This is a genomic window from Geomonas subterranea (assembly GCF_019063845.1).
Lineage (GTDB): Bacteria > Desulfobacterota > Desulfuromonadia > Geobacterales > Geobacteraceae > Geomonas > Geomonas subterranea.
The window spans coordinates 173014-230388 of sequence record NZ_CP077683.1; the positions used below are offsets into that span (position 1 = coordinate 173014).

The 57375-nt window shown below is 62.4% G+C and carries 54 protein-coding genes and 3 tRNA genes (1 of these 57 only partly in view); 54 read left to right on the forward strand and 3 right to left on the reverse strand.

All coding sequences use genetic code 11. The features are described from left to right. From KP001_RS00720 to acnB, 37 genes are all read left to right on the forward strand, one after another. A protein-coding gene (locus KP001_RS00720) for an NAD(P)H-hydrate dehydratase (protein WP_217287692.1) crosses the window boundary here: on the forward strand, window positions 1–390 show its end. Its footprint begins 1173 nt before the window's first position; the window shows 390 of its 1563 coding nt (coding positions 1174–1563); the start codon falls outside the window, past its left edge; it ends in the stop codon at window positions 388–390. A 15-nt stretch (window positions 391–405) separates the two neighbouring features. Beyond that, on the forward strand, window positions 406–855 hold the full coding sequence (locus KP001_RS00725) for a CBS domain-containing protein (RefSeq protein WP_217287693.1): 450 nt from the start codon (window positions 406–408) through the stop codon (window positions 853–855). 8 nt (window positions 856–863) lie between these two features. Next, window positions 864–1331 (forward strand): tRNA (adenosine(37)-N6)-threonylcarbamoyltransferase complex ATPase subunit type 1 TsaE, encoded by a 468-nt coding sequence (gene tsaE, locus KP001_RS00730; RefSeq protein WP_217287694.1) that lies wholly within the window; start codon window positions 864–866, stop codon window positions 1329–1331. A 303-nt stretch (window positions 1332–1634) separates the two neighbouring features. Then, window positions 1635–2852: an aspartate kinase gene (locus KP001_RS00735; RefSeq protein ID WP_217287695.1), complete on the forward strand. Its 1218-nt coding sequence runs from the start codon at window positions 1635–1637 to the stop codon at window positions 2850–2852. A 158-nt stretch (window positions 2853–3010) separates the two neighbouring features. Next, window positions 3011–4597 carry a citramalate synthase gene (gene cimA, locus KP001_RS00740; RefSeq protein ID WP_217287696.1) on the forward strand — a complete coding sequence of 529 codons (1587 nt, stop codon included), beginning with the start codon at window positions 3011–3013 and terminating at the stop codon, window positions 4595–4597. Next, window positions 4594–5154: a ComEA family DNA-binding protein gene (locus KP001_RS00745; RefSeq protein WP_217287697.1), complete on the forward strand. Its 561-nt coding sequence runs from the start codon at window positions 4594–4596 to the stop codon at window positions 5152–5154. Before cimA ends, KP001_RS00745 begins: the two co-directional genes overlap by 4 nt. 153 nt (window positions 5155–5307) lie before the next feature. After that, window positions 5308–5463 (forward strand): hypothetical protein, encoded by a 156-nt coding sequence (locus KP001_RS00750; RefSeq protein WP_012529698.1) that lies wholly within the window; start codon window positions 5308–5310, stop codon window positions 5461–5463. Window positions 5464–5642: 179 nt separating this feature from the next. Further along, window positions 5643–6053 carry an RrF2 family transcriptional regulator gene (locus KP001_RS00755; RefSeq protein ID WP_217287698.1) on the forward strand — a complete coding sequence of 137 codons (411 nt, stop codon included), beginning with the start codon at window positions 5643–5645 and terminating at the stop codon, window positions 6051–6053. A gap of 130 nt (window positions 6054–6183) precedes the next feature. Then, a complete protein-coding gene (locus KP001_RS00760) occupies window positions 6184–7527 on the forward strand; it encodes a cytochrome ubiquinol oxidase subunit I (protein ID WP_263634383.1) in 1344 nt (447 codons plus the stop codon). A 9-nt stretch (window positions 7528–7536) separates the two neighbouring features. Continuing rightward, complete coding sequence (gene cydB, locus KP001_RS00765) at window positions 7537–8565, forward strand: cytochrome d ubiquinol oxidase subunit II (RefSeq protein ID WP_217287699.1); 1029 nt, start codon at window positions 7537–7539, stop codon at window positions 8563–8565. A 318-nt stretch (window positions 8566–8883) separates the two neighbouring features. Further along, a complete protein-coding gene (gene tig, locus KP001_RS00770; protein WP_217287700.1) occupies window positions 8884–10191 on the forward strand; it encodes a trigger factor in 1308 nt (435 codons plus the stop codon). A gap of 8 nt (window positions 10192–10199) precedes the next feature. Continuing rightward, a complete protein-coding gene (gene clpP, locus KP001_RS00775) occupies window positions 10200–10799 on the forward strand; it encodes an ATP-dependent Clp endopeptidase proteolytic subunit ClpP (protein WP_199387858.1) in 600 nt (199 codons plus the stop codon). Next, on the forward strand, window positions 10796–12049 hold the full coding sequence (clpX, locus tag KP001_RS00780; protein WP_217287701.1) for an ATP-dependent Clp protease ATP-binding subunit ClpX: 1254 nt from the start codon (window positions 10796–10798) through the stop codon (window positions 12047–12049). The genes clpP and clpX overlap by 4 nt, the downstream gene beginning before the upstream one ends. Before the next feature lie 9 nt (window positions 12050–12058). Beyond that, a complete protein-coding gene (gene lon, locus KP001_RS00785; protein ID WP_217287702.1) occupies window positions 12059–14479 on the forward strand; it encodes an endopeptidase La in 2421 nt (806 codons plus the stop codon). Between the two features lie 87 nt (window positions 14480–14566). After that, window positions 14567–14842 (forward strand): HU family DNA-binding protein, encoded by a 276-nt coding sequence (locus KP001_RS00790; RefSeq protein ID WP_217287703.1) that lies wholly within the window; start codon window positions 14567–14569, stop codon window positions 14840–14842. A 33-nt stretch (window positions 14843–14875) separates the two neighbouring features. After that, a tRNA-Asp gene (locus KP001_RS00795) sits at window positions 14876–14952 on the forward strand. Between the two features lie 13 nt (window positions 14953–14965). Beyond that, window positions 14966–15041 (forward strand) — tRNA-Val (locus tag KP001_RS00800). Window positions 15042–15144: 103 nt separating this feature from the next. Further along, window positions 15145–15221, forward strand: a tRNA-Asp gene (locus KP001_RS00805). Window positions 15222–15453: 232 nt separating this feature from the next. Beyond that, a complete protein-coding gene (locus KP001_RS00810) occupies window positions 15454–16194 on the forward strand; it encodes a polyprenol monophosphomannose synthase (RefSeq protein ID WP_263634382.1) in 741 nt (246 codons plus the stop codon). Further along, window positions 16194–16379 carry a hypothetical protein gene (locus tag KP001_RS00815; RefSeq protein WP_217287704.1) on the forward strand — a complete coding sequence of 62 codons (186 nt, stop codon included), beginning with the start codon at window positions 16194–16196 and terminating at the stop codon, window positions 16377–16379. The genes KP001_RS00810 and KP001_RS00815 overlap by 1 nt, the downstream gene beginning before the upstream one ends. A 74-nt stretch (window positions 16380–16453) precedes the next feature. Further along, window positions 16454–17659 (forward strand): type II secretion system F family protein, encoded by a 1206-nt coding sequence (locus KP001_RS00820; protein ID WP_217287705.1) that lies wholly within the window; start codon window positions 16454–16456, stop codon window positions 17657–17659. 7 nt (window positions 17660–17666) lie between these two features. Continuing rightward, complete coding sequence (locus KP001_RS00825) at window positions 17667–19388, forward strand: GspE/PulE family protein (RefSeq protein WP_217287706.1); 1722 nt, start codon at window positions 17667–17669, stop codon at window positions 19386–19388. A 15-nt stretch (window positions 19389–19403) separates the two neighbouring features. Further along, window positions 19404–20312, forward strand: a complete 909-nt coding sequence (gene pilM / locus KP001_RS00830) for a type IV pilus biogenesis protein PilM (RefSeq protein WP_239027862.1) — start codon at window positions 19404–19406, stop codon at window positions 20310–20312. Window position 20313: 1 nt separating this feature from the next. Beyond that, window positions 20314–20853, forward strand: coding sequence for a PilN domain-containing protein (locus tag KP001_RS00835; RefSeq protein ID WP_217287708.1), 540 nt, complete (start codon window positions 20314–20316; stop codon window positions 20851–20853). After that, the gene (locus KP001_RS00840; protein WP_217287709.1) at window positions 20850–21404 is read left to right on the forward strand and encodes a GspMb/PilO family protein; all 555 of its coding nucleotides are present in this window, start codon (window positions 20850–20852) and stop codon (window positions 21402–21404) included. Before KP001_RS00835 ends, KP001_RS00840 begins: the two co-directional genes overlap by 4 nt. Beyond that, window positions 21401–22066 carry a type II secretion system protein PulP gene (locus KP001_RS00845; RefSeq protein WP_217287710.1) on the forward strand — a complete coding sequence of 222 codons (666 nt, stop codon included), beginning with the start codon at window positions 21401–21403 and terminating at the stop codon, window positions 22064–22066. The genes KP001_RS00840 and KP001_RS00845 overlap by 4 nt, the downstream gene beginning before the upstream one ends. An 11-nt stretch (window positions 22067–22077) precedes the next feature. Beyond that, on the forward strand, window positions 22078–24744 hold the full coding sequence (locus KP001_RS00850) for a secretin GspD/PilQ domain-containing protein (protein ID WP_217287711.1): 2667 nt from the start codon (window positions 22078–22080) through the stop codon (window positions 24742–24744). A gap of 21 nt (window positions 24745–24765) precedes the next feature. Next, entirely contained in the window at window positions 24766–25257 is a 492-nt protein-coding gene (locus KP001_RS00855) for a type II secretion system protein (RefSeq protein ID WP_217287712.1), read from the forward strand. Window positions 25258–25262: 5 nt separating this feature from the next. After that, window positions 25263–25676, forward strand: coding sequence for a type IV pilin protein (locus KP001_RS00860; protein ID WP_217287713.1), 414 nt, complete (start codon window positions 25263–25265; stop codon window positions 25674–25676). Window positions 25677–25695: 19 nt separating this feature from the next. Further along, window positions 25696–26418 (forward strand): cell division ATP-binding protein FtsE, encoded by a 723-nt coding sequence (gene ftsE / locus KP001_RS00865; protein WP_224958275.1) that lies wholly within the window; start codon window positions 25696–25698, stop codon window positions 26416–26418. Next, the gene (ftsX, locus tag KP001_RS00870) at window positions 26405–27352 is read left to right on the forward strand and encodes a permease-like cell division protein FtsX (protein ID WP_217287714.1); all 948 of its coding nucleotides are present in this window, start codon (window positions 26405–26407) and stop codon (window positions 27350–27352) included. The genes ftsE and ftsX overlap by 14 nt, the downstream gene beginning before the upstream one ends. 1 nt (window position 27353) lies before the next feature. Next, complete coding sequence (locus tag KP001_RS00875; RefSeq protein ID WP_217287715.1) at window positions 27354–28553, forward strand: murein hydrolase activator EnvC family protein; 1200 nt, start codon at window positions 27354–27356, stop codon at window positions 28551–28553. 33 nt (window positions 28554–28586) lie between these two features. Further along, on the forward strand, window positions 28587–29921 hold the full coding sequence (locus tag KP001_RS00880; protein ID WP_217287716.1) for a S41 family peptidase: 1335 nt from the start codon (window positions 28587–28589) through the stop codon (window positions 29919–29921). A gap of 174 nt (window positions 29922–30095) precedes the next feature. Continuing rightward, on the forward strand, window positions 30096–31412 hold the full coding sequence (locus tag KP001_RS00885; protein ID WP_217287717.1) for a cohesin domain-containing protein: 1317 nt from the start codon (window positions 30096–30098) through the stop codon (window positions 31410–31412). 191 nt (window positions 31413–31603) lie between these two features. Next, window positions 31604–33061 carry an NADP-dependent succinate-semialdehyde dehydrogenase gene (gene gabD, locus KP001_RS00890; protein ID WP_217287718.1) on the forward strand — a complete coding sequence of 486 codons (1458 nt, stop codon included), beginning with the start codon at window positions 31604–31606 and terminating at the stop codon, window positions 33059–33061. A 120-nt stretch (window positions 33062–33181) separates the two neighbouring features. Continuing rightward, the gene (fdhD, locus tag KP001_RS00895; RefSeq protein ID WP_217287719.1) at window positions 33182–33940 is read left to right on the forward strand and encodes a formate dehydrogenase accessory sulfurtransferase FdhD; all 759 of its coding nucleotides are present in this window, start codon (window positions 33182–33184) and stop codon (window positions 33938–33940) included. A 218-nt stretch (window positions 33941–34158) separates the two neighbouring features. After that, window positions 34159–36678: a bifunctional aconitate hydratase 2/2-methylisocitrate dehydratase gene (gene acnB, locus KP001_RS00900; RefSeq protein WP_217287720.1), complete on the forward strand. Its 2520-nt coding sequence runs from the start codon at window positions 34159–34161 to the stop codon at window positions 36676–36678. Window positions 36679–36778: 100 nt separating this feature from the next. Here acnB and KP001_RS00905 read toward each other — a convergent pair whose 3' ends face one another. After that, the gene (locus KP001_RS00905; protein ID WP_217287721.1) at window positions 36779–38545 is read right to left on the reverse strand and encodes a M3 family oligoendopeptidase; all 1767 of its coding nucleotides are present in this window, start codon (window positions 38543–38545) and stop codon (window positions 36779–36781) included. A gap of 291 nt (window positions 38546–38836) precedes the next feature. Here KP001_RS00905 and KP001_RS00910 point away from each other — a divergent pair, with 291 nt between their 5' ends. Further along, a complete protein-coding gene (locus tag KP001_RS00910; RefSeq protein WP_224958273.1) occupies window positions 38837–39214 on the forward strand; it encodes a helix-turn-helix domain-containing protein in 378 nt (125 codons plus the stop codon). Here the strand turns inward: KP001_RS00910 and yrfG are convergent. Next, window positions 39198–39911: a GMP/IMP nucleotidase gene (gene yrfG / locus KP001_RS00915; RefSeq protein ID WP_217287723.1), complete on the reverse strand. Its 714-nt coding sequence runs from the start codon at window positions 39909–39911 to the stop codon at window positions 39198–39200. The genes KP001_RS00910 and yrfG overlap by 17 nt on opposite strands. Before the next feature lie 67 nt (window positions 39912–39978). Then, window positions 39979–41355: a threonine synthase gene (thrC, locus tag KP001_RS00920; RefSeq protein WP_217287724.1), complete on the reverse strand. Its 1377-nt coding sequence runs from the start codon at window positions 41353–41355 to the stop codon at window positions 39979–39981. Window positions 41356–41770: 415 nt separating this feature from the next. Here thrC and rimP point away from each other — a divergent pair, with 415 nt between their 5' ends. From rimP to KP001_RS01000, 16 genes are all read left to right on the forward strand, one after another. Then, window positions 41771–42250, forward strand: a complete 480-nt coding sequence (gene rimP, locus KP001_RS00925; RefSeq protein WP_217287725.1) for a ribosome maturation factor RimP — start codon at window positions 41771–41773, stop codon at window positions 42248–42250. Between the two features lie 42 nt (window positions 42251–42292). After that, on the forward strand, window positions 42293–43441 hold the full coding sequence (gene nusA, locus KP001_RS00930; protein ID WP_217287726.1) for a transcription termination factor NusA: 1149 nt from the start codon (window positions 42293–42295) through the stop codon (window positions 43439–43441). Window position 43442: 1 nt separating this feature from the next. Continuing rightward, complete coding sequence (locus KP001_RS00935) at window positions 43443–44036, forward strand: DUF448 domain-containing protein (protein WP_217287727.1); 594 nt, start codon at window positions 43443–43445, stop codon at window positions 44034–44036. Beyond that, window positions 44037–46922 carry a translation initiation factor IF-2 gene (gene infB, locus KP001_RS00940; protein WP_217287728.1) on the forward strand — a complete coding sequence of 962 codons (2886 nt, stop codon included), beginning with the start codon at window positions 44037–44039 and terminating at the stop codon, window positions 46920–46922. Window positions 46923–47125: 203 nt separating this feature from the next. After that, window positions 47126–47485, forward strand: a complete 360-nt coding sequence (locus tag KP001_RS00945; RefSeq protein ID WP_216511871.1) for a ribosome-binding factor A — start codon at window positions 47126–47128, stop codon at window positions 47483–47485. Next, window positions 47466–48434: a DHH family phosphoesterase gene (locus KP001_RS00950; protein WP_217287729.1), complete on the forward strand. Its 969-nt coding sequence runs from the start codon at window positions 47466–47468 to the stop codon at window positions 48432–48434. Before KP001_RS00945 ends, KP001_RS00950 begins: the two co-directional genes overlap by 20 nt. Window positions 48435–48436: 2 nt before the next feature. After that, window positions 48437–49321, forward strand: coding sequence for a tRNA pseudouridine(55) synthase TruB (truB, locus tag KP001_RS00955; protein ID WP_224958359.1), 885 nt, complete (start codon window positions 48437–48439; stop codon window positions 49319–49321). Window positions 49322–49449: 128 nt separating this feature from the next. Then, on the forward strand, window positions 49450–49716 hold the full coding sequence (gene rpsO, locus KP001_RS00960) for a 30S ribosomal protein S15 (RefSeq protein ID WP_129127510.1): 267 nt from the start codon (window positions 49450–49452) through the stop codon (window positions 49714–49716). 186 nt (window positions 49717–49902) lie between these two features. Further along, window positions 49903–51993, forward strand: coding sequence for a polyribonucleotide nucleotidyltransferase (gene pnp / locus KP001_RS00965; protein ID WP_217287731.1), 2091 nt, complete (start codon window positions 49903–49905; stop codon window positions 51991–51993). Window positions 51994–52046: 53 nt separating this feature from the next. Beyond that, window positions 52047–53303: a M16 family metallopeptidase gene (locus tag KP001_RS00970; protein WP_217287732.1), complete on the forward strand. Its 1257-nt coding sequence runs from the start codon at window positions 52047–52049 to the stop codon at window positions 53301–53303. Continuing rightward, window positions 53303–53743: a dUTP diphosphatase gene (dut, locus tag KP001_RS00975; protein ID WP_217287733.1), complete on the forward strand. Its 441-nt coding sequence runs from the start codon at window positions 53303–53305 to the stop codon at window positions 53741–53743. The genes KP001_RS00970 and dut overlap by 1 nt, the downstream gene beginning before the upstream one ends. A 193-nt stretch (window positions 53744–53936) precedes the next feature. Further along, entirely contained in the window at window positions 53937–55040 is a 1104-nt protein-coding gene (locus KP001_RS00980; RefSeq protein WP_217287734.1) for an aminopeptidase, read from the forward strand. A 2-nt stretch (window positions 55041–55042) separates the two neighbouring features. Then, window positions 55043–55651: an L-threonylcarbamoyladenylate synthase gene (locus tag KP001_RS00985; protein WP_217287735.1), complete on the forward strand. Its 609-nt coding sequence runs from the start codon at window positions 55043–55045 to the stop codon at window positions 55649–55651. 27 nt (window positions 55652–55678) lie between these two features. Then, window positions 55679–56032 (forward strand): hypothetical protein, encoded by a 354-nt coding sequence (locus tag KP001_RS00990; protein ID WP_217287736.1) that lies wholly within the window; start codon window positions 55679–55681, stop codon window positions 56030–56032. Window positions 56033–56160: 128 nt separating this feature from the next. Beyond that, window positions 56161–56529: a 6-carboxytetrahydropterin synthase QueD gene (gene queD / locus KP001_RS00995; RefSeq protein WP_217287737.1), complete on the forward strand. Its 369-nt coding sequence runs from the start codon at window positions 56161–56163 to the stop codon at window positions 56527–56529. Then, window positions 56522–57274 (forward strand): 7-carboxy-7-deazaguanine synthase QueE, encoded by a 753-nt coding sequence (locus tag KP001_RS01000; RefSeq protein ID WP_217287738.1) that lies wholly within the window; start codon window positions 56522–56524, stop codon window positions 57272–57274. Before queD ends, KP001_RS01000 begins: the two co-directional genes overlap by 8 nt. Window positions 57275–57375: the final 101 nt, after the last annotated feature.

Genomic DNA, 57375 nt, shown 5'->3' on the forward strand with positions numbered 1-57375 from the left:
GCCGGTTGCTCGATACCGGAGGTGGAGGCCGACCGTATCGGATGCGCGCGCGCCTTCGCCGCAAAGTACCGGGTGCACCTGATCCTGAAGGGGGCGCGCAGCGTCATCGCCGCGCCGGACGGGAGCGTCGCCATCAACGGCAGCGGCAATCCCGGCATGGCCAGCGGCGGGATGGGGGACGTCCTGACCGGGGTGGTCGCCGCCTTCCTGGGACAGGGGTATCCGCCGTTCGCCGCTTGCCAACTGGGCGCCTTCGTCCACGGCCACGCGGCCGATCTGCTGGTGGAGAGACTCGGCACCCAGGGGCTGAACGCCTCCGACGTGCAGGAGATGCTCCCCGTCGCGCTCGCCAGCCTGGGGGCGCCCCGCAACACCGCAACGAACAACTAACAGGGAGAATTGACCATGATGAAAGCGAAAGAGATCATGACCACAGACGTCATCACCGTGCGCCGCGACACCACCGTCAGGGATCTCGCCAAGCTCTTCGCCGAGCGCCGCATCTCCAGCGTCCCCGTGGTGGACGACGAGGGGCTCCTGATCGGCATCGTCTCGGAAAGCGACCTGATCGAGCAGGACAAGCCGCTGCACATCCCCACCGTCATCTCCATCTTCGACTGGGTCATCTACCTGGAGAGCGACAAGCGCTTCGAGAAGGAGCTGCAGAAGATGACCGGCCAGAGCGTCGGCGACATCTATTCGGAGGAGGTCGCCAGCGTGGGACCGGAGGCACCGGTCTCCGAGGTTGCCGAGATCATGACCGAGAGGAAGGTCCAGGCCGTTCCCGTCGTCGAAGGGCGCCGCGTAGTCGGCATCATCGGGCGCATCGACATGGTGCGCACCATGATAGCCTAGGCGGCCGGATGTCCTGCGTGACGACAAAGAGCCAGGAAGAGACCGTGCAACTGGGAGCGAGGGTGGGGCGGCTTTTGCGGCCCGGGGACTTCGTGGCCCTCACCGGGGAACTGGGGGCGGGCAAGACCCAGTTCGCCAAGGGGATCGCCATCGGGATGGAGGTGGACCCGGAGACCCCGGTGACGAGCCCCACCTACACCATCCTCAACATCTACCAGGGGCGGATTCCGCTGTACCATTTCGACCTGTACCGGCTGGAGGGGGCGCACGACGTCGAGGCGCTCGGCTTCGAGGAGTACTTCTCCGGGGACGGCGCCTGTGTGGTCGAGTGGGCCGAGCGCCTGGAGGACGAGTTGCCGGGGGACGTTTTAACCGTCACGCTGGAACACGCGGGGGTGGATGAGCGCAGCGTCCGGTTCGAGTGGAAGGGCCCCAGGGCCCGGGCCATCGTCGAGCAGTTGCCGGGCGCCGCGTAGACGCTCCCGACCACCCCGCGGACGATGCGGGGACCCACCTGCTTCGTTATCAAAACATCGGTCCGCGGTGCTGAATCTGGCCGCCGCGCCGACAGGATGCAAAGGCGCCTCTCCCCGTGCGGGAGGGGCGTTTTTTTATACTGTAAACAGAGCGGCGCGGAAAAATGAAGGAATAGGCTCTCTTGGCTGTGATTACTTAAAAAAATGTTTTGACCGTGCACGCTAATGTGCTAATAAAGTGGTTCCTACCGCCCGGATCAGAGGTCCGGGGGGATCAATCAGTAGAGTACAAGGAGGACTGACATGGCTTTGGTGGTCCAAAAGTACGGCGGCACCTCGATGGGGTCTGTCGAACGAATTCGCAACGTCGCCAAGAGGGTGGCAAAAACCTATGACGCCGGCAACGACATGGTGGTGGTTGTCTCCGCCATGGCAGGCGAAACCAATAAGCTGGTCGCGCTTGCCAACGAGGTGTGCGAGTTCCCGGACAACCGCGAATACGACGTACTCGTCGCGGCGGGGGAGCAGGTCTCCATCGCCCTTCTCGCCATGTGTCTGAAAGCCATGGGGTATAAGGCGAAGTCCTACCTCGGCTTCCAGGTGCCCATCCTCACCGACACCTCCTACAGCAAGGCCCGCATCGAGAGCATCGACGACAAGAAGATGCGCGCGGACCTGAAAGAGGGGACCATCCTGATCGTGGCCGGCTTCCAGGGCGTGGACGAGTCCGGCAGCGTGACCACACTGGGGCGCGGCGGCTCCGACACCTCGGCGGTGGCACTCGCCGCGGCCTTGAAGGCCGACGTCTGCGAGATCTTCACCGACGTGGACGGCGTCTACACCACCGACCCCAACATCTGCAAGGACGCCAAGAAGATCGAGCGCATCTCCTACGAGGAGATGCTGGAGCTGGCAAGCCTCGGCGCCAAGGTGCTGCAGATCCGCTCCGTGGAGTTCGCCAGCAAGTACAACGTCGACGTCCACGTCCGCTCGAGTTTCAACGAAAATCTCGGAACCATGGTTACCAAGGAGGATAAAGAAATGGAAGCAGTGCTCGTCTCGGGTATAGCCTACGCCAAGGATGAAGTGAAGATCGCCGTCATGCAGGTGCCGGACAAGCCGGGGATCGCCGCACAGATCCTTTCGCCGCTCTCCGACGCCAACATCTCCGTCGACATGATCGTCCAGAACGTGAGCGAGGCCGGTTCCACCGACTTCACCTTCACCGTGCCCCAGGCCGATTTCAAGAAGGCGCTCTCCATCACCAAGGAAACCGCCGAGGCGATCCACGCCAAGGACGTCCTCTCCGACGAGAACGTCACCAAGGTCTCCATCGTCGGCCTGGGCATGAGGAGCCACGCGGGGGTCGCCACCACCATGTTCCAGGCGCTCGCGAAAGAGGGGATCAACATCCAGATGATCTCCACCTCGGAAATCAAGATCTCGGTCGTGGTCGACGCCAAGTACACCGAGCTCGCCGTCCGCGTCCTGCACGACGCCTTCGGGCTGGCGGGGAAATAACACCCGTTCAACGTTCAAGGTTCGACGTTCCGGAACGTCCTGGGCTTCGGCTCGGGCGTTTCCGGTACGGCGGGCGCAGACGTGCGGACGGCTTGCCTTTTTTGAACTCGAACGTTGAACGTCGAACGTTGAACGTCTTTTGTTGAAGCGGGGGTGATATGAGCCTGGTCAAACTGTACGACACGACGCTTAGGGATGGAACGCAGGCGGAGGACATCTCTTTCCTGGTCGAGGACAAGATCCGCATCGCCCACAAGCTGGACGAGTGCGGCATTCACTACATCGAGGGGGGATGGCCCGGCTCTAACCCGAAGGACGTCGCCTTCTTCAAGGACATCAAGAAGGAGAAGCTCTCCCAGGCGAAGATCGCGGCCTTCGGCTCGACCCGCCGCGCCAAGGTCACCCCGGACAAGGACCAGAACCTGCGCACCCTGGTGGAGTCCAAGGCCGACGCCGCCACCATCTTCGGCAAGACCTGGGACTTCCACGTGCACGAGGCGCTCAGGATCCCGCTCGAGGAGAACCTGGAGCTGATCTTCGACTCGCTGGAATTTCTCAAGAAGAACATGCCGGAGGTCTTCTACGACGCCGAGCACTTCTTCGACGGCTACAAGTCCAACCCCGACTACGCGATCAAGACGCTGCAGGCGGCCCAGCAGGCGGGCGCCGACTGCATCATCCTGTGCGACACCAACGGCGGCTCGATGCCGTATGAGATCGCGGCGATCGTGGACGAGGTGAAGAAGACCATCACCACCCCGCTTGGCATCCACGCCCACAACGACGGCGAGTGCGCAGTGGCCAACTCCATCATCTCGGTGCAGCAGGGGATCGTGCACGTGCAGGGGACCATCAACGGCTTCGGCGAGCGCTGCGGCAACGCGAACCTCTGCTCCATCATCCCCGCGCTCAAGGCGAAGATGCAGCGCGACTGCATCTCCGACGCCCAGATGAGGACCTTGAGGGAACTCTCCCGCTACGTCTACGAGCTGGCCAACCTCGCCCCCAACAAGCATCAGCCCTACGTCGGCAACTCCGCCTTCGCCCACAAGGGAGGCGTACACGTCTCTGCCATCCAGCGCCACCCGGAAACCTACGAGCACATGCGTCCGGAACTGGTGGGGAACACCACCCGCGTGCTGGTCTCCGACCTCTCCGGGCGGGCCAACATCCTCGCCAAGGCGACCGAGTTCAACATCAACCTGGACAGCAAGGACCCGGTGACCCTGGAGATCCTGGAAGACATCAAGTCCATGGAGAACCGCGGCTACCAGTTCGAGGGGGCCGAGGCTTCCTTCGAACTCCTGATGAAACGCGCCCTCGGCACGCACCGGAAGTTCTTCTCGGTGATCGGCTTCCGGGTCATCGACGAGAAGCGCACCGAGGACGATCAGCCCATCTCCGAGGCGACCATCAAGGTCAAGGTGGGTGGGAAGATCGAGCATACCGCGTCCGAGGGGCACGGTCCGGTCAACGCCCTGGACAACGCCCTCAGGAAGGCGCTCGAGAAGTTCTATCCCAAGCTGAAGGACGTGAAGCTGCACGACTACAAGGTCCGCGTGCTCCCGGCGGGGCAGGGGACGGCTTCATCCATCCGCGTCCTCATCGAGAGCGGTGACAAGGAAGGGCGCTGGGGGACCGTCGGCGTCTCCAGCAACGTCATCGAGGCCTCCTACCAGGCCCTGGTCGACGCCATCGAGTTCAAGCTGCACAAGGACGAGGAGACGGCGGCACCGAAGAAATGATCCCCAGGAGCCAGCGACTCGCCTTCTGGTGCCTCGCCCTGCTCCTCACCCTCTCGCTGTACATGAAAGGCCGTTCTCCCTCCGTTAAAGGTGGTGGGAGGACGGCCTTTTCCCGTTATACGGGGCAGGGGATCACGGTGCGGCTCGCCGGAAAGGTTCCGTATCCGGGCGTTTACAGGCTCCCGGCGGGAACGGTGGCAGGCGCCGCCATTAAAATGACGCTGGCTGGCGGGGATGGCGCGGCAAGCGTCAGAGGACCCGTCACTCGGCCCCTCGCAAGCGGCGACGTGGTCGCCCTGGCCGAGGATGGCGCTGGTAATACCTTGATTTCACTAACTAAAATGGGCGCCAAGGAGCGGATGCTCCTGAAGATACCGCTGGACCCCGACCTGCTCCAGGAGGAGGAATGGATCCTCCTCCCCGGCATCGGACCGGCACTTTCCCGACGCATCATGGCCGACCGTCAGGAAAATGGCGCTTTCGGCTCGGTGGAGGGGCTGCTGCGGATACCCGGCATCGGGGAGGGGAAGCTCGCGGCGATTCGAAGGTTTTTCTAATGGTCGCTAAGGGGGCCTTTTTGCGATGGTTCGTTCCAAAAGGAGTACGGTTTAGATTACAACTTGTTTAGATTTCCCTTCTTGGCATGTCGTGTGAATTATACGATCCCACATGAAGTTCTTTAATCAACTTTTTGTTGGGAGGTATGGCTTATGAAATGCCCTAAATGCAAAGGTAGGATGTTTGCCGAAAAATATTACGACTTCGTGAGATCGTTCGATGCCTGGAAATGCACCTGCTGCGGCGAGGTGCTCGATCCCACCATCCTCGCCAACAGAGCAAGGAACTTCAACAGCCTCCTTGGCTGACCCCCCATTCATGTGCAGATCCCGAGAGGGGACGTTCACCGACGCCCCCTTTTTTCGTGGTCTTCCCACGCCCGTCCGCTGCAGGATCCCGCGTCCCCGCAGAAAAAACATCATTTGGTCTTGACAGGATCCCGTGCGTCCGTTATAAAGGGGATCAAATTGGTCCTAAAGGTGTTTTTATGATGGAACTGACCCGCAAGGGTGAATACGCGATACGTGGCATCATCTACCTGGCGCAGCAGCCTCCGGGGCGGGTCTCACTCATCAGCGAGATAGCAGCTGCTGCCGAGGTGCCGCAGACCTTCCTCGCCAAGATCTTCCAGAGCTTCGCCAAGCTTGGCCTGGTGAGCTCCTCGCGCGGAACCGGCGGCGGCTTCACGCTGGCGCGCCCGGCGTCCGCCATAACCTTGCGTGAGGTGGTCGAAGCCGTCGAGGGACCGATCCTTCCCAACCGCTGCCTGCTGGGCAGCGCCTGCGACAGGGGTGGCCCCTGCCGCGTGCACGCCGTATGGAAGCAGGTTCAAACCGAGGTGGTCCACATCCTGGACGGCGTCACCATCGATACCCTGGCCCGCAACCCGGACCCGTAGCAGCGCCAAAAAAAATTTGTCTACAATTAGGATAAAGAAGGTCCTGTTTGTCTTTTATGACCATTGACATCAAGTACGGCTGACACGGCCCGAGAGGGCCAAAAGTTCAATCTTATCTAAGGAGCGAATCATGGATGTACTAACCCTGAGCAGGCTGCAGTTCGCCATCACCAGCATGTTCCACTTCATTTTCGTCCCCCTGACCCTGGGACTGTCGGTCCTGGTGGCCATGATGGAGACCCGCTACGTGCTGAGCGGCAACGAGATGTACAAGAGGATGGCGAAGTTCTGGGGCAAGCTGTTCCTGATCAACTTCGCCCTCGGCGTGGTGACCGGCATCACCATGGAGTTCCAGTTCGGCATGAACTGGGCCGAGTACTCGCGCTACGTGGGCGACATCTTCGGGGCTCCCCTGGCCATCGAGGCGACCGTGGCCTTCTTCATGGAAAGCGTGTTCATCGGGGTCTGGGCCTTTGGCTGGGACAAGGTGGGGAGGAGGTTCCACGCCGTCTCCATCTGGCTGGTGGCGCTGGCGACCAACCTATCGGGGCTTTGGATCCTCCTGGCTAACGGCTGGATGCAGCACCCGGTCGGGTACGTGCTCAGAAACGGGCGCGCCGAGATGGTGGACTTCATGGCGCTCATCACCAACCCCTTCGGCCTGCTGAAGTTCGGTCACCAGATCGTCTCCGGCTACACCGTGGCCGGCTTCTTCGTGATGGGGATCTCCGCCTATCACCTGCTCAAGGCGCGTAACCGCGAATTCTTCAAGGCCTCCTTCGGCATGGCCGCCGTTTTCGCGCTGGCCGCATCCATCATGGTCGCCGTCATAGGGGACTTCCACGCGGCCGACGTCGCCAAGACCCAGCCCGCCAAGTTCGCCGCCATGGAAGCGGTCTGGAACTCCTGCAGCAACGCTCCGATGCACCTGATCGCCTTCCCCGACGAGAAGAACGAGTGCAACCTGGTTTCCGCGCTCCCCGTGCCGGGACTTCTAAGCTTCCTGGCCTTCCACGACACCAACGCCCAGATCCGCGGCATCACCTCCTTCCCCAAGGACGAGCGTCCGCCGGTTCTCCCGGTCTTTTTGAGCTTCCGCCTGATGGTCGGGCTGGGGACCCTGTTCATCCTCCTCTCCGCGGCCGGGCTCTTCCTCTCCAGAAACGGACTGCTGGAGAAATACCCCCTGTTTCTGAAGCTCCTGGTCCTCTGCATCCCGCTCCCCTACATCGCCAACCAGCTCGGCTGGCTGGTCTCCGAGGTGGGGAGGCAGCCCTGGATCGTCTACGGCATCATGAAGACCTCTGACGCGGTCTCCAAGTCGCTGGAACTGTCGCAGGTGATCGGCTCGCTGCTGGGGTTCACGCTCCTCTACGGTCTTTTGGGCTTCGTGGACATCTACCTGTTGGCCAAATTCGCCCGCAAAGGGCCTGAAGAAACTCACGTCGGCGCTACCAACGCCTTCAGAAACTAGGGGGGGACAATGGATCTGCATATCGTATGGTTTGTACTTTGGGGTGTTCTGTGGGCGGTCTATTTCATGCTGGACGGCTTCGTCCTGGGGGCGGGGATGCTGCACCGCGTGCTGGGGAAAACCGACATCGACCGTCGCGTGGTCATCAACAGCTTCGGCCCGGTCTGGGACGGCAACGAGGTCTGGCTGATCACCGCTGGCGGCGCCACCTTCGCCGCATTCCCGACCACCTACGCGCTCATGTTCAGCTACCTGTACACGCCGCTTCTGCTCCTACTCTTCGGATTGATCGTGCGCGGGGTCTCCTTCGAGTTCCGCAGCAAGGAGGAGAGCGCCGCCTGGCGTGGCTGCTGGGACTGGGCCATCGTGCTCTCCAGTTTCGTGCCGGCGCTTCTTTTCGGCGTCGCCTTCGGCAACATATTTTCCGGGCTCCCCATGGACCAGGCGGGGTACCACGGCTCCCTCGTCGCCCTTTTGAACCCCTACGGGATCGTGAGCGGACTGCTCTTCGTGATGCTTTTTCTGGAGCACGGCGCCCTCTACGTGGCGGTGAAGAGCACGGGCGAACTGAGCCGGCGCGCCGAATCCCTGGCCCGCACCCTCTGGATCCCGCTGCTCGTGGTGGCGGTCGCCTTCCTTGGGTACACGAACTTCGCGACCAAACTCTATGACAACTACCTGAAGACCCCGGTGCTGCTGGTGGCTCCAATTGTGGCGGTCGCGGCGCTCATCGGCGTGCGCGTGCTGCTGGGGAAGGGGAACACCCTTTCCGCCTTCACCGCCTCCTGCGTCACCATCCTGGGCGTCGTGGGGACGGGCGTGATCGGGCTTTTCCCCAACCTGATCCCTTCCAGCCTGGACACGCTGTACAGCCTCACCATTTACAACAGCTCCTCCTCGGAGTACACGCTGCGGATCATGACCGCCGTCGCCTTCATGTTCGTGCCGGTGGTGATCCTGTACAAGATCTGGGTGTACCGGATCTTCAGGGGGAGGGTCACCGCCGAGGGGGTGGCCGCCGACCACGAGGCGTACTAGCCCCTCTTCCCCGCCGCCGCCCCCATCCCGGGGGGGCGGCGTTTTCCGTTTCCGGCGCCGCTTCGGACCGGTCTCGACGTCCGTAAGCGATTAAAGCGAAACCAATTCTATATTGACAAGTTCCCTTCCTCTTTGCTACTTTACCCTCTTGTCGCGCGCCCTAAGCGAACAGCGCCGGTGCCATAGCCCTTCCCGGGAGGCAGCTTTTCTAGCGGATGCCCCGACAGACCCGTCACCACAACCCCCGCCCAGACATTCATGCACGAGGCATTACGGCAGAGAACCTGCCATATAAAGTGAACAAAGAGAGGACTTTCCATGCAGATTAGTGTTGAATCGGTCAACAGCATCAAGAAGAAGTTGAACTTCGAAATTCCGGCGGAGAAAGTTTCTGCTGAAGTCGACAAGGCTTATGCCGAAATAAGGAAGCATGCCGCCATAAAAGGGTTCCGCAAGGGCAAGGTCCCGATGAGCCTGATCGAGAAACACTACGGCGAGAAGATGGCCGATGACGTCGTCAAGAGCCTCGTTAGCGATACCTACTTCCAGGCAGTCACCGAAAAGGGGCTGAACCCCGTTTCCTACCCCGTCATCGAGAGCGAAATGCTCCAGAAGGGGCAGCCGTTCAAGTACTCCGCGACCATCGAAGTGTTCCCGGAAGTAGAGCTGAAGGAATACCTCGGTCTCGAGGTCCAGAAGGAGAAGCTGGAACTCGACCCCGCCGCGGTCGACGCCCGTCTCAAGGAGATGCAGGAGCGCATGGCACAGCTGGCGCCGGCCCCGGAAGGGCGTGCCGCAGCCATGGGCGACTTCGTCACCTTCGACTTCGAGGGCTCCATCGACGGCGTTCCCTTCGATGGGGGTGCCGCCGAGGACTTCCAGCTCGAGATCGGCTCCGGGCGCTTCATCCCGGGTTTCGAGGACCAGCTGGTCGGCATGACCGTGGGGACCAACAGCACCATCAAGGTGACCTTCCCCGAGAACTACGGTTCCGCGGAACTGGCCGGCAAGCCCGCTGACTTCGAGATCACCGTGAAGGAGATCAAGATCAAGGAGCTTCCCGAGCTGAACGACGACTTCGCCAAGGAGTTCGGCGAGGAGTTCGAAACCCTCGACCTTTTGAAGGCCAAGCTGGCCGAGATCAACCAGGCCCAGGAAGAGTCCCGCATCAACCACGACCTGCGCGAGAACGTCTTCAAGGCGCTGATCGAGAAGAACCCGGTCGAGGTCCCCGAGGCCCTGGTCGACCGCCAGGTCACCATGATGCTGGAGAACACCAAGCAGCGCCTCGCCTCCCAGAGGATGTCCCTGGAGATGATGGGGATGACAGACGACAGCTACAAGGCACAGTTCCGCGACGCGGCCCGCGACCAGGTCAAAGGGTCCGTGATCGTCGACGCCGTGGCCGAGAAGGAATCCGTCGTGGTGACCGAGGAGGAGTTTGAGGGGCAGATCGCCCAGATCTCCGCCCAGACCGGCCAGCCGCTGGAGAAGGTGGCGCAGATGTACAAGACCAACGAGCGGGCCAAGGACAGCCTCATGGCCCAGATGAGGGAAGACAAGGCGGTGCAGTTCATCATCGAGCGCGCCAAGGTGACCGAGGTTCCCAAGGCGGAAAGCAAATAGGAGATTCCATGCTGGTACCGATAGTAGTGGAGCAGACTGGCCGGGGCGAGAGGTCTTACGACATCTACTCGCGCCTTTTGAAGGACAGGATCATCTTCCTGGGGGGCGGCATCGACGACAACGTCGCCAACCTGGTGATCGCGCAGCTCCTCTTCCTGGAGGCCGAGGATCCCGACAAGGATATTCATCTCTACATCAACTCCCCCGGCGGTGTGGTCACCGCCGGGATGGCGATCTACGACACCATGCGCTACATCAAGGCGCCGGTGTCGACGATCTGCATCGGGCAGGCGGCCTCCATGGGCGCGTTCCTGCTGTCGGGCGGGGAGAAAGGGAAGCGCTTCTCCCTGGCCAACTCGCGCATCATGATCCACCAGCCGCTGGGAGGGTTCCAGGGGCAGGCGACGGACATCCATATCCACGCCAAGGAGATCCTGCGCATGAAGGACCAGCTGAACGAACTGCTGGCCGAGCACACCGGCCAGAACGTCGAAAAAGTGGCCGCCGACACCGAGCGCGACTACTTCATGTCGGGCGAAGAGGCGAAGACATATGGTATCATAGATGCCATTGTGACTAGAAACGTCGTCACCGGAGGTGCCAATTGAGCAGAAGAGATGACCGTTCCGATACGCTGATCTGTTCCTTTTGCGGGAAGAGCCAGGAAGAGGTGAAGAAGCTTATAGCGGGGCCCACGGTCTACATCTGCGACGAGTGCATCGAACTTTGCAACGACATCATCGCGGAGGAGTCCAAGCTCGAGGACACCGCGGGACCGGACGTCCGCAAGCTCCCCAAGCCGCAGGAGATCAAGGAGGTCCTGGACGAGTACGTCATCGGGCAGTCCCGCGCCAAGAAGGTTCTGGCCGTCGCGGTGTACAACCACTACAAGCGCGTCGAGGCGCCCACCAAGCCCGGCGACGTCGAGATGCAGAAGAGCAACATACTCCTTCTGGGGCCGACCGGTTCGGGGAAGACGCTCCTGGCGCAGACCCTGGCCCGCATCCTCAAGGTTCCTTTCGCCATGGCGGACGCCACCAACCTCACCGAGGCGGGGTACGTGGGTGAGGACGTCGAGAACATCATCCTGACCCTCTTGCAGGCCGCCGACTACGACGTGGAGAAGGCGCAGAAGGGGATCATCTACATCGACGAGATCGACAAGATCGCCAGGAAGTCCGATTCCCCCTCCATCACCCGCGACGTCTCCGGCGAAGGGGTGCAGCAGGCCCTTCTGAAGATCATCGAGGGGACCATCGCGAGCGTTCCCCCGAAGGGTGGGCGCAAGCATCCGCAGCAGGAGTTCCTGAAGGTGGACACCACCAACATCCTCTTCATCTGCGGCGGCGCCTTCCCGGGGCTGGACAACATCATCCAGCAGAGGATCGGCGTGAAGACCCTGGGGTTCGGGGCCGACGTCAAGAAGAAGGTCGAGAAGAAGGCCGGGGAGCTCCTGGCCGGCGTCACCCCCGAGGACCTGTTGAAGTTCGGCTTCATCCCCGAGTTCGTCGGGCGTCTCCCCATGCTCGCCTCGCTTTCCGAGCTGGACGAGGAGGCCATGGTGCAGATCCTCAAGGAGCCCAAGAACGCGCTGATCAAGCAGTACCAGAAGCTGTTCGAGATGGAGCACGTGAAGCTGAAGTTCACCGACGGCTCCCTGATCGCCATCGCCCGCGAGGCGCTGAAGAGAAAGACCGGCGCCCGCGGCCTGCGCTCCATCCTGGAGAACGCGATGCTCGACATCATGTACGAGATCCCGTCCCAGAGCATGGTCAAAGAGGTGGTGATCAGCGAAGAGGTGATCTACAGCAAGGAAAAACCGATCATCGTCTACGAGAACGTGGCCGAAAGCGCCTAACAGGTACATATGACCGAAGAAACCAGCAGCAGACGCAAAAAGAGAGGGAATCCGGAAAGGTTCCCTCTCTTTCCTTTACGGGACATAGTCATCTTCCCGCACATGGTGATACCTCTGTTCGTGGGGCGTGAGAAGTCGGTGCTTGCCCTCGAGGCCGCCATGGCCCAGAACGACAAGCTGATCCTGCTCGCCACCCAGAAGAACGCGAAGACCGAGGACCCGGAGCCCGGGGACATCTACACGGTGGGGACGCTGTGCCAGGTGATCCAGCTCCTGAAGCTCCCCGACGGCACGGTCAAGGTGCTGGTGGAAGGGAAAAGGCGCGGCTCCATCGTCGCCTTCAGCGACCGGACCGACTACTTCGAGGTCGAGGTGGAGACCCTGGCCGAGAAGAGCTCCAACGTGACCGAGGTCGAGGCCCTCAAACGTGGTGTGCTCGCCTCGTTCGAGAAGTACGTGGAGTTGAACAGCTCGGTGCCGGCGGAGATCCTCCAGTCGGTGCAGGGGATTGCGGACGCCTCCCGACTGGCGGACACCATCGCTCCGCACCTGAACCTGAAGGTGGCACAAAAGCAGGATCTCCTGGCCGCAGTGCAACCTGCCCGGCGCATGGAGCGGCTGTTGTCGCTCATGGGCGCCGAGATCGAGATCCTGCAGATCGAGAAGAAGATCCATGCCCGGGTCAAGAAGCAGATGGAGAAGACCCAGAAGGATTACTACCTGAACGAGCAGATCCGCGCCATCCAGAAGGAGCTTGGGGGGAAGGACGAGTTCAAACAGGAGTTGAGGAACCTGGAGGCGAAGGCCGCCAAGCTGCCGCTATCGGCCGAGGCCAAGCAGAAGGTGCAGGCCGAAATCAAGAAGCTGAAGTTCATGTCCCCCATGTCCGCCGAGGCGGCCGTGGTGAGGAACTACGTGGACTGGCTGCTGGCGCTCCCCTGGGGCGTCTACGCTGAGGAGAACCGCGACATCCGGGAGGCGCGCGCCCGCCTGGACGGTGACCACTACGGGCTGGAGAAGGTGAAGCTGAGGATCCTCGAGTTCCTGGCGGTGAACGCCCTCGCGCCCGGCATGAAGGGGCCGATCCTCTGTCTGGTCGGCCCTCCCGGCGTGGGCAAGACCTCGCTGGCGCGCTCGGTGGCAAAGGCCACCGGCCGCGACTTCGTGAAGATCTCGCTGGGGGGGGTGCGTGACGAGGCCGAGATCCGCGGCCACCGGCGTACCTACGTGGGCGCCATGCCGGGGCGCATCATCCAGTCGCTCAAGAAGTGCGGTTCGTCCAACCCCGTGTTCCTTCTGGACGAGATCGACAAGATGAGTTCGGACTTCCGGGGCGACCCCGCCTCGGCGCTCCTCGAGGTGCTCGACCCGGAGCAGAACGCCTGCTTCAACGACCACTTTCTCGACCTCGACTACGACCTCTCCAAGGTGATGTTCATCACCACGGCCAACTCCAGCCACTCCATCCCGCGGCCGCTTCTGGACCGCATGGAGGTGGTGCGGCTGGACGGCTACACCGAGCACGAGAAGCTCGCCATCGCCCGCCAGTACCTGATCCCGAAACAGGCCGAGGCCAACGGACTCGCCGCCAAGGGGGTCGCCTTCACCGACGCAGCAGTCCTGGAACTGGTGCGCCACTACACCCGCGAGGCGGGGGTGAGGAACCTGGAGCGCGAGATCGGCTCGATCTGCCGCAAGATAGCCTTCGCCCTGGCCGAAGGAGGGAAGCTGCGCCGCACCGTGCAGCCAAAGCAACTCGCCGGCTACCTGGGGCCTGCCCGCTACAAGTACGGGGAGATCGGACAGGAGGACGCCATCGGCCTGGTCACCGGCCTGGCCTGGACCGAGGTGGGAGGGGAGCTGCTCAGCATAGAGGTGGTGTCGCTGCCGGGCAAGGGGAAGCTGACCGTGACCGGCAAGCTGGGGGAGGTGATGCAGGAGTCGGCCCAGGCGGCCATGACCTACGTCCGTTCGCGCGGGGAGCTGCTCGGCTTCGCCAAGGACTTCTACCAGCACCTCGACATCCACATCCACGTCCCGGAAGGGGCGATCCCGAAGGACGGCCCCTCGGCCGGCATCGCCATGGCCTGCGCGCTCACCTCGGCGCTGACCAGGAGGCCGGTGCGGCGCGACATCGCCATGACCGGCGAGGTGACCCTGCGCGGCACCGTGCTCCCCATCGGGGGGCTGAAGGAGAAGCTGCTCGCGGCAGGGCGGGGCGGCATCCGCACCGTCTTGATCCCCAAGGAGAACGAGAAGGACCTGGCCGAGGTCCCCAGGGAGATCCTGGCGGGTCTCACCGTGCACCCGGTGGCGCACATGGACGAGGTGCTCGGCCACGCACTGCTGGCGCCGGTGGGTCTCCCTGCGGCCGCTCTGTACGCGGATGCAGCTCAAGCGGCCGGTGACAACACGGTGGCGCCTCACTAGAAAAAAAATTAGAAAAAGGTTGACACTCCGAACGAAGCTCTGGTATATAGTGTCTTCACTTTTGCGATGCAAACCTAGGAGGAGCTAATGAACAAGGCAGAGCTGGTAGGCGCAATTGCCGAAGAAGCACAGTTGACGAAGGTTGATGCTGACAAGGCCCTCTCCGGGATTCTCGACGCACTCACCAACTGCCTCGCCGACGGCGACAAGGTGACCCTGGTCGGCTTCGGTACCTTCAGCGTCGCGGAGCGCGCCGCTCGCACCGGTCAGAATCCGCAGACCGGGAAGAAGATCGAGATCGCCGCTTCGATCGCCCCGAAATTCAAGCCGGGCAACACGCTGAAGGCATTGATCAACGGTTAACAAGATCCCGGGTTCCCGGGATGCAGTAGATGCGGGGTTGTAGCTCAGTTGGTTAGAGTGCCAGCCTGTCACGCTGGAAGTCGCGGGTTCGAGCCCCGTCAACCCCGCCATATAAAATTCAATGGGTGAATAGCTCAGCTGGGAGAGCGCCAGCCTTACAAGCTGGATGTCGGGGGTTCGATCCCCTCTTCACCCACCACAAAAACAAGTTCTACGTTGCAGGTGCTAAGTTCTACGTCTTAGTCTCCGGTTCCAGCGTAGAACCTAGAACGTAGAACCGATTCTCAACCGGTTTAAAGTTGGGGGTTGTAGCTCAGTTGGTTAGAGTGCCAGCCTGTCACGCTGGAAGTCGCGGGTTCGAGCCCCGTCAACCCCGCCATCAAAAGGAAAGGCCGCCACGTCAGGCGGCCTTTCCTTTTTTTTTGCCGCAAAAAGCCTCGCCTGCTGGAGCTGCGGCCACCTCTCCCCCTGCAAGCCGCGATCCCTTTAGCTTGACTTGCCCAAGCTAAATCGTTTATCCTCTGCGAGGTCCGCTCTCGGGCGTTCAGCTCCAGAAGCGGCCCTGATTTTGCGGTTTTAGCCGTTCAACGTAAACGGAAAGAGAGCCCCCCTTGAAACCCATCAAGCCTATCGTGGTGATCCCCACCTACAACGAAAGAGACAACCTGGAAAAACTGGTCAGGCAGGTTCTGGCCCTGAACCCCGCCCTCGAGCTCTTGGTGGTGGATGACAATTCCCCCGACGGCACCGGCGAACTCGCGGAAGCCCTTGCGGCCGAAACGGGACGGGTTTCGGTGTTGCACCGTAGCGGCAAGCTCGGGCTGGGCTCCGCCTACCGCGAGGGGTTCGCCAAGGCGCTCGCCATGGGCGCCGACCTGGTGGTGCAGATGGACGCCGATTTCTCCCACGACCCCGCCATGATCCCCTACTTCTTCGAGGAGACCCGCCAGGCCGACCTGGTGATCGGGTCGCGCTACCTGAACGGGGTGAGCGTGGTGAACTGGCCGCTGCGCCGGCTCATGCTGAGCTACTTCGCCAGCGTCTACACCCGGGTGATCACAGGCCTCACCATCTCCGACTGCACCAGCGGCTTCAAATGCTTCCGCGCCGAGGCGCTGAGGGCGATCGACCTCTCCAGCATCCGCTCGGACGGATACTCCTTCCAGATCGAGATGAACTACCGCTGCAAGGAGAAGGGGTTCCGCATCAGCGAGGTTCCCATCATCTTCATCGACCGTCATGCCGGCACCTCGAAGATGTCGAAAAAGATCGTTCGCGAGGCGGTGCTCATGGTCTGGAAACTAAAGCTGGGGTCGCTGCTGCGCGCGGTGCTTCCCAAGGGGAGGGGATAGTGGCCTCGTCGCTGTGGTCGATAATCTGCGTGGCCGGTGTTTGGGGCTTCGTGACCTGCACCATCTTTTTCATCCTGCGCGCCTTCCCGGCCCGGGACCGGTTCGAGGGGAGGGCGGCCCTCGCGTGGGGTACCGGGGTGCTTCTTTTCTTCGTCGTCTGGATCATCGGTATGACGCAGGCCTGACGCCGTTTGTAGACAGGAACTGGCGCCCTTTTGCTGTTTTAATTCTCTCACATTTGTGGTACTCATAATACCTTATGCCCGTTTATACCTGTAAAATAGGGTCCTCCGACGGCCGAATCCTCACCAAGGAACTCGATTCAGTCAGTGAAGCTCTGCTGCGTCAGAGTCTGGAGGAACAGGGGTATGTGGTATTCGAGGTCCGCAAAAAGCCTTTTCAGTTCCTGCTGGAGTCGGGAGTCGGCCGCAAGAAGATCGGAAACAAGGACCTGCTGCTGTTCAACCAGGAACTGCTTGTCCTCCTAAAGGCGGGGCTTCCCATCATCCAGGCGCTGGACACGATCCTCGAGTCCGGCAGCGGGAAACTGAGCGAGATCCTGAACGCGGTCAGGGAGGACATCAAGGGGGGGCTTGCGCTCTCCACTGCCTTGGAAAAGTACCCGAGGGTCTTCCCGCATCTGTACATCGCGTCGATCAGGGCCGGCGAGCGTACCGGGGACCTCCCCCAGACCATCAGGCGCTACATCGCCTTTTTGAAACGGACCGAGGGGTTCCGCGGCAAGATCATCGGTGCCATGTTCTACCCCGCCATCCTGGTCGCCGTCGCCTTCCTGGCCATCACCGTACTGTTGATCTACGTGGTGCCTACCTTCAGCACCATCTACGCCGACTCCGGCAACGCGCTGCCGGTGCCGACCCAGATGCTGATCGGTTTCACCGGGTTCCTGCGGCACTACCTGCTCGTCTTCGTGGCGCTCATCTTCGTTGCCATGACCGTCTTCAAGCGCTGGAAGGAGACCGAGTCGGGGCGTTTCACGGTGGACGGCATGAAGATCAAGACCCCTTTTGTCGGCGCGGTGGTCATCCGTTACGCGCTGGCCGGCTTCACCCGGACCCTGGCCACTGTTCTTGGCTCCGGCATTCCCATCGTGGAGGCGATGCGGATGTCGGTCGGGACCTTGAACAACAAGGTGCTGGAACGGGGCGTGCTCCTGGCCGTGCACCGGGTCGAGGAGGGGAGCAAGCTCTCCACGGCGCTGGAAAGCATGAAACTGCTCCCCCCCCTGGCGCTGCGCATGCTCTCGGTGGGGGAGACCACCGGTGCCCTCGAGGAGATGCTCGGGGACATCTCGGACTACTTCGAGGACGAGATCGAGAGAAGCCTCCAGGTGCTCACGACCGCCATCGAGCCCGCCATCATGATCGTCATGGGGGTGGTCATCGGCGCCATTATCATCACCATGTACCTGCCGATCTTCAAGATCGCCAGCACCGTCAGCTAGAGGAAACATGCTGAAGCCGTTCAAAAGACAGAGGCTGGGTGACATTCTCCTGGATCAGGGTGAGCTGACCAACGATCAGCTCGCCTATGCCCTGGACAAGCAGCAGAGCACCAAGGAGCGCCTGGGAGCGATCTGCATCGCGGACGGCCTCATAAGCGACGTGGTGCTGGCGCAGGCGCTGGCGCAGCAGTTCGGCATGGAGTTCATCGACCTCACCGGCGTGCGTCCGGACGAGTCGCTGTTCAATATCGTCCCCCCCGAGGTGATGTTCCGGTATCACTTCGTGCCCCTGGAACTGCAGGGGGACCTCCTGGTGGTCGCCATCTCCGACCCCACCGCCGTGCTGCAGCTGGACGAGATTTCCCTGCTCCTGGAGCGGCCGCTCACCTTCAAGGTGGCGGCGGATTCGGAGATCTCCCATCTCCTCAAGCGGGGTGAGGGGACCAGCCGCGTTTTGAAGGAAGTCTCCGAAGACTTCATGCTGCAACTGGTGACCGAGACCGAGAAGGGGGAGGAGATCCTCTCCGTCGAGAACGTCTCCGCCGACACCAGCCCCATCATCAAACTGGTCAACTCCACCATCCTGGACGCCCTCACCCGGCGCGCCTCCGACATCCACATCGAGACCGCCCAGGAAGGGGTCATCATCAAGTACCGCATCGACGGCGTGCTCTACAAGGCGACCGACCCGATCGACAACCACTTCCAGGGGCCGCTCATCTCCAGGCTCAAGGTCATGAGCGAACTGGACATCTCGGAACGGCGCATCCCGCAGGACGGCAGGTTCAAGGTCAGGATCGGCGCCAAGTCCATCGACTTCCGCGTCTCCATCATGCCCAGCGCCTTCGGCGAGGACGCGGTCATCCGTATCCTCGACAAGGAGAGCATCGCCAGCGACCTGCGCGGTCTCACCCTGGAGACGCTCGGCATGGCCTCCCACGAGATCAAGCGTTTCAGGAAGATGATCAAGGAGCCCTACGGCATGGTGCTGGTCACCGGCCCCACCGGTTCCGGCAAGACCACCACGCTCTACGGCGCGCTCACCGAGATCCACACCGGCCTGGAGAAGATCATCACCATCGAGGACCCGGTCGAGTACGTCCTCTCCGGCATCACCCAGATCCCGGTCAACGAGAAGAAGGGGCTCACCTTCGCCCGCGGCCTGCGCTCGGTCTTGCGCCACGACCCGGACAAGATCATGGTCGGCGAGATCCGCGACTCGGAGACGGCCCAGATCGCCGTGCAGTCGGCGCTCACCGGTCACCTGGTCTTCACCACGGTGCACGCCAACAACGTCTTCGACGTGATCGGGCGTTTCACCCACATGGGGATCGACCCCTACAACTTCGTCGCCTGCCTGAACTGCGTCATGGCGCAGCGCCTGGTCCGCAAGATCTGCCCCTCCTGCAAAAGGGCCGTCACCGTCTCCGACGACGAACTGCGCGAGTCGGCCATCGACCCGGAGCGGGCCCGCGGCATCACCCTGTACGAGGCCCGCGGCTGCGACGACTGCAACGGCACCGGCTACCGGGGCCGTTCCGCCATCGTGGAACTCCTCGACCTGAACGATGAGATCCGCGAGCTGATCATCTCCAAGGCACCCATCGCCGCCCTGAAAAAGGCCGCCAAGGCGGCGGGGACCATGTTCCTCAGGGAGTCGGCCGTGGCCAAGGTGCTGGCGGGCGAGACGACGATTAAGGAGATCAACCGTGTCACCTTTGTGGAGTAGGTGCCAGATATGCTAATGTCCGGGAAGAGTCTTGGGCTGGAACTCTCCGCCGCCGGGCTGAGCTTCGCCGTGGTGAGCGGCGGCAAGTCCCCTCTGGTCGAGGCCGGGCTGTCGCTGCCGTTCGCGCCCGGGATGCTGAGCCTGTCGCGCCGCGACCCCAATGTGACCGATCCCAAGGGGTTCGTCGCCCACCTCAAGGAGGCGCACCTGCGCCTTCTGACCAAGGAGCGGGGGGTGTGCCTGTCACTTCCCGACGCGGTGGGGCGCGTGGTGCTCCTCGAGCTGGAGGCCCGCTTCAAGAACCGCGAGGAAGGGCTGGATGTGATCCGCTGGAAGCTCAAAAAGAGCCTCCCCTTCGACATGGGAGCGGTCCACCTCGACTATCAGACCCTGGAGGAGAAGCAAAACGGCGCGGTTTCGCTGCTGGTCTCGCTCATCTCCCGCCCGGTGGTTCAGCAGTACGAGGAACTCGTCATCGAGGCCGGGCTCGAGCCCAAGCTGATCGACTTCACTTCCTTCAACCTCTACCGCCTCTACTCCCCGAGACTGGAGCTATCCGAGGACGGCGCCTTCGTCTGCTTCTACCAGGGGGCGATGACCGTCCTCATCTTCAACGGCGGGGTGCTCAGCTTCTACCGGACCAAGGAGGGGGTGGCGGACGTGCAGCACCTGTTCCGCGAGGTGAACAGCTCCTTCCTGGTCTACAGGGACCAGAACCCCGGCCAGAGCGTCAGCGAGGTGTTTTGCGCCGCCTCCCACGACGACGCCGAGTCCTTCCGCGGCCTGGTGGCGGAGGCGAGCGGCCTGGAACCGGTGTTGCTCGACCTGGAGCGGATGCTCCGGCAGGGGCCGTCCCTGGGACTGGACCGTCCGGGGGTGCACGCGTTGGCCGGGGCGGTGGGCGCCGCGCTGAGGAGCCTGTGACATGAAACTGACCATCAACCTGGCTACCAGGCGCTACGTCAACCTGCGTCAGCTCAACGCCGTCTTGGCCGCCTCCTTCATCGTCGTGGCGCTGCTGCTGGTGTACCTGGTGCGCGTGGTGGCCAACAACCAGGTCGAGATCAACAAGATCAAGGGGCAGAGTGCCGCCGCGAGCCGGGGTCCCGCCGGGGCCGCGCCGGTTCCCGCCGAGCAGATGAAGGCGCTGGAGTGGAACATAGCCTTCGCCAACACCCTCATCGACCGCAAGTCCACCAACTGGCTCGCGCTCCTGGACAAACTGGAACTCGTGGTCCCCCCCGGGGTGGCCCTCACCCAGGTGGAGCCTTCGTTAGAGGACCCGCAGGCCCTGAAGCTGGGGGGCGTGGCGCTGACCTTTGAGAACCTGCGCTCCCTGGTGGAGAACATGGAGCAGTCCCCCAATTTTTCGGAGGTGTACCTTTTGGGCCAGAGCGAACACAAGGTGGGGAAGACCCAGCGGGGCTACGGCTTCACACTCTCCTGCAAGGTCGGTAAGCGATGAACTACCAGGTGCTACTCGACATGATCGCCGCCCGGCGCAAGTCCTTCGCTTTCATCGCCTTCCTGGCGCTACTGGCGATCGGGACGGAGGTGTACATCTCCGTCTATCAGCAGCCGGAACTGGAACGGGTTCAGCAGGCCTGGTTCGCCAAGCGCGACGCGCTGGCCCGCGGTGAGACGCAGGCCGATGCGACCAGGTACCAGCAGGGGGTGCGCGACCTTGAAGAGTTCCGCAAGCACCTCATCCCGAAGAAGGATTTCGTCGCGCTGCTGGGGCGCATTTACACCACGGCCAAGAGCAACTCGCTGGTTCTGTCGGGCATCAGCTACAAGCCGAGCAAGGAGAAGGTCAAAGGAACCCAGATGCTGACCTACGGCATCTCCTTCACCGTGGCCGGCAGGTACGCATCGGTGAAGAGCTTTCTGGCTGACCTGGCGCGCTACCGGGAGATGCTGGTCATAGACGCCCTCTCCCTGAGCAGCTCCAGCTCGACCGAGGAGAAGGTGAACCTCAAGATCCAGACCACGCTCTACATGACGGAGGGGGCATGAATCGCCAGAAACTAGCGCTCTTCCTGCTCCTCGTCGTCCTGGCCGGGGCCGTCGTGTACGCTTTCGTGCGGACCCCGAGGCAGCAGCAGGTGGCCACGCTCAAGAACCAGCCCGGCGCCAAGGCCACCGTACTCAGAAAACAGCCGGGCGCCGCCCCGACCGCGGCGGCCGCGAACGGCGGCGCGCTGCACCTCGATCTTTTGCGGCGTGAACAGCCGGGCTTCAGCGGCTTCAGGCGCAACATATTCTCCCCCATCTTCAAGGACGAGGAGAAGCAGTCGGCCCTCAAGCTGCCGCCGCCACCGCCGCCGCCGAAGAAACTGCCCCCCCTGCCGCAACCGCTGCCGGGGGCGTCGCCGCAAGCTCCCCCCCCGCCTCCTCCTCCGCCGACGCAGGAGCAGCTGGACGACGCCGAACTGGGCAAGTTCGTGTTCATCGGATTCCTGAAGAAAGGGGCGGAGAAGACCGTGTTCCTCTCCAAGGGGGGCGAGATCTTCCTGGCCAAGAAGGGAGGCCAGGTGGGCCCGAGGTTCCAGGTCTCCAACGTGACCGATGACGCCATCACCATCAAGTCGCTGCAGAGCGACCGGCAACTGGTGATTCCGCTGGTGGAGAACAGGTCGCTCAGCATCCGTCGTCCCAGCCCCAGTCCCAGGCCTTAAGGAGCAACTTCATGCATAGACTAAGATCGATCTCAACCCTGATATTGCTGACCGTGGCCCTTTCCGGCTGTGCGGCGGGGCGTACCGCCTTCAGCAAGGCAGAGCAGCTCGAGCGCGAGGGGAACCTGGACGCCGCGCTGGTCAAGTATGCCGAAGTCGCCTCTAAGCACCCCGATGTCGGCGAGTACCGGGTGAAGCTGATCAACGTCACCGAGGCCGCCGCCAAGGTGCACTTCAAGAGGGGCGAGGCGTTCTTCGAGAAGAAGAACTACGACGAGGCGTTGCGGGAGTTCGAGAGCGCCTATGCCATGGACCCGACCTACGTCGAGGCGAAGGCCCGTGGTGATCAGGCGCTCAAGATGAGAAACGCCCTGACCTACCTCCAGGAGGGGGCGGACTTCGAGCGGGATCACAAGCTGCGCGAGGCGATGACCTCCTACCAGCACGTACTCCAGTTCCAGCCGGACAACAAGGCCGCCAGGGAGGGGCTCGACCGCATCCTGGCCGGCAAGAAGCAAAAGCTGGACGGTTTCGAGTTGAACCTCAAGTCGACCAAACCGATCACCTTGAAGTTCAAGGACGCCAAGCTCAAGGACATCTTCAACATCCTCACCCAGCTCTCCGGGATCAACTTCGTCTTCGACGAGGGGGTGAAGGACGTGAACGTATCGCTGCACCTGGAAAACGGCAGCTTCCAGCAGGCCATGGAGCTCCTCACCGGGATGCAGAAACTGGACAAGAAGGTGCTCAACGAGAGCACCATCATCATCTATCCCAAGACTCCTGACAAGATCAAGCAGTACGAGGAACTCTTCGTCCAGACCTTCTACCTGAACAAGCTCGACGCGAAGAAGGCGGTGAACCTGGTGCGCACCATGCTCCAGGTGAAGAAGATCTACGTGAACGAGGAGGCCAACGCCCTCGTGATCCGCGACACCCCCGAAGTGGTGGAGGTCGCGCGCAAGATCCTCGAGGCCAACGACGTCCCCGACGCCGAGGTGCTCCTCGAGGTCGAGGTGTTCGAGCTTTCCAAGAAGGATTCGGAGACTTTCGGGATGCTCCTCTCCCGGTACGCGACCTCGCTCGGGGTGACCGCCCCCGGCACGACGACGTTTCTCTCTGACAGCCTGAGTTCGACCACGACGACATCCTCGACGACTGCCGGCACGCCGACCTCGACTCCCACCAACATCAGCAACCTGCTGAACGCGTTCAAGGTGAGAGGCTACAACGGCTGGCTGACGGTGCCGAGCGCGACCTTCAACTTCGGCAAGACCCTCTCCAACGGCGAGACGCTCTCCAACCCGAAGATCAGGGTGAAGAACCGCGAGAAGGCCAAGTTCAACGTCGGTACCCGCGTGCCGATCACCACGACCTCTTCCACCTCCACCGGCACCAGTGTCAACGTGCAGTACGTGGACGTCGGGGTCAAGGTGAACGCCGAGCCGACCATCCAGTTGAACAACGAGGTATCCATCAAGCTCGGTCTTGAGGTGAGCTCGATCCTGCAAAGGGATACCATCGGCACCGATCAGGCGACCACCGTGGTCACCATCGGCACCAGGAACCTCGATACCGTGCTCTCGCTCAAGGACGGTGAGACCAGCATCATCGGCGGCCTGATCCAGAAGAGCAAGACCAACAGCAAAAACAAGGTGTTCCTCCTGGGGGATATCCCGATCCTCGGTACGCTCTTCTCCAACACCGGGGACTCGAACGACAAGAGCGAACTGTTGCTGGCCATCACACCGAGGATCGTGCGCGGCGTGACCGTCCCCGAGAACGACGTGGCCGCCTTCTGGTCCGGGCGTGAGGATGAGCCCTCCACCGACAAGCCGTACAAGTCCTTCATCGAGCCCGAATTCGCCGATACCGCCGCGCCGGCCAAGGGTGCTCCCGCAAAGGCAGCTCCCGCCAAGGCGGCTCCGGTCAAGAGGATCGCTCCGGCCGCAGCCGCGCCGGCCGCTGCCGCCCCTGGCGCGCCCGCCGCACCGGCTGTCCCGGCTGTTCCCGGTGCTCCCGCCGCTCCGGGTGCCGCCGCTCCGGCAGCAGAAGCAGTTGCTGTTCCGGGTGCCCCGGCACCGGCCACCGCCGCTGAGGACGAAGATGGCGTCGAGGTGACCGAGGGCGCCGAGGCTCCGGCTCCGGCGACGACCACCATCCCGGCCGAGACGCCCGCCCCGGCCGAGCCCGGGGCTGCTGCCAACGCCGCTGCCGCCGCAAAGGCCGCGACTCCGGCTCCGGCCAAACCGGCCGCCTCCCCGGTCCCGCTGGAGAAGGCACTGCTCGCGCTGAGCCTTCCCGCCTCGGTGAAGTTGAGCGACCAGTTCACGGTACAGATCAACGCGTCCGGATTGAAGGACCTGGAGAAGGCGGTGCTGGTGCTGAGCTATGACCCCAAAATCCTCGAGGTGGTGTCGCAGACCGAAGGGGCGCTGCTCAAGGAGAACGGCAAGCCCTCGACCTTCCAATCCTTCGCCGACAAGAAGAAGGGTGAAATCTGGATGTCCGGCAGCAAGAGCGAGGGGAGCGTTGGTAACGGCGTGCTGGCGCAGGTGACCTTCAAGGCCATCGGACAAGGAAGCACCCCGCTTTCCTTCTCGAACACGAGCTTTACCCAGAAGGGGGGAGGGACGATCGCCGTGACCCCGTTCAAGTCAGTAGTGGAGGTACAGTAGCCCCTAGGGGCTCGCGCCGCGATGTGGAAGATCCTTGCAGATAAAAGGGGGCTCAGCCTGATCGAGATGGTGGTGACCATGGTCATTCTCACCATGCTCGCCTCGCTGATCATCCCCTCGGCCCAGATGGCCTCCAAGCGGACCAAGGAACTCGAGCTGAGAAGGAACCTGCGCGAGATCAGGACCGCCATAGACGAGTACAAGAAGAACTACGACAAGGCGCTGTCGGACCAGAAAACGGTGCAGGTGCTTAACGCGACCGGTTACCCGAAGACCCTGGACCTGCTGGTGGAGGGGGACGATTTCGGCGGGCTGACCAAGGAGAAGAAGAAATTCCTGCGCCGCATCCCCGCCGACCCTTTTCACAAGGCTCAAGCAGGGGAACCCGCGTGGGGGATGCGCTCTCACGCCGACGAGCATGACAGCACCACCTGGGGAGGAGAGGACGTCTTCGATGTCTACTCCCTGAGCGACGGTGTCGCTATTGACGGTACGAAATACAAGGACTGGTGAACCTCATGTCTAAGAGGATACTGAAAAATCAACGGGGCTTTACGCTGATAGAGCTGATGATTGTGGTCACCATCATCGGCATCCTTGCGGCCATCAGCGCGCCCAATTACCAGTGGGGTATCATCAGGGCGCGCGAGGCGGTGCTGCGGGAAGACCTGTACACGATGCGCTCCACCATCGACCAGTACTACGCCGACCAGGGGAAATATCCCGATACGCTGCAGGAACTGGTCGACAACAAGAACAGGTACCTGAGGGAGATACCCAAGGATCCTTTCACCAAGTCCAAGGATACCTGGGTGGTCACCGCCCCTCCCGCGACCGACACCCCTTCCGAGGGGGGGAGCGGCGGGGTCTACGACGTGCACAGCGGTTCCACGCTGGTTGGCAGCGACGGCAAGCCGTACAACGAGTGGTAGTCACGAGGCTTACAGACAGATGATCCAAATGCACAACGTTTTCATGTCGTACCAGCCGGAATCGAGCGCGCTGGCAGACATCAACCTCAAGATCCCCAAAGGGGATTTTGTTTTTTTGACCGGACAGTCGGGGGCGGGGAAGTCGACGCTCTTGAAGCTGATCTACGCCGACCTCACCCCGACCCGCGGCCAGGTGCTGATCGACGGGGTCAACCTGACCAGGCTCTCCCGCTCGCAGGTGCCCCTGTTGCGTCGCTCCATCGGGGTGGTGTTCCAGGACTACAAGCTGCTCCCCAACCGGACCGTCCTGGAGAACGTGGCCATAACCCTCGAGGTGCTTGGGTGGGGCAAGCGTGACATCGGCAAGAAGGTGTACCACATCCTTAAACGGATGGGGATCGAGGACAAGATCAACGCGACCCCCTTGAGGCTTTCCGGCGGCGAGCAGCAGCGCGTGGCGCTGGCACGCGCCCTGGTGAACGACCCGAAGATCCTGGTGGCCGACGAACCCACCGGCAACCTCGATGACGAGAACAAGGAGGCCATCCTCTCCATCTTCAAGGAGGCCAACAACCGCGGGACCACCGTGGTGGTGGCTACCCACGACCGCCGCGTGATCGAGAACTCCCACCGCAGGGTGATCAGGCTGGACAAGGGGAGCATCGTGCAGACCCCCGATTTCCTGGTCGGCCAGCCGGCCCCGGCGGCCCCCGTGCTGGAGGTGCCCGATGTCCAAGGGTAACAACGGGGCGGTCCGCCCCAAACTCGAGCAGGAAGGTTTCTTCGGCAGGTTCTCCTATTTCACCCGCCGCGCCCTGGCGAACCTGCGCCAGAACGTCTTCGTCAGTGCCGTCACGGTCGGGACCATCGCGCTGGCGCTTTTGATCGCCTCGCTGTTTCTGCTGGTCTACGTGAACCTCGAGGGGATGGCGGAGGGGTGGAGCGACAAGGTGCAGGTGACCGCGTATTTCGACCAGGAACCCGCGCCCCTCGCCGTCGCCGCGATGAAGGGGAGGGTGCAGGCCATAGCAGGGACCTCCAAGGTGGTCTTCGTGAGCCAGGCCGAGGCGGAGAAGCGGCTGAGAAGCCGGCTGAAAGGGCAGGAGTCCCTCCTTGAGGGGATCTCGACGGACGTGCTCCCGGCTTCGCTGGAGATCAGGCTGGACCGCGACCACCGCGACACGGAGTCGGTGACCGCCTACGTCAGGAAGCTGAAGCAGATCCAGGGGATCAGCGAGGTCCAGTACGGCGAGGAGTGGGTGAAGCGCTTCAACTCCTTCATGAACCTGTTCCGGCTCATGGGGGCGCTTTTGGGGAGCTTTCTGACCATCACGGTGCTCTTCATCGTCTCCAACACCATCAAGCTCACCATCTACGCCAGAAAGGACGAGCTGGAACTGTTGGGACTGGTAGGAGCGACCCGCTTCTTCATCAAGGCGCCTTTCCTGATCGAGGGGATACTGCAGGGGGCCGCAGGGGCGGTGATCTCGCTTCTGGCGCTTTCGGGGTGCTACTTCGCCTTCCTCAAAAACGCGGGCGACTTCCTCGGCATCAACCCGGCTTCGGCCGGGCTCTCCTTCCTCCCCGCCACCCACCTGGCCGGCGTGGTCCTGGGAGGGGTGCTGCTCGGGTTCATCGGCAGCGCGACCTCGCTCAAGAGGTTCATAAACGTCTAGCATGCGCCACTTTACCGCCACAACGCTGCTCGTCCTCTCCCTCCTGGCCCCCGCGCTTTGCCGCGCCGGCGCCAACGAGGAGTTGCAGAACATCAAGAAGCAGATCAAGGAAAAGAACCGGCTCATCTCCAAGACCCAGAAGGTGGAGACCAAGGTCTCCGGGGAACTGGTGCAGATCCAGAAGTCGCTGACCGAGAAGCAGTCGAGCCTCAACACCCTGGGGCGCGATCTCGCCGGTGTGGAGAAGGGGATCGACAAGACCCACGACGACATCGAGCGCGAACGTCAGGAGGCGGAGCGCAAGAAGGCGCAGATAAACCGCCGCATGGCCGCGCTCTACAAGGGGGGGGACACCGGCAACCTGCGCGTCTTCTTCTCTTCAGAGTCGTTCCCGCAGATGAGCGAGAACCTGCGCTACATGCGCAGCATCCTGGAGAACGACAAGAAGCTGTTCCAGCAGTACAACGAGAACCTGGAGCGGCTGAACCATCTGAAGGAGCGCCTGGAGCAGGAGGCGCTCAAGAAGGAAGGGCTGCGCCGTTCCATAGAGGCGAAAAAGCGCGAGATCGAGCAGGAAAAGAGCCGCAAGGCCACCTACCTGGTCAAGGTGCGCCAGGACAAGCAGGGGTACCTCGCGTCGCTCAAGGAGCTGCAGGCCAACGCGAGCCGCCTGCAGAGCATGATTCAAAGGCTTGAAGCCAAAAGTAGAAAAGCGTATAGTTCCAAAGGTCGTCCCGGCAAGGTGAGCGAGCCGGCGCGTCCCGGCGTGACCGCCAAGGCCACCCCGGTCCCCAACCAGGGGCTTGGTGCACAGAAAGGGCGGCTCTCACTGCCGGTGCGCGGCAACATCGTCGACCGTTTCGGTAGGCATAAACACCCCGATTTCGATTCCTTTACTGTCAGTAACGGGATCTCAGTGGCAGCACCCGCCGGCAGTGCCATTCACGCGATCTATGACGGCGAAGTGATTTTTGCCGACTATTTCAAAGGCTATGGTAATATGATCATCGTCGATCATGGCGATGGGTTCTTCAGTCTTTACGCCCACGCCTCGTCCATAGCCAAGAGGGTCGGCGCGAAGGTGTCGAAGAACGATGTCCTTGCCAGCGTGGGCGACCTTGACTCAACCAAGGGGCCCATGCTCTATTTCGAGATCAGATACCAGGGGAAACCGGTGGATCCGTCCCCCTGGTTCAGATAAGCAGGGTATCGCAACAAAATCCAGGGAGGCAAAATGTTCAAGGGCAGCAAATTCAAGAAGACAACCCTGTTTGTCACTACCGTTGCACTGCTGACGCTCGTCATCGCGTTCGGTGTGCAACGCAGATGCGCCGCCCAGGGGGGCGGCAACGACTACCAGTCCATCGAGCTGTTCACCGACGTGCTCGCCATCGTGAAGAAGAGCTACGTCGAGGAAGTGGACACGAAGAAGCTGGTCTACGGCGCCATCAACGGCATGCTCACTTCGCTCGACCCGCACAGTTCCTTCATGCCCCCCGACACCTACAAGGAGATGAAGATCGACACCAAGGGCGCCTTCGGCGGCCTGGGCATCGAGATCACCGTGAAGGAAGGGATCCTGACCGTCATCTCCCCGATAGAGGACACGCCGGCGTTCCGGGCGGGGATCAAGGCGGGCGACCAGATCCTCAAGATCGATGACAAGTTCACCAAGGACCTGACCATAACCGACGCGGTGAAAAGGATGCGCGGCGTGAAGGGGACCAAGGTCACCCTGACCATCATGCGTGAAGGGTTCGACAAGACCAAGGAGTTCGTCCTGGAGCGCGACATCATCCAGGTCAAGAGCGTGAAGTACAAGGTTCTCGACGACGGCTACGGCTACATCCGGGTCGCCCAGTTCCAGGAGAAGACGGACGACGACCTGGAGAAGGCGCTGCAGGCCCTTCAGGCGGACAAGAAGCAGCTCAGGGGCCTGGTGCTGGACCTCAGGAACGACCCCGGCGGGCTCCTCGACCAGGCGGTCCGCGTCTGCGAGCACTTCGTCCCGGAAGGGAAGCTGATCGTGTACACAGAGGGGCGCGAGAAGGACTCCCAGATGCGCTTCACCTCGAGGAAGAGCCACAAGCAGGGTGAATACCCCATCGTGGTGCTGATCAACAGCGGCTCGGCCTCCGCCTCGGAGATCGTTGCAGGGTGCCTGCAGGATCACAAGCGCGCGGTCATCATGGGGACCCAGAGCTTCGGCAAGGGTAGCGTGCAGACCATCATCCCGCTTTCCGACAACTCGGGCCTGAGGCTCACCACCGCCCGCTACTTCACCCCGAGCGGCCGCTCCATCCAGGCGAAGGGGATCACCCCGGACATCGTCGCGGAGCGGGTGGAGATCGCAGCGACCAGCGAGAAACGCGAAGGGATGCACATCCGCGAGAAGGACCTGGAGAACCACTTCGAAGGTGACAAGAAGGACGATCAGGACGAGAAGAAGGTGAAGCAGGCTCCCTACAAGACCGATGAGATGATCAAAAACGACTCCCAGGTGCTGCGCGCCCTCGATCTCCTCAAGGGGTGGGACATCCTGAAGAGCATGGGAAAACTTCCTTCTTAAGGGAGGCGAGGTTCCGCACATGGCTGTAAAAGAAAGGGGTGGCTCAGCCATCCCTTTTTTTTACGCTTCTGCCTTGTGTCATACCCGGCGGCTTGCTTGACAGTATCCGCGGTGCTCAGTAAAGTAAAAAGCCGGTCCGTTCCTGCAGTTATTCCCACAGGCACCGAGGTCATCATGATCAGGCAGACGCAGTGGCTGCTTTTCCTCTTACTCCTTCTGACCGCTACTCCCGCTTTTGCCTTGCCGACCCTCTCCATATCCTCACCCGCTTCAGACGGCGTCTTCGTGCTGCGCGGCGACCAGATGGACGGGGTCGCGGGCCTGGACATCAGCATCGCCTATGATTCGGCCACGCTTGCCAACCCACGGGTGACCATGGGGAGGCTGGCGCAGGGGATGATGAGCGCCGCCAACCCCGGCAACCCTGTACGGATCGCCATCGTCGGCACGCGCGCCCTTACCGGCGGGGGGATCGTCGCCAGCATCGCCTTCGACCGGACCGGCAACTCTCCCGGAATCGTCACCCTGGTCACCGGCACCCTCATCGACGCCAACGGCAGGAAGGTCGCCATGGCGCAGCCGCTGATCGTCAATCCCTCAACGGTGGTCGCCGCGACTGGAAGTGGCGCCGGAGCGGCGCAGAGCGCGCAGGAGACCAAGAGCGAGACCGCCCAGGTAAGCGGGGGGGGCATGGTCCCGCGCTCCCTGCCGGTCGGGGGGACCGTCACCATGCCCGGACAGGAAACGGCGGCCGGGCAGGAGGTGATAGCCGCCCCAGAGGGCGCGGTGGTGGTCGAGACCCCCTCCAGCCGTGAGGGGGCGCCGGCGGTCAGGAAACGGCTGCCCACCAAAAAGGCGCAGCTGGAAGGCGAACAGGCGCCGCTGGACCGTGAGGAGAACCCGCCGCAGGAGAGGGAGAATCCGGCACCCGAGGCTGCGAAGCCCATGCCGCAACTGACCCGGCCGGTGATGCTCACCAGCGTCCTGGACAGCTTCAAGACCTTTCAGGGCGAGCGTACCCCCGCCAACCTGATCGCCCTTTTTCGTCAACCCCCTCCCGTTCCCTACAATCAGCTCCCACCGGTGGCCATCGCCGACGGCAAGGCCACGGTGACTCTGGTGATCGCCATGGCGACAGGCGACGTCACCCCCAGCTTCACCTTCAGCGATTGCACCTATGTCTCGCACAGACGCACGGAGGCCGGGTGGGAGATCCAGGCCAGGCCGAAGCGGGACGTGGTAAAGGCGAGCGTAACCATGCTCTACGGCGGCTTGCGCCAGGAGTTCCCGTTGACGGTGGCGCCCAAGGCCGCACTGGTGCAGGGGAGGTCCCGCCAGGTCAAGGAGAGCGACTTCCAGCGCTTTTTGAAGGAGCGGGGGACGCCGGCGCGCCCGCGTTTCGACCTCAACAAGGATGGCCGCCGCGACTACGTCGACGACTACATCTATGCCGCCAACTACCTGGCTCAAGCCGGAGCGCAGGTGCGTTGACGGCTGAACGGGTGACAGTTCCGGAGCGGTGGACAGGATGCCCCCTTCGGCGCGGGTCGAGGGGGGCATCGTCGTAGCTGCCGCCGGACGTGCGGTGGGGCGGTGCCAGGTTTTAGTTGCCGCGACGGCGCCTGTACGGTATACCAAAAGTCCGCCGCGGATCAGTCGGCTCATGCGCCGGGAGGAAGCATATGTTAGTTCTGAAAGACAGTGGTCTTTTTCAGCAGCGTTGCTTCATCAACGGAGCCTGGACCGGGGCCGACAGCGGGGAGACCATCGATGTCACCAACCCCGCCACGGGGGAAAGCTTGGGGAGCATCCCGAAGATGGGGAGCGCCGAGACCCGGCGCGCCATCGAGGCTGCCCAAGCCGCCCTGCCGGGGTGGCGCGCCAAGACGGCGCAGGAACGCGCGGTGATCATCAGGCGCTGGTCCGAGCTGCTTGTGGTGCACCAGGACGACCTTGCCGTGCTGATGACTGCGGAGCAGGGGAAGCCGCTGGCCGAGGCCCGCGGCGAGACGGTTTACGCGGCGTCTTTTCTGGAGTGGTTCGCCGAGGAGGGGAAGAGAATCTACGGTGACGTCATACCGGCGCCGCAAAGCGACAAGCGCATCGTGGTCCTCAAGGAGCCGGTGGGAGTCTGCGTCGCCATTACCCCCTGGAATTTCCCTTCCGCCATGATCACCCGGAAGGTCGCGCCTGCGCTGGCCGCAGGCTGCACCATGGTGGTGAAGCCCGCAACGGCGACCCCATATTCGGCGCTGGCCCTGGCGGAACTGGCCCGGCGCGCGGGAGTCCCCGCCGGAGTCTTTTCGGTGATCACCGGCTCCGCAACCGGCATCGGCGGCGAGATGACCTCCAATCCGCTGGTCCGCAAGCTCACCTTCACCGGCTCCACCGATGTCGGCAAGAAGCTGATGGCGCAGTGCGCCGGGACGGTCAAGAAGGTTTCGCTGGAGCTTGGCGGCAACGCCCCCTTCATCGTCTTCGACGACGCCGACCTCGACGCCGCCGTCGAGGGGGCGGTCATATCCAAGTTCCGCAACACCGGCCAGACCTGTGTCTGCTCCAACCGGTTCCTGGTGCAGGACGGCATCTACGACCGCTTCGCCGAGAAGCTGACGCAAGCCGTCGCGATGCTGAAGGTGGGGGACGGGCTGAAGGGTGAGACCCAGCTGGGGCCGCTTATCGACATGGCGGCGGTGGAGAAGGTCGAGGAACATATAGCCGACGCCGTCGCCAAGGGGGGACGTGTCGTCATCGGCGGCACGCGGCACGCGCTGGGAGGTTCCTTCTTCGAACCCACCGTGCTGACCGGGGTCACTCCGGACATGCTGCTCGCGAGGGAGGAGACGTTCGGTCCGGTGGCGCCGCTGTTTCGCTTCCGGACCGAGGAAGAAGCCATCCAGTTGGCGAACGCCACCGAGTTTGGCCTGGCCGCCTACTTCTACAGCCGGGACATCGCGCGGGTCTGGAGGGTGGCCGAGGCGGTGGAGTACGGCATCGTCGGCATCAACACCGGCCTCATTTCCACGGCGGTCGCTCCCTTTGGCGGTATGAAGGAGTCCGGCATCGGCCGGGAAGGCTCCAAGTACGGCATCGAGGAGTTTCTGGAAGTGAAATACCTCTGCATCGGCGGCATACGATAAACACCTGAACTGAATCCACAGACAGACGTTACTCCTGGAGGGGGGAGGTCGGGAGGGGGAACCCATCGGCTTTTCCCCTCCCAGGCCCTCCCCTCCGGGGGAGGGGAATTTTAGGTGCCTATGACCAACGTTACTACCTACAACGACGGAAAGGTGCTGCGCGGCGAGGTCGACGTGGTGCGGGAATTCCCCCTGGTGCTGCGCGTCAACGATCGTGAGCTCGTCACGCTGATCGCCTCGCCCCACGACCTGCGCTTCCTGGTGGCCGGTTTTCTGCGGCTGCAGGGATTCGTCTCGCACCTGGACGACTTCCTGGTGTTGAGCGTTTGCAACGATTACGGCATCGCCAACGTTCGCATCAAGGGCGAAATCCCCAAGGAGCTGAAACCGGTGCTGACCTCCGGGTGCGGCACCGGCATCACCTTCTCTCTGCCGGGCACAGACAGCGCGAGGGGGGGGGACGCCGGGGTGCAGGTTGCGGTCGCGGCAATCTTCGAGCTGATGAAGCAACTGGCGATGAACTGCACCAGCTATAAGAGCCACGGCGGGGTCCACTCCGCCGCCGTCGGCGCTGTCGACGGGACGCTCGTCCTGCACGCGGAGGACCTTGGTAGGCACAACACCATCGATCGTCTGGCCGGGGAGGCCCTGCTGAAGGGCATTCCCCTGTCCGGAACCATCCTGGCCACCTCCGGCCGTGTCTCTGCGGAAATGGCTGCCAAGGCTGCGCTTTTGGGCATCGCCGTCATCGTTTCCCGCACCTCTCCCACCGACATGGCCATCCGCATCTGCGACGAGGCCGGTATCACCCTGGTCGGCTACCTGCGCGGTACCAGGTTCACCGTCTACACTCATCCGCACCACATTTTATTTACTTAATATTTCACCTTTCCTCACAGTGATCCAGCTCCTCTGATTCCAGATAAAACGCCACAGTAACAGCTCCTTCGAGACGGATCTGCGCTATTTTACAGGCGCTTTCAACAATTGACAAAACTGGGTAAAAATTGTATACAGTATCCGTTCAAATGAAGTATCAGCTGACAGAAGAGTTTTGATAACTTCCGTAAATAGCTGCACATTATCTAGGAGGAATCATGATCGAAGCGTACCTGAAGCAAGAGGCAGAAAGAAAGGCACTTGGGATTCCTGCGAAGCCGCTCGACCCTGAGCAGACCGCGGACCTTTGCAAACTGTTGGAAGCGCCCCCGGCAGGCAAGGAGGAGTTCCTGCTCCACCTCCTGAAGGAAAGGGTTTCTCCGGGCGTCGACCCGGCGGCCGAAGTGAAGGCCGGTTTCCTGGCGGCCATCCTTTCCGGCGCCAAGAAGTCCCCGCTGGTCTCCAAGAAAGACGCAGTCAAGATCCTCGGCACCATGCTGGGCGGCTACAACGTGGCCCCGCTGGTTGCAGGCCTGAAGGACGCGGAAGTCGCCGACGAGGCGGTCAAGGCCCTCTGCGGCACCACCCTCGTGTACGATGCCTTCGATGACGTTCTTGAACTCTCCAAGTCCAACGCCGGCGCCAAGAAGGTGCTCGAGTCCTGGGCCAACGCCGAGTGGTTCACCTCCAAGCCCGGCCTGCCGGAGACCGTGAAGGTGAAGGTCTACAAGGTCGAGGGGGAGATCAACACCGACGACTTCTCCCCGGCGGGCGACGCCTGGAGCCGTCCGGACATCCCGCTGCACGCGCTTGCCATGGGCAAGACCCGCTTCCCCGACGGCAACGCCACCATCGCCAAGTTCAGGGCGGACGGGTTCCAGGTTGCCTTCGTGGGTGACGTCGTGGGTACCGGCTCCTCCCGTAAATCCGCCTGCAACAGCGTCCTCTGGCACATCGGCCAGGACATCCCGGCGGTTCCGAACAAGCGTCGCGACGGCATCATCATCGGCGGCGTCATCGCACCGATCTTCTTCAACACCGCGCAGGATTCCGGCGCCTTCCCGATCAAGACCGACGTGACCAAGATGAAGACCGGCGACGTCATCGTGATCAACTCCAAGAAAGGTGAGATCACCACCGAGGGGGGCGAAGTTCTCTCCACCTTCACCGTGGCCCCCAACACCCTGTTCGACGAGTTCCGCGCCGGCGGCCGCATTCCGCTGATCATCGGCCGCGCCCTTACCGACCGCGCCAGGAAGGCGCTCGGCATGGCCCCGACCGACGTCTTCACCCTGCCGGTCAACCCGGTTGCCAAGCCGGGCCAGGGGTACTCCCTGGCTCAGAAGATGGTCGGCCAGGCCTGCGGCGTCGCCGGCGTCCTCCCGGGCACCGCGTGCGAACCGAAGATGACCACCGTCGGTTCCCAGGACACCACGGGACCTATGACCGCCGACGAGCTGAAAGAACTCGCCTGCCTGAAGTTCCAGGCGCCGATGTTCATGCAGTCCTTCTGCCACACCGCTGCCTACCCGAAGCCGGCCGACGTCAAGATGCACAAGACCCTGCCGCAGTTCATCATCGAGCGTGGCGGCGTGCCCCTGAAGCCGGGCGACGGCGTCATCCACTCCTGGCTCAACCGTCTGCTGGTTCCGGACACCGTCGGTACCGGCGGCGACTCCCACACCCGTTTCCCGATCGGGATCTCCTTCCCGGCGGGTTCCGGCCTGGTCGCCTTCGCAGGCGCCCTCGGCTTCATGCCGCTGGACATGCCCGAGTCCGTACTGGTCCGCTTCAAGGGCAAGTTCAACCCCGGCATCACCCTGCGCGACGCGGTCAACGCCATCCCGTACTGGGCGATCAAGCAGGGGCTCCTCACCGTGCCCAAGAAGAACAAGGTCAACATCTTCAACGGCCGCATTCTCGAGATGGAAGGTCTTCCGGAGCTCTCCGTCGAGCAGGCCTTCGAGCTGACCGACGCCGCCGCCGAGCGTAGCGCCGCCGCAGGCTGCATCAAGCTCTCCGAGCAGTCCGTGGCCACCTACCTCCGTTCCAACGTAGCTCTCATGAAGCAGATGATCGCCGACGGCTACCAGGACGCACAGACCCTGCAGAACCGCATCGACGCGGTCAACGAGTGGCTGAAGGCTCCGAAGCTTCTGGAAGCGGACGCCAACGCCGAGTACGCCGCTGTCATCGAGATCGATCTCGCCGAGATCACCGAGCCGATCCTCGCCTGCCCGAACGATCCGGACGACGTGAAGCTCCTCTCCGAGGTTGCCGGCACCCCGATCCAGGACGTGTTCCTCGGTTCCTGCATGACCAACATCGGTCACTTCCGCGCTGCCGGTGAGATCTGGAGGGGCCAGAAGTTCAACCCCAACGTCCGCACCTGGATCTGCCCGCCGACCCGCATGGACCAGGCCAAGCTGAAAGACGAGGCGTACTTCTCCGTCTACAGCGCCATGGGCGCACGCGTCGAGATCGCCGGCTGCTCGCTCTGCATGGGCAACCAGGCACGCGTGCCCGACGGGGTGAACATGTTCTCCACCTCGACCCGCAACTTCGACGACAGGATCGGCAATGGCGCCAAGGTGTTCCTGGGCTCCGCCGAGCTCGGTGCCGTCACCGTCAACATGGGCAAGCTCCCGACCCCGGCCGAGTACCTGGCCGTGTACAAGGAGAAGGTCGAGCCGAACAAGGACAGCGTGTACAAGTACCTCCAGTTCGACGAGATGTAATCAGAACTGGCCGCAACGCAGCAGTAAAAAAGGCCCGCCGGGAATCCGGCGGGCCTTTTTGCGTCACTTGTCCGACCTGTCTGACACGTCGGAGTCCGATTTACAGCAGCGCTTTCAACTCCGCGATGAGGTCGGCCAGGAGGTCGTACCCTCCCTGCCAGAAGCTTGGGTCGCTGAAGACGATGCCGGCCGGTGCGAGGGTGTCGCCGGGGGACTTGGAACCGCCGTCGGCGAGGATCTCGCGGTAGATGGGGACAAAGCTCTCCCGCTCCTTCAGGTAGCGCTGGAACAGCGACAACACCACCAGCTCGGCGCAGGTGTAGGAGTAGCAGTAGAAACGGGCGTGGATGAAGTGCGAGATGTAGCTCCAGCCGTAGCGGTAGGGTTCGATCATCTCCACGGAGTCCCCGTACAGCTTCGCGTTCTCCCGCCACCAGAGGTCCGAAAGCTCGGTCGCGGTCAAAAGACCGTTCACCCGCTCCAGGTGCATCTGCTCCTCGAACCTGGTCAGCACGTTCTGCCGGAAGGTCGTGGCGATGATGTCCTCGATCTTGGCGCACAGAAGCGACTTCTTCACTTCGACGTCGGTCTCCCGCTCCAGGAGCTGGCGGGTCAGCAGCATCTCCCCGAACACCGATGCGGTTTCCGCCAAGGGGAGCGGCGGGTGGTAGTTCAGCATGGTCTGGCGCTGGGCGAGCTGGTAATGGATGCCATGTCCCACCTCGTGGGCGATGGTGGCGACGTCGCGCAGGTTGCCGGTAAAGTTCAGCAGCAGGTACGGGGGAAGCGAAGGAGTCATACCCATGCAGAAGGCGCCGCCGCTCTTCCCGGGACGGGGCAGCACGTCCACCCGCTTCCCGGTGAAGAAGGAGTCGGCGAGCTGGGCGAACTCCTCGGAGAAGCCGCGGTAAGCCTCGACCGTCATGGCGCGCGCCTCTTCGAAGCTGTACGTGCGGTCGCTTTCCGTGAGCGGCGCGTAGACGTCGGTGTTCTTAAGTTTGGGGATGCCGAGCAGCCTGGCCTTGAGGCGGAAGTATTCCTGGGCCAGCGGATAGTTCTTTTCGGAAACCTGCATCAGGCTTTCCACCACCTCGTTGGGGATCTCGTTGCCGAGGTTGGTCGGCTCCATCGGATGGCTGTAGTTTCTGAGCTCCATCTCCTGGGAATGATCCAGGGCGACGTTGTTGAACACCGCCGAGTAGAGGATGCTGTGCTCCTCGTGCTTTTTCAGGAAGGTGCCGAAGGCGCGCTCCCTCAATGCCGCATCGGGGTGATGCAAAAGTGCCAGCAGCTCCTCTCCGGTCATCTCCTTCGTCTCGCCGTCCATCTCCAGGGTGTAGCGCAGCGAGGCGGAGACCTCGTCGAACAGGCGGCAGAAGGCCTGGACGCCGGTAAGGCTCTTCTGGGTAAGGAGGCTCTCCTCGCGCTCGGACAGGGTGTGCTTCTTGAACTTACGCAGCACCGCCAGGAAGTGCCGGTAATTGCCGAGCACAGGATCCTGCAGCAGCTGCTGGTACGGTTCCTCCTCCATCTGGATGATCTCGAGATCGAAGAAGAGGAGTTCCCGTCCCATGGCGTTGCCGAACTCCTGGGACTTCTGGGAGAGGCGCTTGTGCAGGTCGCTTTCGCTGTCGGCAGCGAAGAGCAGGTGCGAGTAGAGCTGTGGTACGGCGAGCTCCTCCTGCAGCTTCTCGTACGCTTGCAGCGCTTCCAGAAGGGCTGCCGCGGAAAGCCCGGCGACCTTGCCGCGGTAGCGTTCCCTGAATCCTGCGACCTGCACCGTGGCGTCATCGAAGGCCTTGGTCAGTTCGGGTGCGGAAGGGGAAGGGTAAAGTGGTGTGGTATCCCAATTGAGATCGCTGCTCATGAATCCTCCTCGGGGCCTGGATTGTTCAATGATTTCGAATGAATGCAACCGATAGTAATGCATGGGGTGCACAGTGTCAAGGAAGGGGGAGCGAAGGGAGGATCTGCCCCGTCATCGTTCATGCCGTTAACAACCTTGACATCCATGGGGGGTGCGATAGAACTAGCAAATGTTAAAAAAATGTAATCATGCAAAGGGTTAGCCGCCGACTGTTCTTCCGGGTGGGAAGTGGATGCATCCGCTTCCGCAAGTGGTTCCTCAGTTAACCGCTAGCAGGCGAGGATGGACGTCATGAAAAAGCGTCGGGTAGTTGAAGATGCGGCTTGCCGGCTCCCTTTGGGGAACGGCAGTGAGTTCCGCCCGGTCGGGTGGATAGGTGCTCAATGCGTGGTACTGCAGCGGCTATTCTGCGGCCGGGATGACCTGGCTTTCCCGGGGGGGCAGCTTCTGCAAAACGGTGAGACCCCCTGCGGCATGGGGGGGGGCGGACCGGGGCACCTGACGCTCAGGGAGGCCCGGGACAGGGTGGAGCGCTACATGGTGCACGATGCCATCCAGGCATCCGGGGGGAACATGAGCAAGGCGGCTGAGATCCTCGGCGTGAGCCGTCCCGCTCTCTACGACCTGGCCAAGAAGTACGGTCTGTGCCGGGTCAAGCCCCGGGGGTAGGTGCGAGCTCGACGCTCATGCCGCCGTCGCGCGGGATCAGTTCGCTGAAATAGTGGATGGAGTGGAAATTTTCAGAATGGGCCGGCGTCGTTACCGAGCTGAAGCGTCCGACGTGGATCAGGTAGCGGATGCCGAAGCGGCGCGCGGTCTCCAGGTTGGTCTCGCTGTCCTCTCCCAGCATGGTCCGCTCCGGATCATAGAACACCTTCCGCTGCAGCTTCCCCCAGAAAAGGGGGTCCTCCTTAGGCAGCCCCAGGTCGTGGGCTGAAATAATCCCGTCGAAGTAGCTCCCTATCCTGGTCAGGCGCAGCTTGAGGTTCAGGGTCTTGCTGTGGGCGTTGGTGACCAGGTAGATCTTCTTGCCATGCTGGCGCAAAAAGAGAAGGAACTCGATCACGAAGGGGTGCACCGCGATCAGGTGGTTCACCTCTTCCTTGAGTACCGGGATGTCGAGGCCGAGCTGTGCCGACCAGTAGTCCAGGTCGGTCCAGTTGAGGGTCTGCTCCTGGGACCGGAACATGCGGTGCAGCTTCTCCTGCGCGGCGTCTTCGCTGATGCCGTTCTTCTCGGCGTAGCGCCGGGGGACATGCTCCAGCCAGAAGTGGTCGTCGAAGTGCCGGTCGAGCAGGGTGCCGTCCATGTCGAGATGGACGGTATCGATGAGGTTCCAGTCTACGTGCAGGGGGGGGAGGGGCATGGAAAGGTTTCTCTTTTTTGGGTCGGACCTGTCGACTAGTGACTAGTGCGACAGGTCCGACGTCAGACTAAGCTTTGGCTTTCACGAACCGCTTCACCAGCTCCTTGTCGGCAGCCATGATCTCGCAGCGGGTTTTCCTGCCCTGAAGGACGGCCAACTGCGGCGGCAGCGGCGCGGGAGCACCGATGGCGCGCTCGACCGCTTCGCCGAACTTGGCGGGGTGAGCTGTGGCGAGGCAGACCACGGCGGGGTGCCCCTTGACGCACTCCAGGGCTCCGCGTACGCCGACCGCGGTGTGCGGGTCGAGCAGGTATCCGGTTTCCTTGTTGAAGGAGGCGATGGTCTCCAGGGTCATCTCCTCGCTGACGGTGCAGCTCAGGAATTCACCATGCACGCGCTGCACCTCTTCGGCGCTGAAGACGATCTTCCCGGTCTGCTGCAGTTCGGCAAAGGCGCTTCTGATCCGCTCCGGGTTCTCGTTGAACAGATAGTAGAGGTAGCGCTCCAGGTTGGAGGCAAGCTGGATGTCCATGGACGGCGACACGGTCTGCACCACCTGGCCCAGTGAATAGTCGCCGCTTTGCACGAAGCGGGAGAGGATGTTGTTCTCGTTGGTGGCCAAAAGCAGCTTCTCCACCGGGAGGCCCATCCTCTTCGCCAGGTAACCGGCGAAGATGTCGCCGAAGTTGCCGGTCGGTACGGAGAAGACCACCTTTCCCTGCTCGGGGAGCCTGCCCCAGGCGTAGAAATAGTAGACCACCTGCGCCAGCACGCGCGCCCAGTTGATCGAGTTCACCGCGCCCAGCGCGTACTCCTTTTTGAACTCCAGATCGTTGAACAGGGTCTTGACTATGTTCTGGCAGTCGTCGAAGGTCCCCTCGATGGCGATGTTGTGCACGTTGTCGTCGAGCACGCTGGTCATCTGCAGCGCCTGGATGGGCGAGGTCTTCAAGTGCGGGTGCAGGATGAAGATGTTGATATTTTCCTTGCCGCGCACCCCGGCGATGGCCGCGCTGCCGGTGTCGCCGGAGGTGGCGCCGAGGATGTTCATCTTCTCGCCGCGCTCCTTCAGGAGGTACTCGAACAGGTTGCCGAGCAGCTGCAGCGCCACGTCCTTGAAGGCGAGGGTGGGGCCGTGGAAGAGCTCAAGGATGTACACGCCGTCCTTTTTCACCAGCGGCGTGGTCTCCTGGTGCTCGAAGCTGCCATAGGAGCGGTCGATGAGCGCCTTCAGGTCGGCGGCTGGTATGTCGGTGGCGAAAAGGGAGATGATATTGAAGGCGAGCTCGCGGTACGGGAGCTTGGCCCAGGCGGCAAGGGTCTCAGGGGCGATCTGCGGGATGCTCTCCGGCAGGATGAGGCCTCCGTCGGTGGCAAGTCCCATCATCACGGCTTCCTTGAACCCGATGGGTGCGATGTTTCCCCTGGTGCTTATGTATTTCATGTTAGTTCTCTTTCCTGGTGCTGGTTTTTGTGCCGTTGCGGCAACGCCAATATATAGCAGCTAATGCTCTAAAAGTGAAGAGATTGCTGGGGCCACAGGGTGAATCCGGCTCTTTTATCCGGGGGGCGCGCGGGGGACTGACAGGAGGAAATCGGGGACGGACAGGAAAAATCATGGTACTCGGTTAAATTTACCCAATGTCATGCATCTGCAGGCTTTATTTGGCAACTTCGAGACACCACAAAAATGACCTCAGAATCAGCTCCCCGGCAGCCCCGAAAGCTTGAAAAACGGCTTACTTTTATCAAAAAAGCGCTTGCATAAACGACTCTTCCATGTTAAATAATGGGTCACATGTTAATGTTCACTCAAAAGTGAGCTCCTCCGGCTCGCTTTTTTTTATGGGAAAACGCAGATGGCAAAGGTTGATGTAGCAGAAAGAGTCACAGAGATTGTCGCCGAAATCGGCGGGCCTCTCGGGATCGGCCTGGTGGACCTGGAGTATAAGCGCGAAGGGCGCGACATGGTGCTGCGGGTCTTCCTGGAAAAGGAGGGGGGCATCACCCTTGACGACTGCGCCGACGTGAGCCGGCAGCTTTCCGACATCCTGGACGTCGAGGACTTCATGCCGGATCACTACAACCTGGAGGTTTCCTCCCCCGGGATCTGCCGCCCGCTGAAGAAACTCGCCGACTACCAGCGTTTCCAGGGGCACCTGGTCAAGGTGAAGACCTTCGACGTGGTCGCCGACGACGCCGGTAACAAGCGCAAGACCTTCACCGGGAAACTCGTCGAGGTCGGAGAGGGAGTCATCGGCATCGACCTCACCGAGGGGCAGCACGCCTCGATCCCGCTGGACAAGGTGGCCAAGGCCAACCTCGAATTCGAATTCTAAACTTTACTTTGCAATTATCAGCAAGCAGAAGGAGACCGTGACGTGGAAACGAGCTTTAACCTCAAGCACACGATCGACCAGATCGTAAAAGAGAAGGGTATTGATAAAGGGATTGTGGTAGAGGCGCTGGAACAGGCAGTTCTCACCGCGGCCAACAAGAAATTCCGCAATACCCGCGATCTGGAGGCACACTACAACCCCGAGATCGGCGAGGTTGAGTTGTTCGAGTTCGTTACCGTCGTGGAAGAGGTACAGGATTCATACCGTGAGATCGAGCTCGACGAGGCGCGCGAGGAGGATCCGGAGGTCGAGATCGGCGACTCCATCGGCATGAAGATGGACGCTTCCGGCTTTTCCAGGATCGCCGCGCAGACCGCCAAGCAGGTGATCATCCAGCGCGTGCGCGAGGCGGAGCGCGAGACCATCTTCAACGAGTTCCAGGAGCGCCAGGGCGAGATCGTGAACGGCGTGGTGCGCCGTTTCGAGAAGGGCGACCTGATCGTCGACCTCGGCCGCGCCGAGGCGCTCTTGCCGCACAAGGAGCAGGCCCCGCGCGAGGTCTACCGCCAGGGTGACCGCGTCAAGGCCCTGATCACCGAGATCCGCATGACCACCAAGGGGCCCCAGATCATGCTCTCCCGCACCCATCCCACCATGCTGGCCAAGCTGTTCGAGGCCGAGGTGCCGGAAATCGCGGAAGGGATCGTCGAGATCAAGAGCGTCGTGCGCGAGCCGGGGGGGCGCGCGAAGATCGCCGTCTACTCGCACGACGGCGACGTCGATCCGGTCGGCGCGTGTGTCGGCATGCGCGGCTCCCGCGTCCAGAACGTGGTATCTGAGCTGCGCGGCGAGAAGATCGACATCATCCCCTGGAGCGAGGACATCGCCCGCTTCGCCTGCAACGCCCTGGCCCCGGCCGTGGTGACCAAGGTGTACGTGGACGAGGAGGATTACGCCATGGAAGTGATCGTGGCGGACGACCAGCTCTCGCTCGCCATCGGCAAGCGCGGCCAGAACGTGCGTCTCGCCGCCAAGCTGACCGGGTGGAAGATCGACATCAAGAGCGAGACCCGCATGGCCGAGGCCGAGCTGCAGCAGTTCGCCTCCTATGACGGCACCGAGGTCGAGGAGGCCGAAGAGCCCGTCGAGGCTGCCGAGCCGGCAGCGGTAGAGGCGACCGAAGAGGACTAGCATGCCCAAGGCCACACCACAGAGAAGCTGTCTTGCCTGCCGTGAGACCAAGGACAAGGGCGAGCTGCTTCGCTTCGTGCTGGCCCCGGACCGCACCCTGGTCCCCGACCTTCTGAACAAGCTCCCGGGTCGCGGGGCGTACACCTGCCTGAAGGCGTCCTGCCTGAGACAGGCGGCGCAGAAAAAGCAGTTCTCCCGCGGCTTCAAGGGAGAGGTGCTGGGCGCCGACCCGGAGGGGCTGGTACAGCAGGTGCTGCACAAGCTCGAGGAGCGCATCGCCTCCTACATCAGCCTGGCCAACAAGGCGGGCAAGGTGGTGTCGGGCTCGGACCAGGTCCAGGATAAGTTGAAGAAGGGGGGCGCCGGGCTGCTGTTCGTCGCCACCGACATCTCGCCGGACATAGGTGAAAAATTCAGGGGGCTGGCGCAGCTCAAACAGGTCCCCTGCATCTCCCTGTTCACCAAGGACCGCCTTGGGGAGCTGTTGGGAAAGGAACTCAGAAGCGTCCTGGTTGTTATGGAAAGCGGCTTCGTGGGATCGATTGGATTGGAAATGGAAAAGTACAGGAACTTCTTTGAGGAGGAGCGTGAGTAGATGAGCAAAACCCGCGTATATGAGCTGGCGCAGCAGATGGGGATCGACAATAAGGAGCTTATGGCAAGGTTGGCCGAGGCAGGCGTGCAGGTCAAGAACCATATGGCTGTCCTTGAGGATTCGGATATCAAGGCGGTATCCGCCCCTGCGCAGACCCCCCACAAAGAAGTATCCCAGGAAGAAGTGAGGGTTAAGCCGACCCTGATCCGCCGTCGCGCCAAGGCGGTCGAGCCGGAAGCCCCGGTGGCGGCTGAGCCGGCTGAGCCGGAGAAGGTGGAGGAGCCCGCGGTGGTCGAGAAAGCGGCCCCGGTGGAGGAGGCTCCCAAACGTCCGGAACCGGTCCGTGCCAGGATCATCGAGGCGGCCCCCGCTCCCAAGCCGGTGGCAAAGCCCGAGGCACAGGCTCCCCAGGCCCCGCCCGTGAAGGAAGAGGAGCCCGCGGCAGCGGAGAAGCCCGCCCCGGCGGCACCGGTCGCGGCCGAGAAGCCCGCCGTCGAGGCCCCCAAGGCGGAGGCCGCTCCCGCAGCGCCGGCCGTTGCGCCCGAGGCCGCCAAGCCGGCAGAGCAGCCCGCAGCCGAAGCCGTTCCCGCCAAGGCCCCGGAGGCCGCAGCCGCCAAGGTGGAGCCCGAGCCGGACAAGCCGACCGCCACCCGCGCCAGGATCCTCGGCCGCGTCGAGATCCCGATCCCGACCCAGCGCCCGGCCGAGCGCCGTGAATACCAGCGCCCCGCTCAGGGCGAGCGCCCGGCACCGCGCCCGGGCATGCCGCGCGGCGTCGAGCGCCCCGGCACCGAGCGTCCCGCACCCCGCCCGGGTGCAGGCCGTCCCGGCGATCGCCCCACCGGTCCGCGCCCGGACCGTCCGGCCCCGCTCACCCCGATCGAGCCGCCGCCGCTGCTGGACGACCGCGGCAGGAAAGGGCGTAAGCCCGCTCCGGCAGGGGGCACCGACTTCGGCAAGAACGCCAAGAAAGGTGGAGCCGTCGCCGGCAAGGGGAAGAAAGATAGCTTCAAGGACATGCTCGACAAGCGCGAGCGGGTCTTCGAGCCCGGTCCCCGCTCCAAGGGGAAGAAAGGGAAGTACGTCGAGAAGGTCCAGATCGGCAAGAAAACCGAGATCACGGTGCCCAAGGCCATCAAGAGGATCATCAAGATCAGCGAGTCCATCACCGTGGGCGAGCTCGCCAAGCGCATGGGGATCAAGGCTACCGACCTGATCCGCGCCCTCATGAAGCTCGGGGTGATGGCGACCATCAACCACCCGCTGGACTTCGACACCGCGACCCTTCTGGCCACCGATTTCGGTTACGAGATCGAGAACGTGGCGCTCGACGTGGACGAGCTGCTCGAGGCGGAGCCGGATGCGCCGGAGGCGATGCAGAAGCGTCCGCCGGTCGTCACCATCATGGGTCACGTCGACCATGGTAAGACCTCGCTGCTGGACGCCATCCGCCAGGCCAACGTCATCGCCGGCGAGGCGGGCGGCATCACCCAGCACATCGGCGCCTACGACGTGGAACTCAAGGGTCAGAAGATCACCTTCCTCGACACCCCGGGCCACGAGGCGTTCACCGCGATGCGCGCCAGGGGCGCCAAGGTGACCGACATCGTCATCCTGGTGGTCGCGGCCGACGACGGCGTCATGCCGCAGACCCGCGAGGCGGTCAACCACTCGAAGGCCGCGGGCGTTCCGATCATCGTCGCCATCAACAAGATCGATAAGCCGGAGGCCAACCCGAGCAAGGTGAAGCAGGAGCTGATGGAGTTCGGCCTGGTTTCCGAGGAATGGGGCGGAGAGACCATCTTCGTGGAGGTTTCCGCGAAGAAGCATCTGAACCTCGAGTCGCTGCTCGAGATGGTTCTCCTGCAGGCGGACGTCCTCGAACTCAAGGCCAACCCGGACAAGACCGCGCGCGGCACCGTCGTCGAGGCCAAGCTGGACAAGGGGCGCGGCCCGGTCGCGACCGTACTGGTCCAGGAGGGAACCCTCAGGGCGGGCGACTACTTCGTGGCCGGCATCCACTTCGGCCGCGTGCGCGCCATGCAGAACGACCGCGGCGAGAAGGTGATCGCCGCCGGCCCGGCCATGCCGGTCGAGGTTATCGGCTTCAACGGCGTCCCCGACGCGGGCGACATCTTCGTGGCCATGACCGACGAGAAGCAGGCCAAGGAGATCGCAAACCACCGCCAGATGAAGCTGCGCGAGTCCGAACTGGCCAAGCACAGCAAGCTCTCCCTGGAGCAGCTCTACGAGAAGATCCAGAAAGGGGAGGTCAAGGACCTCAACACCATCGTCAAGGGCGACGTGCAGGGTTCCGTCGAGGCCGTGGCCGAGTCCCTCAGGAAGCTCACCACCGACGCCATCCGTCTCAACGTGCTGCACGCCTCCGTCGGCGCCATCACCGAGACCGACGTCAACCTGGCCAGCGCCTCCAACGCCATCATCCTCGGCTTCAACGTACGCCCCGAGGTCAAGGCGGCAGCCCTCGCCGAGAAGGAAGGGGTCGACGTCAGGCTGTACAACATCATCTACGACGCGGTGGACGACATCAAGAAGGCGATGGAAGGCCTCCTCGAGCCGACCTTCAAGGAGAAGTACCTGGGGCGTGCCGAGATCAGGGAAGTCTTCTCCGTGCCCAAGGCGGGCATGGTCGCCGGTTCCTACGTCACCGACGGCAAGATCATCAGGAACGCACAGGTCCGCCTGCTGCGCGACAACGTGGTGGTCTTCGAAGGGAAGCTCGGCAGCCTGCGCCGCTTCAAGGACGACGTCAAGGAAGTGGCCACCGGCTACGAGTGCGGCATGTCGCTTGAGAGCTACAACGACCTGAAGATCGGCGACATCTTCGAGTGCTTCGAGATGGAGAAGGTTGCCGGCAAGCTGTAACAGTAAAGCAAACGGGGAGAGCGGCGTCCCGCGTCCGGCATCCCGGCGGCGGAAGCCGCTCTCCCCTTATCGTTTTATGATGCTGCCCGTTTTGCCTGCCAAGGAGCGAGGTGGGCGGGCAAGGCAGGGCGAATGATTATTCGCCCCTACGGGTGAGTGATCCATGACAATGGCACCTCCCAGACTGACAAGAGAGAAAGATCATGGTAAAGCGTTCCGACAAGGTTGCCGAAGAGATCCACAAGATCATCTCGGAACTCCTGATAAAGGGTCTCAAGGACCCCCGCATTGGCTTTTTGACCATCACCGGTGTCAAGATCACCCCCGATTTGAGGCATGCCACCGTTTATTTCACCGTGCACGGCGACGATGCCGCCAAGAAGAACAGCGAGGCGGGCCTCAACTCCGCCAAGGGCTACATCCGTAAAGAGATCGGGCAGGCCCTCAAATTGCGTTTCACCCCCGAGGTGATCTTCAAGTACGACACCTCGTTGGATTATGGCCAGCATATCGAATCGATTCTGAAGGAGATTGGGGCTACGGATGACGGCGACGACAGCTGAGATTAAGCGGATAGTTGCGGAGATCGAGCAGGCAGACAGCTTTCTTATCACCAGCCACGAGAGCCCCGACCCCGACGCGGTCGGTTCCTCCCTGGCTTTGGCCAATTACCTCACCGCGCGCGGCAAGGATGTCACCGTCTACCTGTGCGACCCCGTCCCGGACAACTGCTCCTTCCTCCCGATGTCGGAGCAGGTCTACGCCGAGATGCCCGAGCGCGACTTCGACGTCTGCTTCGTGCTCGACGTCGGGGAGTTCCGGCGCGCCGGCAAGGCTGTCACCGGGAACAAGAGGGTCGGCCGCTTCATCAACATCGACCATCACCTGGGGTGCGAGAACTTCGGCGTCTGCAACCTGATCGACCCCAAGGCGAGCGCAACTGCCGCCCTCATCTACCGGATCATCAAGGCCGCCGGCGACGAGGTCGATTATCCCACCGCGCTCTGCATCTACACCGCGATCCTTTCCGACACCGGGAGCTTCCACTACTCCAACTCCGACCCCGAGTCCTTCGCCATCGCCGGCGAGATGATCGGCAAGGGGGTGAACGCCTGGAGCGTCAACGAGAACCTCTACGAGAGCGAGCCCCTGCAGAGGATCGCGCTTCTCGCGCTGGCTCTCTCGGACCTGACCGTCTCCCCCTCGGGCGAGTACGCCTCGGTGACGGTGACCCTGGACATGTACCAAAAGACCGGCGCCACCGCCCAGGACACCGACCGTTTCATCAACTACCCGCGCTCCATCAAGGGGGTGCAGGTGGCGCTCTTTTTCCGCCAGGTCGACGAGGGGCTCTTCAAGGTCGGCTTCAGGAGCAAGGGGAAGGTCGACGTCTCCGCGGTATCCGCCTCCTTCGGCGGCGGCGGGCACCACAACGCCGCCGGCTGCATGGTGCGCGGGACGCTCGCCGAGGTCAAGGCGCAGGTCTTCGACCGGTTGGAGCAGATGCGCTGATGCTGAACGGCTTTTTCGTGATCGACAAGCCGGCCGGTGTCACCTCGCATGACATCGTGTCCAAGGTCCGTCGCGCCATCAATCAGAAGAAGGTAGGGCACACCGGGACCCTCGATCCCTTTGCCACCGGCGTCTTGCCGGTCGCGGTGGGGGAGGGGACCAAGGCGATCCAGTTCCTGGACGAGGCGGAGAAGGAATACCGTGCCGTCCTGCGGCTGGGGATCGCCACCGACACCCAGGATCTCACCGGAGAGGTGATCGCAGAGCGGGAATGGTCGCATCTCGCTCCGGCTGACCTGGAGCGGCTGGTGCCGCGCTTTCTCGGGCTCCAGAAGCAGCTTCCTCCCATGTTCTCCGCCATCAAGCAGGGGGGCGTGCCGCTCTACAAGCTGGCCCGCAAGGGAATCGAGGTGGAGCGCGAGGCGCGCGAGGTGGAGATCCATGCGCTCACTTTCGAATGGATCCGGCTCCCCGAGGCCTGTTTCACGGTGCGCTGCTCGCGCGGCACCTACGTGAGGACGCTCGCCTGCGACATCGGCGAGGCGCTCGGCTGCGGCGCGCATCTGCTGGAGCTGCGGCGCACCAGGAGCGGGCTCTTCAGGGAGGCCGACGCCATCAGCATCGAGACGCTGGCCGGAGCCGCCGACCAGCAGGCGCTGCTCATGCCCCTGGACCGTGCGCTAGAGCACCTGAAGGCACTTTTCCTCACCGAGGCGGGTGGGAGGAAGGTGTTGAACGGCGTGGTGCCGCAGCCCCATGATTTCATTGAAGCTCCGGGCGAACTGGCACAAGGGGAACAGGTGCGACTCTATCTGGGGGAGCGTTTCGCGGCAGTAGCCGGGCACGACAAGCTCAAAGGGCTGCGGCTGGCGCGTGTATTCAATTAGTATTCCTTCTTTACACGTACTTGCTTTTGTGATAAGAGTTAAAGGTCTTGATCTAATCCGCGGGTATCTTCTCTGCGGTCAGGTATAAATAAGCAAAATAACTAGGAAGCGGAAGGGGGTGTAACCACATGCTGCAAACGGAAAAGAAGCAGGAAATCATCACAGCTCATAAGCTGCACGATTCCGACACGGGTTCGCCGGAAGTGCAGATTGCAATTCTTTCGGAGCGTATCACTTATCTGACTGAGCACTTCAAGACTCACAAGAAGGATCATCACAGCCGTCGCGGTCTGCTGAAGATCGTCGGTCAGAGAAGGGGTCTGCTTGACTACCTGAAGAAGAAAGACGTCGAAAGGTACAAAGCGATCATCGCTAAACTCGGCATCAGAAGGTAAGAAAAGGCAGTATACCTCACTGGGGTATATTGCCTTTCCTCTTTTTCATCATGTAAGGGCCTCGTGCCCTTTTCTTTGTTGGGGGCGTGGATAAAACTGCCCTGCGGCGCACGGTTACGCCCGCATGGCGCTTTTCTCGGCGGCCCCAACACCAACCAGAACAAAAGCCAAATGGAGGCCGTAACAATGGTACACACTGTCCAAGCAGAGTGCTGTGGCAAAACTATCACTATCGAAACAGGCAAGATCGCCAAGCAGGCAAGCGGCGCGGTCATGATCAAAAGCGGCGACACCATGGTGCTCGTCACCGCCGTCGCCATGAAAACCGCCAAGGAAGGGCAGGGCTTCTTCCCGCTCACCGTCAACTACCAGGAGAAAGCGTACGCGGGCGGCCGCATCCCCGGCTCCTTCTTCAAGCGCGAAGGGCGTCCCTCCGACAACGAAACCCTCACCTCCCGTCTCATCGACCGCCCGATCCGTCCGCTGTTCCCGGAAGGGTTCCTGAACGACACCCAGATCATGGCTACCGTCATGTCGGCTGACAAGGACCACGACCCCGGCATCCTCGCCATGATCGGCGCTTCCGCCGCACTCATGGTCTCCGACGCCCCCTTCGCGGGCCCCATTGCCGGCGTCAAAGTCGGCCGCGTCGACGGCCAGTTCATCGCCAACCCGACCGCCGAGCAGGAAGAGAAGAGCGACATGGAGATCGTGATCGCCGCCTCCAAGGACGCGATCCTGATGGTGGAAGGTAGCGCCTCCGAAGTGTCCGAGGACGACCTCCTCGAAGCGATCTTCTTCGGCAAGGAAGCGGTGCAGGGGATCCTGGCAGCGCAGGAAGAGCTGGCCGCCAAGGTCGGCGTCGCAAAGCGCGACGTCCCGGCGCCGGTAGTGAACGAGGCCCTGAAAGCCCGCGTCGACGCCCTCGCCAAAGAGGAGATGAAGGCTGCGGTCCGCATCAAGGCCAAAGGCGAGCGTCACGACGCCATCGACGCCATCACCGAGAAGACCGTGGCGGCGCTGGCCGAGGAGTTCGAAGGCTCCGAGAAAGAGGTCAAGGCCTTCATCGAAGACCTCGAGTACAATCTGGTGCGTGAGCACATCATCAAGGACGGCTCCAGGATCGACGGCCGCGACACCAAGACCATCCGTAACATCGCCACCGAAGTCGGCTTCCTGCCGCGCGCTCACGGCTCCGCCCTGTTCACCCGCGGTGAGACCCAGTCCATCGTGGCCGCCACCCTGGGCACCTCGGTCGACGAGCAGCGCATCGACTCGCTCTACGGCGATTCCAGGAAGAAGTTCCTCCTGCACTACAACTTCCCGCCGTACTCCGTCGGCGAGACCAGCTTCCGCCTCGCCCCGGGGCGCCGCGAAATCGGCCACGGCATGCTGGCCGAGCGCGCGCTGCAGCAGGTGCTCCCGAAGCACGACGACTTCCCCTACACCATCCGTATCGTCTCGGACATCACCGAGAGCAACGGCTCCTCCTCCATGGCCACCGTCTGCGGCGGCTCCATGTCCATGATGGACGCCGGCATCCCGATCAAGGCACCGGTCGCGGGTATCGCCATGGGCCTCATCAAGGAAGGCGACGAGTACGCCATCCTCTCCGACATCCTTGGTGACGAAGACCACCTGGGCGACATGGACTTCAAAGTGGCCGGTACCGCCGAAGGCGTCACCGCGCTGCAGATGGACATCAAGATCGGCGGCGTGACCCGCGAGATCATGGGTGCCGCGCTGGCACAGGCAAAGGCAGGCCGCGTCCACATCCTGGGCGAAATGGCCAAAACCCTCGCGACCCCGCGCGGCGACCTCTCCGCTTTCGCACCGCGCATCACCACCATCTGGGTCAAGGTCGACAAGATCCGCGACGTTATCGGTAGCGGCGGCAAGAACATCAGGAGCGTCACCGAGGCGACCGGCGTAGCCATCGACATCGAGGACACCGGCAAGATCAACATCGCCTCCAACAACAAGGAAGCCTGCGACCTCGCCATCAAGATGATCCGCAACCTCACCGCGGAAGCCGAAGAAGGGAAGCTCTACATGGGCACCGTGAAGAAGATCATGGAGTTCGGCGCATTCGTCGAGATCTTCCCGGGCACCGACGGCCTGGTGCACGTCTCCGAGCTCGACACCGAGCGCGTGAAGAACGTGAGCGACATCCTCAAGGAAGGGGACAAGGTGCTGGTGAAGTGCATCGGCATCGACAAGCAGGGCAAGATCAAGCTCTCCCGCAAAGAGGCTCTGGGCCAGACTTTCACCGAATAATTTCTCTCATTTGAAAACTGGCAATTCATGGGTTTCCCGGTATAGTTCTAGCCATGATTAAAAAGACCACCCTAAATAACGGTATCCGCGTCATCACCGAGCGGATACCGTATGCCAGCTCGGTTTCCATCGGAATTTGGGTCGCCAACGGCTCCCGCCACGAACGGCGGGAGTCGAACGGCGTCGCCCATTTCATCGAACATCTCCTCTTTAAAGGCACCGAACGCCGCTCCTCATTGGATATTGCCCGCGAAATCGACTCCGTGGGGGGCGTCCTGAATGCCTTCACCAGCCGCGAGTACGTCTGCTACTACGCCAAGGTTCTGGACAAGTTTCTCCCCCGTGCGGTCGACCTTTTGACCGACATCTTCCTCCATTCCACCTTCGACAGCGAAGAGATCGAAAAGGAACGCCGCGTGGTGCTCCAGGAGATCAACATGATGGAGGACACCCCCGACGATCTGATCCACGACCTGTTCCACCAGCATTTCTGGAAGGGGCACCCGCTGGGGATGTCCATCCTGGGCGACGCAGAGAGCGTCACCGGGCTATCACGCGACGCGATCATCGCCTACAAGGACCAGATGTACCGCGCCGACGACGTCATCGTCACCGCCGCCGGCAACGTCACCCACGAAAAGCTCACCGCGCTTCTGGAGGAGTTCCTGCATGGAGTGGAGCCGGGGCACGGCAGGAGCGAATCGGTGCCGCCGGTGTACGAGCGCAGAATAGAGCTGGTCGAGAAGGACCTGGAGCAGATCCATGTCTGCCTCGGGCTGAAGGGTGTACAGCAGAGCCACCCGCAGCGCTATGACGCCTTCATTATGAACGCGATCCTGGGTGGTTCCATGAGTTCCCGCCTGTTCCAGGAGGTGCGCGAGAAGAGCGGGCTTGCCTACTCGGTCTACTCCTACATCGCCTCCCACGCCGACGCCGGTTCCCTGGTGGTCTACGCGGGCGCCAGCCCGGAAAACTCCAAGGAACTCCTCGAGATCATGCTGCGCGAGATCGGCCGTTTCAAGCACGAGCCCGTTTCGGCCGACCAGCTCGAGGCCGCCCGGGAACAGTTGAAGGGGAACCTCCTTCTGTCGCTTGAGTCCAGTGACAACCGGATGTCCCGCCTGGCCAAGAACGAGATCTACTTCGGCACTCCGCTGCCGCTTACCGAGATCATGGACGGTTTCGACCGCGTCACCTCCGACAGCATCATGGAGCTCGCCAACGAGATCCTGGACAACGACGCGCTGACCCTGGTCATGCTGGGCCGGATCGGCACACCCGCCTTCTCAGCTTCCGACATCAACGTCTGATGAAAACCGTGCCCATCCGGATAAAGCGCCTGCGGTCGACCCCTCTCCCCTGCTACATGACCGAGCAGGCGGCGGGCGTCGACCTGTGCGCCGCGCTCGAGGATGAATTCGTGCTGCATCCCGGCGAGCGGGCCCTGGTTCCCACCGGGATTGCCATTGAGATCCCTCCCGGCTTCGAGGCGCAGGTGCGGCCCAGGAGCGGGCTCGCACTCAGGCACGGCATCGCCCTGGTCAACTCTCCCGGCACCATAGACGCCGACTACCGGGGCGAGATCGGCGTCATCGTCATCAACCACGGCAGCGAGCCCTTCGTCATCAAGAACGGCGAACGCATCGCCCAGATGGTCTTCGCCCGCTGCGAACGCGCCGGGTTCATCGAGGTGGATGAGCTGGGCGAAACCGGCCGCGGCGCAGGCGGGTTCGGGCATACCGGCAGATAAGATGTCCACTGTAGGGGCGAATAAATATTCGCCCTGACCGTCCTCCCTCTCCTGGGAAAGGGGCGGGTGAGGTGGCTCTTGCTGGTTAGGGCGAATGATTATTCGCCCCTACGGAATCGGTCATCGCCTGCCGGCCACCTTATGCCGGGCAGCCGCCTCACCCATTCTTAAGCCAGCTTACGGGGGCACGCATATGAAAGATCCTCGCGTCAGACAATTCGCCGAAGTACTGGTCAACTACTCGGCCCGCGTACAGCCGGGCGACGTGGTGCTCATCTCCTGCGCCGGCCTGGAAGGTGCGCCGCTGGTGAAGGAACTCTACGCCCTGTGCCTTGAGAAGGGCGCCAAGTACGTCGAATACGAGTTCAGCATTCCGGATATCGGCCGCTACTTCTACAACCTCGCCACCCCCGACCAGCTCTCCTTTTTCCCGCAGCACAAGCTCGATTTCATGAAAGAGGTTGACGTCTACTTCGGCCTCTCCGCCGCGGACAACTCCATGGTGATGGCCAAGGCGAACCAGCAGAGCATGATCGCCTGGTCCAAGGTGATGCGCCCCATCATCGACCAGCGCGTCAAGGGGACCCGCTGGGTGGTGACCCGCTACCCGACCCACGGCGCCGCGCAGGAAGCGCGCATGAGCCTGGACGAGTACGAGGATTACCTCTTCGCCGCCTGCTGCATGGACTGGGAGGAGGAATCGAAGAAGCAGGACGCGCTGAAAGCGTGCGTCGATGCCGCGGACCGGGTGCGCATCAAGGCCTCGGACACCGACCTCTGCTTCAGCATCAAGGGGCTCCCCGGCATCAAGTGCGACGGGCGCCTGAACATCCCCGACGGCGAGGTCTTCACCGCGCCGGTGCGCGACTCGGTGGAGGGGTACATCACCTACAACTGCCCGACCGTGTACCAGGGTAAGGAATTCAACAACATCCGCCTGGAGTTCGAGAAAGGGCGCATCGTGAAGGCGACTTCCCCCGGCATGGACGCGGAACTGAACCGCATCCTCGACACCGACGAGGGGGCGCGCTACGTGGGGGAGTTTGCCATCGGCGTGAACCCGAAGATCCGGGTGCCGATGCGCAACATCCTCTTCGACGAGAAGATCTTCGGCTCCATCCATTTCACTCCCGGACAGGCCTACGACGAGTGCGACAACGGCAACCGCTCCGCCGTCCACTGGGACATGGTGAAGATCCTGGCCGGAGACGGCGAACTGTGGTTCGACGACATCCTGATCCAGAAGGACGGCCGCTTCGTGCACGAGCCGCTTCTGGGCCTCAACCCGGGTGACTAGCCATGCTGCTTGAAATCAACCCTCAAAACCCGCAGCCGAGGCTGATCGCCAAGGTGGTCGAGATCCTGAAAAACGGCGGCGTCGTGGCGTATCCCACCGACACCACCTACGGCATCGGCTGCTCCATCTTCAGCAAGAAGGGGATCGAGCGGATCTACCAGATCAAGCAGCGCGATCGCAAGAAGCCCTTTTCCTTCATCTGCACCGACATGTCGGAGATCGCCCGCTACGCGCGCGTCTCGAACTACGCCTTCAAGCAACTGCGCCGCCTGCTCCCCGGGCCCTACACCTTCGTCCTCGAGGCGGCCACGGTGGTCCCGGACCTGTTGCAGACCAAGCAGAAGACGGTCGGCATCCGCATCCCCAACAACGAGATCTGCCTCGCCATCGTGAGGGAGTTGGGCGCTCCCATCGTCACCACCAGCGCCAACCTCTCCGGCGAGGATCCGATCGGCAATCCCTGGGCGGTGGAGCACGAACTCGGCAAGCAGCTGGACCTGGTGGTGGACGGCGGCGATCTCTCCGCCGACGTCAGCTCCGTGGTCAGCCTGATCGGCGACCGCCCCGAGGTGCTCCGCAAGGGGGTCGGGGACGTGAGCTGGTGCGAATAGCGGCCTTCCCGCCCGAGGTTATCATTCATGCGTAAATCCACGGTGCGTCGCGGTATCAGGTCGATGTGCGCGGGCATCATCGCCCTGATCGCCGCCACCTTCTTCCACAGCGAGCTCTCCACCTTCTTGATGCTCGGCATCGCCGGGGAGGCGCGCCTCACCTTCCTGGGGTTTTTCCTGGCCGGGATGCTGGGGGGCTTCGGCGCGCTTGTCGCCGCCCTGGGGCTTTTGCAAAGCGGGGAGGGGCAGCCGCGGGTGCGCCTTCTCCCCACCCTCGTACTCCTGTTCTCGCTGATCGTCCTCTTCTTCGTCCTCACCTATACCTGGATCACCTCGCCCACCGCTCCGGTTCTCGCGCCGGGAGAAAGCATAAGCATTTGAAAACAGGCCGGGGGGGAAGGTTGAGAGAGGGGGCTCTTTTTTTGGGTTCTCCTCAACCTTAACCTTAACCTCGACCTGCTTTTCATGATATATTGGCGTCACTCAAAATAATGAAAAGGGAGGGTGGCATGTTCCGTCTCACCATTCACACTGCGTTTGCCGCGGCCCACAATCTGATCAATTACCAGGGGGACTGCGAAAACCTGCACGGCCACAACTGGAAAGTCGAGGTCTCCATCACCACCAACGAGCTGGACAAGGCCGGCCTCGGCATCGATTTCAAGATCCTCAAGCGGGAGACCAACGACCTCCTGAAGACGCTGGACCACAAGTACCTCAACGAACTGGCCCCTTTCTCCGAAGTATCCCCTTCTTCCGAGAACATCGCCCGGTACCTCTACCATGAGCTGACCAAGATCTTCGGTTCGGACAAGGTCAAGGTGGAAATGGTCACGGTGTGGGAATCCGACTTCGCGGCGGCGAGCTACTATGAGTAAACTGCAGGCACCCCTGGTCGAATGCTTCTCCTCCATCCAGGGGGAAGGGGTGCTGGTCGGTCTGCGCCAGGTCTTCATCCGCTTCTCCGGCTGCAACCTGAACTGCAACTACTGCGACACCCCCGGAATGAGCGCGGTTCCCGACCAGTGCCAGCTGGAGCTGACTCCCGGCCGGCGCGACTTCTTCAAGGTACCCAACCCGGTTCCGCTTGAGCGCGTGGCGACGCTGATCGAAAGCTGGACCGCCGCCTGGCCTGGGATCCACCACTCCATCAGCGTCACCGGCGGGGAGCCGCTTCTCTTCGGCACGCTGCTCGAAGAGTGGCTGCCGGTCCTTAAAAAACTGCTCCCCATCTACCTGGAGACCAACGGCACGCTCCCCGATGCGCTGGCACCGCTCATCCCGCATCTGGACAGCATCGGCATGGACATCAAGCTCCCCTCGTCGTCCGGCTCCCCGGAGCTGTGGGACCAGCACCACGCCTTCCTGGAGGTTGCCGCCATGAAGGATGTCTTCGTCAAGATCGTGGTGAGCCAGGGGACCGAGGACTGGGAGATCCAACGATCCTGCGCGATGATCGCCGCAGTCGACCCGGCCATTCCGCTCATCCTGCAGCCGATGACCCGCGACGACGGCAGCATCGGCATCGATGCCCTGCGGACCCTGGAGCTGCAGGAACTCTGCTCCTCGCTCAGGGAGGTGCGGGTCATCCCGCAGACTCACAAGTTCATGGGGCAGTTGTAGCGGACCGCTGCGCCTCCGTCCACTGCTCCCTCTCCCCTCGGGAGAGGGGCGGGGTGAGGGCGCTGTCACCTGCCGATTTGCCGATTGCCACAACTTTGCCG

What these genes read in the sequence shown, in the direction of transcription:
- rimP (WP_217287725.1), top strand. Translation starts at nt 41,771, where the DNA reads ATGGCAAAGGTTGATGTAGCAGAAAGAGTCACAGAGATTGTCGCCGAA.
- KP001_RS00935 (WP_217287727.1), top strand. Translation starts at nt 43,443, where the DNA reads ATGCCCAAGGCCACACCACAGAGAAGCTGTCTTGCCTGCCGTGAGACC.
- cimA (WP_217287696.1), top strand. Translation starts at nt 3,011, where the DNA reads ATGAGCCTGGTCAAACTGTACGACACGACGCTTAGGGATGGAACGCAG.
- KP001_RS00755 (WP_217287698.1), top strand. Translation starts at nt 5,643, where the DNA reads ATGATGGAACTGACCCGCAAGGGTGAATACGCGATACGTGGCATCATC.
- KP001_RS00980 (WP_217287734.1), top strand. Translation starts at nt 53,937, where the DNA reads ATGAAAGATCCTCGCGTCAGACAATTCGCCGAAGTACTGGTCAACTAC.
- tig (WP_217287700.1), top strand. Translation starts at nt 8,884, where the DNA reads ATGCAGATTAGTGTTGAATCGGTCAACAGCATCAAGAAGAAGTTGAAC.
- fdhD (WP_217287719.1), top strand. Translation starts at nt 33,182, where the DNA reads ATGACCAACGTTACTACCTACAACGACGGAAAGGTGCTGCGCGGCGAG.
- KP001_RS00855 (WP_217287712.1), top strand. Translation starts at nt 24,766, where the DNA reads ATGTGGAAGATCCTTGCAGATAAAAGGGGGCTCAGCCTGATCGAGATG.
- thrC (WP_217287724.1), bottom strand. Translation starts at nt 41,355, where the DNA reads ATGAAATACATAAGCACCAGGGGAAACATCGCACCCATCGGGTTCAAG.
- cydB (WP_217287699.1), top strand. Translation starts at nt 7,537, where the DNA reads ATGGATCTGCATATCGTATGGTTTGTACTTTGGGGTGTTCTGTGGGCG.
- KP001_RS00825 (WP_217287706.1), top strand. Translation starts at nt 17,667, where the DNA reads ATGCTGAAGCCGTTCAAAAGACAGAGGCTGGGTGACATTCTCCTGGAT.
- KP001_RS00885 (WP_217287717.1), top strand. Translation starts at nt 30,096, where the DNA reads ATGATCAGGCAGACGCAGTGGCTGCTTTTCCTCTTACTCCTTCTGACC.
- KP001_RS00985 (WP_217287735.1), top strand. Translation starts at nt 55,043, where the DNA reads ATGCTGCTTGAAATCAACCCTCAAAACCCGCAGCCGAGGCTGATCGCC.
- ftsX (WP_217287714.1), top strand. Translation starts at nt 26,405, where the DNA reads ATGTCCAAGGGTAACAACGGGGCGGTCCGCCCCAAACTCGAGCAGGAA.
- tsaE (WP_217287694.1), top strand. Translation starts at nt 864, where the DNA reads ATGTCCTGCGTGACGACAAAGAGCCAGGAAGAGACCGTGCAACTGGGA.
- KP001_RS00735 (WP_217287695.1), top strand. Translation starts at nt 1,635, where the DNA reads ATGGCTTTGGTGGTCCAAAAGTACGGCGGCACCTCGATGGGGTCTGTC.
- gabD (WP_217287718.1), top strand. Translation starts at nt 31,604, where the DNA reads ATGTTAGTTCTGAAAGACAGTGGTCTTTTTCAGCAGCGTTGCTTCATC.
- KP001_RS00860 (WP_217287713.1), top strand. Translation starts at nt 25,263, where the DNA reads ATGTCTAAGAGGATACTGAAAAATCAACGGGGCTTTACGCTGATAGAG.
- KP001_RS00820 (WP_217287705.1), top strand. Translation starts at nt 16,454, where the DNA reads ATGCCCGTTTATACCTGTAAAATAGGGTCCTCCGACGGCCGAATCCTC.
- KP001_RS00760 (WP_263634383.1), top strand. Translation starts at nt 6,184, where the DNA reads ATGGATGTACTAACCCTGAGCAGGCTGCAGTTCGCCATCACCAGCATG.
- KP001_RS00835 (WP_217287708.1), top strand. Translation starts at nt 20,314, where the DNA reads ATGAAACTGACCATCAACCTGGCTACCAGGCGCTACGTCAACCTGCGT.
- KP001_RS00880 (WP_217287716.1), top strand. Translation starts at nt 28,587, where the DNA reads ATGTTCAAGGGCAGCAAATTCAAGAAGACAACCCTGTTTGTCACTACC.
- pilM (WP_239027862.1), top strand. Translation starts at nt 19,404, where the DNA reads ATGTCCGGGAAGAGTCTTGGGCTGGAACTCTCCGCCGCCGGGCTGAGC.
- KP001_RS00840 (WP_217287709.1), top strand. Translation starts at nt 20,850, where the DNA reads ATGAACTACCAGGTGCTACTCGACATGATCGCCGCCCGGCGCAAGTCC.
- pnp (WP_217287731.1), top strand. Translation starts at nt 49,903, where the DNA reads ATGGTACACACTGTCCAAGCAGAGTGCTGTGGCAAAACTATCACTATC.
- KP001_RS00970 (WP_217287732.1), top strand. Translation starts at nt 52,047, where the DNA reads ATGATTAAAAAGACCACCCTAAATAACGGTATCCGCGTCATCACCGAG.
- KP001_RS00905 (WP_217287721.1), bottom strand. Translation starts at nt 38,545, where the DNA reads ATGAGCAGCGATCTCAATTGGGATACCACACCACTTTACCCTTCCCCT.
- KP001_RS00745 (WP_217287697.1), top strand. Translation starts at nt 4,594, where the DNA reads ATGATCCCCAGGAGCCAGCGACTCGCCTTCTGGTGCCTCGCCCTGCTC.
- KP001_RS00750 (WP_012529698.1), top strand. Translation starts at nt 5,308, where the DNA reads ATGAAATGCCCTAAATGCAAAGGTAGGATGTTTGCCGAAAAATATTAC.
- KP001_RS00990 (WP_217287736.1), top strand. Translation starts at nt 55,679, where the DNA reads ATGCGTAAATCCACGGTGCGTCGCGGTATCAGGTCGATGTGCGCGGGC.
- KP001_RS01000 (WP_217287738.1), top strand. Translation starts at nt 56,522, where the DNA reads ATGAGTAAACTGCAGGCACCCCTGGTCGAATGCTTCTCCTCCATCCAG.
- queD (WP_217287737.1), top strand. Translation starts at nt 56,161, where the DNA reads ATGTTCCGTCTCACCATTCACACTGCGTTTGCCGCGGCCCACAATCTG.
- ftsE (WP_224958275.1), top strand. Translation starts at nt 25,696, where the DNA reads ATGATCCAAATGCACAACGTTTTCATGTCGTACCAGCCGGAATCGAGC.
- KP001_RS00875 (WP_217287715.1), top strand. Translation starts at nt 27,354, where the DNA reads ATGCGCCACTTTACCGCCACAACGCTGCTCGTCCTCTCCCTCCTGGCC.
- lon (WP_217287702.1), top strand. Translation starts at nt 12,059, where the DNA reads ATGACCGAAGAAACCAGCAGCAGACGCAAAAAGAGAGGGAATCCGGAA.
- yrfG (WP_217287723.1), bottom strand. Translation starts at nt 39,911, where the DNA reads ATGCCCCTCCCCCCCCTGCACGTAGACTGGAACCTCATCGATACCGTC.
- clpP (WP_199387858.1), top strand. Translation starts at nt 10,200, where the DNA reads ATGCTGGTACCGATAGTAGTGGAGCAGACTGGCCGGGGCGAGAGGTCT.
- KP001_RS00850 (WP_217287711.1), top strand. Translation starts at nt 22,078, where the DNA reads ATGCATAGACTAAGATCGATCTCAACCCTGATATTGCTGACCGTGGCC.
- KP001_RS00845 (WP_217287710.1), top strand. Translation starts at nt 21,401, where the DNA reads ATGAATCGCCAGAAACTAGCGCTCTTCCTGCTCCTCGTCGTCCTGGCC.
- KP001_RS00945 (WP_216511871.1), top strand. Translation starts at nt 47,126, where the DNA reads ATGGTAAAGCGTTCCGACAAGGTTGCCGAAGAGATCCACAAGATCATC.
- KP001_RS00950 (WP_217287729.1), top strand. Translation starts at nt 47,466, where the DNA reads ATGACGGCGACGACAGCTGAGATTAAGCGGATAGTTGCGGAGATCGAG.
- acnB (WP_217287720.1), top strand. Translation starts at nt 34,159, where the DNA reads ATGATCGAAGCGTACCTGAAGCAAGAGGCAGAAAGAAAGGCACTTGGG.
- rpsO (WP_129127510.1), top strand. Translation starts at nt 49,450, where the DNA reads ATGCTGCAAACGGAAAAGAAGCAGGAAATCATCACAGCTCATAAGCTG.
- infB (WP_217287728.1), top strand. Translation starts at nt 44,037, where the DNA reads ATGAGCAAAACCCGCGTATATGAGCTGGCGCAGCAGATGGGGATCGAC.
- KP001_RS00725 (WP_217287693.1), top strand. Translation starts at nt 406, where the DNA reads ATGATGAAAGCGAAAGAGATCATGACCACAGACGTCATCACCGTGCGC.
- dut (WP_217287733.1), top strand. Translation starts at nt 53,303, where the DNA reads ATGAAAACCGTGCCCATCCGGATAAAGCGCCTGCGGTCGACCCCTCTC.
- KP001_RS00790 (WP_217287703.1), top strand. Translation starts at nt 14,567, where the DNA reads ATGAACAAGGCAGAGCTGGTAGGCGCAATTGCCGAAGAAGCACAGTTG.
- KP001_RS00910 (WP_224958273.1), top strand. Translation starts at nt 38,837, where the DNA reads ATGAAAAAGCGTCGGGTAGTTGAAGATGCGGCTTGCCGGCTCCCTTTG.